This window comes from Streptomyces sp. NPDC006516, assembly GCF_040611875.1.
Classification (GTDB): domain Bacteria; phylum Actinomycetota; class Actinomycetes; order Streptomycetales; family Streptomycetaceae; genus Streptomyces.
Window position 1 is genome coordinate 283841 of the sequence record NZ_JBEXPD010000004.1, and the last position, 53377, is coordinate 337217.

At 71.7% G+C, this 53377-nt stretch carries 55 protein-coding genes and 1 tRNA gene (2 of these 56 cut by a window edge); 23 read left to right on the top strand and 33 right to left on the bottom strand.

The features are described from left to right. Positions 1-1057, top strand: partial view of an LLM class flavin-dependent oxidoreductase gene (locus tag ABZY45_RS15620; protein WP_356740130.1) — the 3' portion only. Its footprint begins 2 nt before the window's first position; the window shows 1057 of its 1059 coding nt (coding positions 3-1059); the start codon is cut by the window's left edge — 1 of its three bases falls inside, at position 1; the stop codon is at positions 1055-1057. 61 nt (positions 1058-1118) lie between these two features. Here ABZY45_RS15620 and ABZY45_RS15625 read toward each other — a convergent pair whose 3' ends face one another. Both ABZY45_RS15625 and ABZY45_RS15630 read right to left on the bottom strand, forming a co-directional pair. Then, positions 1119-2267 (bottom strand): LLM class flavin-dependent oxidoreductase, encoded by a 1149-nt coding sequence (locus tag ABZY45_RS15625; RefSeq protein WP_356740132.1) that lies wholly within the window; start codon positions 2265-2267, stop codon positions 1119-1121. Positions 2268-2610: 343 nt separating this feature from the next. Continuing rightward, positions 2611-2817 (bottom strand): putative leader peptide, encoded by a 207-nt coding sequence (locus ABZY45_RS15630; RefSeq protein ID WP_356740134.1) that lies wholly within the window; start codon positions 2815-2817, stop codon positions 2611-2613. Between the two features lie 45 nt (positions 2818-2862). Between ABZY45_RS15630 and ABZY45_RS15635 the strand changes: the two genes are divergently transcribed. Then, a complete protein-coding gene (locus ABZY45_RS15635; RefSeq protein ID WP_356740136.1) occupies positions 2863-3534 on the top strand; it encodes a FadR/GntR family transcriptional regulator in 672 nt (223 codons plus the stop codon). On the opposite strand, the gene ABZY45_RS15640 is transcribed toward ABZY45_RS15635, so the two are convergent. Next, positions 3523-4311, bottom strand: a complete 789-nt coding sequence (locus ABZY45_RS15640; RefSeq protein WP_356740138.1) for an SDR family oxidoreductase — start codon at positions 4309-4311, stop codon at positions 3523-3525. The two genes, ABZY45_RS15635 and ABZY45_RS15640, sit on opposite strands and share 12 nt — an antisense overlap. After that, the gene (locus ABZY45_RS15645; RefSeq protein WP_356740140.1) at positions 4308-5648 is read right to left on the bottom strand and encodes an enolase C-terminal domain-like protein; all 1341 of its coding nucleotides are present in this window, start codon (positions 5646-5648) and stop codon (positions 4308-4310) included. The genes ABZY45_RS15640 and ABZY45_RS15645 overlap by 4 nt, the downstream gene beginning before the upstream one ends. Positions 5649-5880: 232 nt before the next feature. On the opposite strand from ABZY45_RS15645, the gene ABZY45_RS15650 reads away from it, so the two are divergent. Then, complete coding sequence (locus tag ABZY45_RS15650; RefSeq protein WP_356740142.1) at positions 5881-6912, top strand: PAC2 family protein; 1032 nt, start codon at positions 5881-5883, stop codon at positions 6910-6912. A gap of 202 nt (positions 6913-7114) precedes the next feature. Here the strand turns inward: ABZY45_RS15650 and mshC are convergent, their stop codons facing one another. The 4 genes from mshC to ABZY45_RS15670 form a co-directional block, all read right to left on the bottom strand. After that, a complete protein-coding gene (gene mshC, locus ABZY45_RS15655) occupies positions 7115-8344 on the bottom strand; it encodes a cysteine--1-D-myo-inosityl 2-amino-2-deoxy-alpha-D-glucopyranoside ligase (protein ID WP_356740144.1) in 1230 nt (409 codons plus the stop codon). 151 nt (positions 8345-8495) lie between these two features. Beyond that, positions 8496-9359: an SCO1664 family protein gene (locus ABZY45_RS15660; protein WP_356740146.1), complete on the bottom strand. Its 864-nt coding sequence runs from the start codon at positions 9357-9359 to the stop codon at positions 8496-8498. Next, positions 9323-9913, bottom strand: a complete 591-nt coding sequence (locus ABZY45_RS15665; protein WP_033304581.1) for a DUF3090 domain-containing protein — start codon at positions 9911-9913, stop codon at positions 9323-9325. The genes ABZY45_RS15660 and ABZY45_RS15665 overlap by 37 nt, the downstream gene beginning before the upstream one ends. A 102-nt stretch (positions 9914-10015) precedes the next feature. Beyond that, positions 10016-10726, bottom strand: a complete 711-nt coding sequence (locus tag ABZY45_RS15670; RefSeq protein WP_356740148.1) for a histidine phosphatase family protein — start codon at positions 10724-10726, stop codon at positions 10016-10018. A gap of 44 nt (positions 10727-10770) precedes the next feature. On the opposite strand from ABZY45_RS15670, the gene ABZY45_RS15675 reads away from it, so the two are divergent. Then, positions 10771-11766 (top strand): magnesium and cobalt transport protein CorA, encoded by a 996-nt coding sequence (locus ABZY45_RS15675; RefSeq protein WP_356740150.1) that lies wholly within the window; start codon positions 10771-10773, stop codon positions 11764-11766. Between the two features lie 79 nt (positions 11767-11845). Here the strand turns inward: ABZY45_RS15675 and ABZY45_RS15680 are convergent, their stop codons facing one another. Together ABZY45_RS15680 and ABZY45_RS15685 are read right to left on the bottom strand one after the other, a co-directional pair. Beyond that, positions 11846-12634, bottom strand: coding sequence for a ferritin-like domain-containing protein (locus ABZY45_RS15680; RefSeq protein ID WP_356740152.1), 789 nt, complete (start codon positions 12632-12634; stop codon positions 11846-11848). Positions 12635-12870: 236 nt separating this feature from the next. Next, on the bottom strand, positions 12871-13923 hold the full coding sequence (locus ABZY45_RS15685) for an LLM class F420-dependent oxidoreductase (protein ID WP_356740154.1): 1053 nt from the start codon (positions 13921-13923) through the stop codon (positions 12871-12873). Positions 13924-14067: 144 nt separating this feature from the next. Here ABZY45_RS15685 and ABZY45_RS15690 point away from each other — a divergent pair, with 144 nt between their 5' ends. Then, the gene (locus ABZY45_RS15690) at positions 14068-15051 is read left to right on the top strand and encodes an aldo/keto reductase (protein WP_356740156.1); all 984 of its coding nucleotides are present in this window, start codon (positions 14068-14070) and stop codon (positions 15049-15051) included. Further along, positions 15048-17378, top strand: coding sequence for an ATP-dependent RecD-like DNA helicase (locus ABZY45_RS15695; RefSeq protein WP_356740158.1), 2331 nt, complete (start codon positions 15048-15050; stop codon positions 17376-17378). The genes ABZY45_RS15690 and ABZY45_RS15695 overlap by 4 nt, the downstream gene beginning before the upstream one ends. 139 nt (positions 17379-17517) lie before the next feature. Here ABZY45_RS15695 and ABZY45_RS15700 read toward each other — a convergent pair whose 3' ends face one another. Continuing rightward, positions 17518-18168: a hypothetical protein gene (locus ABZY45_RS15700; RefSeq protein WP_356740160.1), complete on the bottom strand. Its 651-nt coding sequence runs from the start codon at positions 18166-18168 to the stop codon at positions 17518-17520. Positions 18169-18215: 47 nt separating this feature from the next. On the opposite strand from ABZY45_RS15700, the gene ABZY45_RS15705 reads away from it, so the two are divergent. Continuing rightward, a complete protein-coding gene (locus ABZY45_RS15705) occupies positions 18216-18404 on the top strand; it encodes a DUF5703 family protein (protein WP_145806600.1) in 189 nt (62 codons plus the stop codon). Positions 18405-18460: 56 nt separating this feature from the next. Here the strand turns inward: ABZY45_RS15705 and ABZY45_RS15710 are convergent, their stop codons facing one another. From ABZY45_RS15710 to ABZY45_RS15720, 3 genes are all read right to left on the bottom strand, one after another. Further along, on the bottom strand, positions 18461-19198 hold the full coding sequence (locus ABZY45_RS15710; protein ID WP_356740162.1) for a chaplin family protein: 738 nt from the start codon (positions 19196-19198) through the stop codon (positions 18461-18463). 138 nt (positions 19199-19336) lie between these two features. Next, positions 19337-19570, bottom strand: a complete 234-nt coding sequence (gene chpH, locus ABZY45_RS15715) for a chaplin ChpH (protein ID WP_014157166.1) — start codon at positions 19568-19570, stop codon at positions 19337-19339. A 146-nt stretch (positions 19571-19716) separates the two neighbouring features. Beyond that, complete coding sequence (locus ABZY45_RS15720) at positions 19717-21051, bottom strand: M20/M25/M40 family metallo-hydrolase (RefSeq protein ID WP_356740164.1); 1335 nt, start codon at positions 21049-21051, stop codon at positions 19717-19719. Positions 21052-21235: 184 nt separating this feature from the next. Here ABZY45_RS15720 and ABZY45_RS15725 point away from each other — a divergent pair. Continuing rightward, positions 21236-21323 (top strand) — tRNA-Leu (locus tag ABZY45_RS15725). 208 nt (positions 21324-21531) lie between these two features. On the opposite strand, the gene ABZY45_RS15730 is transcribed toward ABZY45_RS15725, so the two are convergent. Both ABZY45_RS15730 and ABZY45_RS15735 read right to left on the bottom strand, forming a co-directional pair. After that, positions 21532-22485: a glycoside hydrolase family 43 protein gene (locus ABZY45_RS15730; RefSeq protein ID WP_356740166.1), complete on the bottom strand. Its 954-nt coding sequence runs from the start codon at positions 22483-22485 to the stop codon at positions 21532-21534. Then, complete coding sequence (locus ABZY45_RS15735) at positions 22482-23543, bottom strand: rhamnogalacturonan acetylesterase (protein ID WP_356740168.1); 1062 nt, start codon at positions 23541-23543, stop codon at positions 22482-22484. The genes ABZY45_RS15730 and ABZY45_RS15735 overlap by 4 nt, the downstream gene beginning before the upstream one ends. Before the next feature lie 459 nt (positions 23544-24002). On the opposite strand from ABZY45_RS15735, the gene ABZY45_RS15740 reads away from it, so the two are divergent. Continuing rightward, complete coding sequence (locus ABZY45_RS15740; RefSeq protein ID WP_356740170.1) at positions 24003-24941, top strand: pseudouridine synthase; 939 nt, start codon at positions 24003-24005, stop codon at positions 24939-24941. 12 nt (positions 24942-24953) lie between these two features. On the opposite strand, the gene ABZY45_RS15745 is transcribed toward ABZY45_RS15740, so the two are convergent. The 3 genes from ABZY45_RS15745 to ABZY45_RS15755 form a co-directional block, all read right to left on the bottom strand. Next, positions 24954-25583 carry an MBL fold metallo-hydrolase gene (locus ABZY45_RS15745; protein ID WP_356740172.1) on the bottom strand — a complete coding sequence of 210 codons (630 nt, stop codon included), beginning with the start codon at positions 25581-25583 and terminating at the stop codon, positions 24954-24956. Further along, entirely contained in the window at positions 25583-26668 is a 1086-nt protein-coding gene (locus tag ABZY45_RS15750) for an S-(hydroxymethyl)mycothiol dehydrogenase (RefSeq protein WP_356740174.1), read from the bottom strand. The genes ABZY45_RS15745 and ABZY45_RS15750 overlap by 1 nt, the downstream gene beginning before the upstream one ends. A gap of 75 nt (positions 26669-26743) precedes the next feature. Then, positions 26744-27445: an FCD domain-containing protein gene (locus tag ABZY45_RS15755; RefSeq protein WP_356740176.1), complete on the bottom strand. Its 702-nt coding sequence runs from the start codon at positions 27443-27445 to the stop codon at positions 26744-26746. A 144-nt stretch (positions 27446-27589) separates the two neighbouring features. Here ABZY45_RS15755 and ABZY45_RS15760 point away from each other — a divergent pair, with 144 nt between their 5' ends. Next, positions 27590-28099 carry a gluconokinase gene (locus ABZY45_RS15760; RefSeq protein ID WP_356740178.1) on the top strand — a complete coding sequence of 170 codons (510 nt, stop codon included), beginning with the start codon at positions 27590-27592 and terminating at the stop codon, positions 28097-28099. 11 nt (positions 28100-28110) lie between these two features. Beyond that, positions 28111-29508: a gluconate:H+ symporter gene (locus ABZY45_RS15765; protein ID WP_356740180.1), complete on the top strand. Its 1398-nt coding sequence runs from the start codon at positions 28111-28113 to the stop codon at positions 29506-29508. 6 nt (positions 29509-29514) lie between these two features. Here ABZY45_RS15765 and ABZY45_RS15770 read toward each other — a convergent pair whose 3' ends face one another. Beyond that, positions 29515-30180: a cytochrome b/b6 domain-containing protein gene (locus ABZY45_RS15770; RefSeq protein ID WP_356740182.1), complete on the bottom strand. Its 666-nt coding sequence runs from the start codon at positions 30178-30180 to the stop codon at positions 29515-29517. After that, the gene (locus ABZY45_RS15775) at positions 30122-30886 is read right to left on the bottom strand and encodes a molybdopterin-dependent oxidoreductase (protein WP_356740184.1); all 765 of its coding nucleotides are present in this window, start codon (positions 30884-30886) and stop codon (positions 30122-30124) included. Before ABZY45_RS15775 ends, ABZY45_RS15770 begins: the two co-directional genes overlap by 59 nt. A gap of 107 nt (positions 30887-30993) precedes the next feature. Between ABZY45_RS15775 and ABZY45_RS15780 the strand changes: the two genes are divergently transcribed. Then, a complete protein-coding gene (locus tag ABZY45_RS15780) occupies positions 30994-31419 on the top strand; it encodes an ASCH domain-containing protein (RefSeq protein WP_356740186.1) in 426 nt (141 codons plus the stop codon). Between the two features lie 157 nt (positions 31420-31576). Here the strand turns inward: ABZY45_RS15780 and ABZY45_RS15785 are convergent, their stop codons facing one another. Beyond that, entirely contained in the window at positions 31577-33232 is a 1656-nt protein-coding gene (locus tag ABZY45_RS15785; protein WP_356740188.1) for an FAD-binding dehydrogenase, read from the bottom strand. A 153-nt stretch (positions 33233-33385) separates the two neighbouring features. Here ABZY45_RS15785 and ABZY45_RS15790 point away from each other — a divergent pair, with 153 nt between their 5' ends. From ABZY45_RS15790 to ABZY45_RS15805, 4 genes are read left to right on the top strand one after another with little or no spacing between them, the layout of a single operon-like run. Next, positions 33386-34303, top strand: a complete 918-nt coding sequence (locus ABZY45_RS15790; protein WP_356740190.1) for a DMT family transporter — start codon at positions 33386-33388, stop codon at positions 34301-34303. Beyond that, positions 34290-34820, top strand: coding sequence for an NUDIX domain-containing protein (locus tag ABZY45_RS15795; RefSeq protein ID WP_356740192.1), 531 nt, complete (start codon positions 34290-34292; stop codon positions 34818-34820). The genes ABZY45_RS15790 and ABZY45_RS15795 overlap by 14 nt, the downstream gene beginning before the upstream one ends. Beyond that, the gene (locus ABZY45_RS15800) at positions 34817-35215 is read left to right on the top strand and encodes a DUF202 domain-containing protein (RefSeq protein WP_356740194.1); all 399 of its coding nucleotides are present in this window, start codon (positions 34817-34819) and stop codon (positions 35213-35215) included. The genes ABZY45_RS15795 and ABZY45_RS15800 overlap by 4 nt, the downstream gene beginning before the upstream one ends. After that, a complete protein-coding gene (locus ABZY45_RS15805; protein WP_356740196.1) occupies positions 35212-35523 on the top strand; it encodes a DUF202 domain-containing protein in 312 nt (103 codons plus the stop codon). The genes ABZY45_RS15800 and ABZY45_RS15805 overlap by 4 nt, the downstream gene beginning before the upstream one ends. A gap of 22 nt (positions 35524-35545) precedes the next feature. On the opposite strand, the gene ABZY45_RS15810 is transcribed toward ABZY45_RS15805, so the two are convergent. Then, positions 35546-36481, bottom strand: coding sequence for an NADP-dependent oxidoreductase (locus ABZY45_RS15810; RefSeq protein ID WP_356740198.1), 936 nt, complete (start codon positions 36479-36481; stop codon positions 35546-35548). Positions 36482-36517: 36 nt separating this feature from the next. Continuing rightward, positions 36518-37156 carry an NAD(P)-binding domain-containing protein gene (locus ABZY45_RS15815; protein WP_356740200.1) on the bottom strand — a complete coding sequence of 213 codons (639 nt, stop codon included), beginning with the start codon at positions 37154-37156 and terminating at the stop codon, positions 36518-36520. Positions 37157-37260: 104 nt separating this feature from the next. On the opposite strand from ABZY45_RS15815, the gene ABZY45_RS15820 reads away from it, so the two are divergent. The 3 genes from ABZY45_RS15820 (at position 37261) to ABZY45_RS15830 (ending at position 39964) form a co-directional block, all read left to right on the top strand. Continuing rightward, entirely contained in the window at positions 37261-37602 is a 342-nt protein-coding gene (locus ABZY45_RS15820) for a helix-turn-helix domain-containing protein (protein ID WP_356740202.1), read from the top strand. 116 nt (positions 37603-37718) lie between these two features. After that, complete coding sequence (locus ABZY45_RS15825; protein WP_356740204.1) at positions 37719-38741, top strand: phosphotransferase family protein; 1023 nt, start codon at positions 37719-37721, stop codon at positions 38739-38741. Positions 38742-38749: 8 nt separating this feature from the next. Then, positions 38750-39964: an acyl-CoA dehydrogenase family protein gene (locus tag ABZY45_RS15830; protein WP_356740206.1), complete on the top strand. Its 1215-nt coding sequence runs from the start codon at positions 38750-38752 to the stop codon at positions 39962-39964. A 42-nt stretch (positions 39965-40006) separates the two neighbouring features. Here ABZY45_RS15830 and ABZY45_RS15835 read toward each other — a convergent pair whose 3' ends face one another. Then, entirely contained in the window at positions 40007-41314 is a 1308-nt protein-coding gene (locus tag ABZY45_RS15835; RefSeq protein WP_356740208.1) for a M28 family metallopeptidase, read from the bottom strand. A gap of 443 nt (positions 41315-41757) precedes the next feature. Between ABZY45_RS15835 and ABZY45_RS15840 the strand changes: the two genes are divergently transcribed. Further along, the gene (locus ABZY45_RS15840; protein WP_356740210.1) at positions 41758-42366 is read left to right on the top strand and encodes a DUF642 domain-containing protein; all 609 of its coding nucleotides are present in this window, start codon (positions 41758-41760) and stop codon (positions 42364-42366) included. A gap of 24 nt (positions 42367-42390) precedes the next feature. Here the strand turns inward: ABZY45_RS15840 and ABZY45_RS15845 are convergent, their stop codons facing one another. From ABZY45_RS15845 to ABZY45_RS15855, 3 genes are read right to left on the bottom strand one after another with little or no spacing between them, the layout of a single operon-like run. Then, positions 42391-42984: a TetR/AcrR family transcriptional regulator gene (locus ABZY45_RS15845; RefSeq protein ID WP_356740212.1), complete on the bottom strand. Its 594-nt coding sequence runs from the start codon at positions 42982-42984 to the stop codon at positions 42391-42393. 36 nt (positions 42985-43020) lie between these two features. After that, positions 43021-44688 (bottom strand): AMP-binding protein, encoded by a 1668-nt coding sequence (locus ABZY45_RS15850; protein ID WP_356740214.1) that lies wholly within the window; start codon positions 44686-44688, stop codon positions 43021-43023. Further along, positions 44685-45449, bottom strand: coding sequence for an SDR family oxidoreductase (locus tag ABZY45_RS15855; RefSeq protein WP_356740216.1), 765 nt, complete (start codon positions 45447-45449; stop codon positions 44685-44687). Before ABZY45_RS15855 ends, ABZY45_RS15850 begins: the two co-directional genes overlap by 4 nt. 172 nt (positions 45450-45621) lie before the next feature. Between ABZY45_RS15855 and ABZY45_RS15860 the strand changes: the two genes are divergently transcribed. After that, positions 45622-46890, top strand: coding sequence for a DUF1343 domain-containing protein (locus ABZY45_RS15860; RefSeq protein ID WP_356740218.1), 1269 nt, complete (start codon positions 45622-45624; stop codon positions 46888-46890). Between the two features lie 87 nt (positions 46891-46977). Here ABZY45_RS15860 and ABZY45_RS15865 read toward each other — a convergent pair whose 3' ends face one another. Further along, entirely contained in the window at positions 46978-49806 is a 2829-nt protein-coding gene (locus ABZY45_RS15865) for a penicillin acylase family protein (protein ID WP_356740220.1), read from the bottom strand. Positions 49807-50038: 232 nt separating this feature from the next. On the opposite strand from ABZY45_RS15865, the gene ABZY45_RS15870 reads away from it, so the two are divergent. Beyond that, positions 50039-50650, top strand: coding sequence for a hypothetical protein (locus tag ABZY45_RS15870; RefSeq protein ID WP_356740222.1), 612 nt, complete (start codon positions 50039-50041; stop codon positions 50648-50650). Positions 50651-50775: 125 nt separating this feature from the next. Here ABZY45_RS15870 and soxR read toward each other — a convergent pair whose 3' ends face one another. Beyond that, on the bottom strand, positions 50776-51249 hold the full coding sequence (soxR, locus tag ABZY45_RS15875; RefSeq protein ID WP_356740224.1) for a redox-sensitive transcriptional activator SoxR: 474 nt from the start codon (positions 51247-51249) through the stop codon (positions 50776-50778). Positions 51250-51408: 159 nt separating this feature from the next. On the opposite strand from soxR, the gene ABZY45_RS15880 reads away from it, so the two are divergent. Beyond that, positions 51409-51870, top strand: coding sequence for a MaoC family dehydratase (locus ABZY45_RS15880; RefSeq protein WP_356740226.1), 462 nt, complete (start codon positions 51409-51411; stop codon positions 51868-51870). A gap of 119 nt (positions 51871-51989) precedes the next feature. Here ABZY45_RS15880 and ABZY45_RS15885 read toward each other — a convergent pair whose 3' ends face one another. The 3 genes from ABZY45_RS15885 to ABZY45_RS15895 form a co-directional block, all read right to left on the bottom strand. After that, complete coding sequence (locus ABZY45_RS15885) at positions 51990-52613, bottom strand: TetR/AcrR family transcriptional regulator (RefSeq protein WP_356740228.1); 624 nt, start codon at positions 52611-52613, stop codon at positions 51990-51992. Positions 52614-52697: 84 nt separating this feature from the next. After that, on the bottom strand, positions 52698-52988 hold the full coding sequence (locus tag ABZY45_RS15890) for a YiaA/YiaB family inner membrane protein (RefSeq protein ID WP_356740230.1): 291 nt from the start codon (positions 52986-52988) through the stop codon (positions 52698-52700). An 82-nt stretch (positions 52989-53070) separates the two neighbouring features. Then, positions 53071-53377 carry the end of an acyl-CoA dehydrogenase family protein gene (locus ABZY45_RS15895; protein WP_356740232.1) on the bottom strand. It continues 845 nt past the right edge of the window, so the window shows 307 of its 1152 coding nt (coding positions 846-1152); its start codon lies beyond the right edge, outside the window; it ends in the stop codon at positions 53071-53073.

Consider the following 53377-nt stretch of genomic DNA (forward strand, 5'->3'; position numbering starts at 1 on the left):
GAAGTTCTCCGTGCTCTCCCTCATCGGGCATGCCCCGCACCCGCTGACGGGCGAACTCCCCTCGGCCGCGCAGCGGTTCCGCGAGGTGATCGAGACCGGTGCGGAGGCGGAGCGGCTCGGCTTCGACGCCTACGCGGTCGGTGAGCGGCACGCCGGTCCGTTCCTCTCGTCGAGCCCCGGCGTGGTCCTCGGCGCGCTGGCTGCGCGGACCTCCCGGATCAGGCTGCTGACGGGCGTCACCGTCGTGGCGATCCTCGATCCGGTGCGGGTGGCGGAGGACTTCGCGACGCTCGACCAGATCTCCCGGGGCCGGATCGAGCTGGTCGTGGGCAAGGGCGCGGAGGCGGGCCACTTCGACCTGTTCGGACTGGACGAGGAGCGGCAGTGGGACCTGCAGAAGGAGAAGTACGAGCTGCTGCGGAGGCTGTGGACCGAGGAGGGGGTGGACTGGGAGGGTGAGTTCCGTCCGCCGCTGAAGGGGGTGACGACCCTGCCGCGTCCGTACGCCGGTGCGCCACGCGTCTGGCACGGCTCGGCGACCAGCCGCAATTCCCCGGAGCTCGCGGCGAAGCACGGCGATCCGCTGTTCACGGCCAACGCCATCCAGCCCCGTGCGGCCTACGCCCGGCTGATCGCGTACTACCGGGAGCGGTTCGAGGCCTACGGACACGATCCGGCCGGGGCGCGGGTGGCGGCGGGGTCCGGAGGGCTGCTGATCGCGGACACCACGCGACAGGCCGTCACGCGCTACAAGGAGCTGTACGAGGCCAAGGTCGCCCAGTCGTTCAGGCCGCACCTGGAGGGCAGGGCGGGCTACAACACCCCCTTCCGCACGATCGAGGAGGCGATTGCCGACGGGCCCCAGCTCATCGGCTCACCTCTGCAGATCATCGACAAGATCCTCGGTTACCACGCGGTGTACCGGCACGATCTGCAGTCGGTCACCGTGGACGGTTTCGGGCTGTCGCACGCCGAACAGCTGGAGACACTCCAGCGGTTCGCCGAGGAGATCGCCCCGGTCCTGCGGCGCGAGGTGCCGTCCCCGCTCTGGGAGTGACGCCCGGCCCGCCCGGCACCCGCGCGGGGCCGGACGGCCGGACGGGTCAGGTGTCCGGCCCTCAGGCCCCGGACGTCGCTCGCGCCAGGGCGGGCTCGGCGATGGCCGGGGAGTCCGGGTGGGCCCAGAGTCCGCGCGCCGCGAGCCGGGGCAGGACACCCTCGCCGAACCAGTACGCCTCCTCCAGGTGGGGGTAGCCGGAGAGGACGAACTCGTCGATACCGAGGCGGTGGTACTCCTCGATGCGGTCGGCGACCTCCTCGTGGCTGCCGACCAGCGCGGTGCCCGCGCCGCCGCGGACCAGCCCGATGCCCGCCCACAGGTTGGGGTGGATCTCCAGGCCGTCACGGCCGCCGCCGTGCAGGGCGAGCATCCGCTTCTGTCCGTCGGACTCGCTGCGGGCCAGGCCTTCCTGGACGGTGCGTACGGTCGCGGGATCGAAGCCGGCCAGGAGGCGGTCGGCCTCCGCCCATGCCTGCTCGGAGGTGTCCCGGGCGATGACGTGGAGGCGGATGCCGAAGCGGAGGGCGCGCCCCTCCCGCTCCGCGAGCCCGCGTATCCAGGCGATCTTCTCGGCGACCTGCGCGGGCGGTTCGCCCCACGTGAGGTAGACGTCCGCGTGCCGCGCCGCGACCACCCCTGCGGCGGGTGAGGAACCGCCGAAGTACACCTGGGGCACCGGTTCGGGGAGACGCGTCAGCCGGGCGTCCTCGACGGTGAGGTGCTCGCCCTTCAGGTTCACCGTCCTGCCGTCCCACAGGTCACGGACGATCTCCAGGAACTCGCCGGTACGGGCGTAGCGCGCGTCCTTGTCGAGGAAGTCCCCGTAGGCCCGCTGCTCCTGGCTCTCGCCGCCCGTCACCACGTTGAGCAGCAGGCGCCCCCCGGACTGGCGCTGGAAGGTGGAGGCCATCTGTGCGGCGAGCGTGGGCGAGACGAAGCCGGGCCGGAAGGCGACCAGGAACTTCAGCCGTTCGGTGTGCTGGCTGACCATGGCCGTGGTCAGCCAGGCGTCCTCGCACCAGGCGCCGGTGGGGGTCAAGGCTCCTTCGAAGCCGAGGTCCTCGGCGGCGCGGGCGATCTGGGCGAGGTAGCGGACGGCGGGCGGGCGGTCGCCGCCGGTCGCGGTGACGGGGGCGCCGTGGCCGCCTCCGACGACGTGGCGGCTGTCGCCGTTGGTGGGCAGGAACCAGTGGAAGGTGAGAGTCACCGGTGATCTCCGATCTCGGGTGTCACAGCGGGCAGTGGCGGGGCGGGCGCCGTCGGGGGCGGGAAGCGTGCGCGGGGGTGCGCGGGGCGCCGCGCCCGGCTGTCGTATACGCCGGAGGGCGCCACCGCAGGGAGCGCACGAAGCGGTGGCGTGGACCGGCACGGAGTGGGGGTGTGGAGCGGCACGGAGGGGTGGCGGGGTACGGAGGTGAAGGACACCGGGGCACAGGCCACCGGCCGGTTCACCGGGCCGGAGTACGGTTCACCGGCGCAGAGTGGTCCCCGACGCGGGCGGATCCGTCAGGATCGCGACGTCGTCGGCCGGCGCGCGAAGGAGGGACCCCTCAGACTCCGCGACAACAGAACGCACTGGCCACACGTGCGAGGTCGATATGACGTCGCTGTGTGAGATTCCGTCCGTCGTTCATGCCGGTCAGACTAGCCATGTCCGGTGCCGGCAGTCGAGTGCGTCCCGCTCGCGCGGCCCGTGGGCCAGGCGTGAAGCACCGCTGAACGGACGGGGTGGGCGCAGCATCGGTCATGGGCCGCATAATGAGGCAGATACATCGGATGTCTTGTGTACGAGGAGGCCCTCCATGGCCGTCACCGACGAAGCGATCGAGAAGATCAAGGGAATGATCGTCTCGGGCGCTCTGCGCCCCGGGGACCGGCTTCCCAAGGAGAGCGAACTCGCGGCCGAGCTGGGCCTGTCCCGCAACTCGCTGCGCGAGGCGGTGCGCGCCCTGTCGCTGATCCGGATCCTGGACGTCCGGCAGGGCGACGGCACGTACGTCACCAGCCTCGATCCGCAACTCCTCCTTGAGGCCCTCAGTTTCGTGGTGGACTTCCACCGCGACGACACCGTGCTGGAGTTCCTCGCCGTCCGGCGCATCCTGGAGCCCGCGGCGACGGCGATGGCCGCGCTCCGCATCGAGGAGGCACAGCTGGACGCGCTGAGCGCCCAGTTGGACGCCTTGGGCGACTCCCCCTCGGTCGAGGAACTGGTCGCCTGTGATCTGGAGTTCCACCGCGGCATCGTCCAGTCCTCCGGCAACTCGGTGCTGTGTTCGCTGCTGGACGGTCTGTCCGGCCCGACCACCCGGGCCAGGGTGTGGCGCGGACTGACCCAGGAGGACGCCGTCAGCCGCACCCTGCACGAGCACCGGGCGATCGTCGCCGCGCTGCGGGACCGGGACGCGGAGGCGGCCCGGTCCTGGGCGACGGTTCACGTGGCCAGCGTGGAGCAGTGGCTGCGCTCAACGCTGTGAGGGCCCGGCCGGCCGCAGTCTCAGACCCTGCATCCCCCCGTCGACGGCCAGTGCGGTGCCGGTGACGGACGCGGCCGATGGACTCGCCAGGTAGACGACGGCGGCGGCCACCTCCTCGGCGGACACGAGACGTCCCAGCGGCTGGCGGGCGTCGAGCGCGGCACGCTCGGCGACGGGGTCGTCCGCCTGCCCGAGCAGCCGGCCGATCCACGGGGTGTCCGCGGTCCCGGGGTTCACACAGTTGACCCTGATCCCCTCGCGCACGTGGTCGGCGGCCATCGCGAGCGTCAGGGAGAGGACGGCTCCCTTGCTCGCGCTGTAGAGGGCGCGCTGCGGCAGACCGGCGGTGGCGGCGATCGAGCAGGTCTGGGTGATCGACACCGCCCCCGGCCGTGCGGGGGCGGCTCGGCGCAGATGGGGCAGGGCGTGACGGGCGGCTCGGACCATGCCGAGCACGTTGATGTCCAGCACACGGGTCCACTCGTCGTCGGCGTTGTCCTCCACGGTGCCGATCGAGCCGATCCCGGCGTTGGAGACCAGGGTGTGCAGCCCTCCCAGTTCCGCGGCGGCCCGGTCGACCGCGTCGCGTACGGCCGCGTCGTCCGTGACGTCCGCCTCCAGGGCGAGCGTTCCCTCCGGCGCGCCCTTCGGATCGCGGTCGAGTACGGCGACGCGCGCTCCGCGGGTGAGCAGCAGGCTCGCCACGGCGGCGCCGATACCCGATGCCCCGCCCGTCACCAGGGCGGACAGTCCGTCGAAATCCCGTGTACCAGTCATCGGTCCCTCTCCTCGGGGGTGCGCCGGGCCTGCCAGACGGGGCCCTGCGGGTAGCGGTGCGCGGCGATCGACGCGGGGAGCATCCGCGCCGAGAATCCGGGTGCGCGCGGGGTGACGTAGCGGCCGTCCTCGATGACGACCGGGTCGGCGAAGTGCTCGTGGAGGTGGTCGACGTACTCGATGACCCGGTCCTCCTGGCTGCCGGACACGGCGACGTAGTCGAACATCGAGAGGTGCTGGACCAGTTCGCACAGGCCGACGCCTCCCGCGTGGGGGCAGACGGGGACCCCGAACTTGGCGGCGAGCAGCAGCACCGCGAGGTTCTCGTTGACGCCGGCCACCCGTGCGGCGTCGATCTGGACGAAGTCGACCGCGCCGGCCTGGAGCAGCTGCTTGAACACGACGCGGTTGGCGACGTGTTCACCGGTGGCGACCTTGACCGGCTGCCCCGCGCGCACGGCGGCGTGGCCGAGGACGTCGTCGGGGCTCGTCGGTTCCTCGATCCAGTACGGGTCGTACGGGGCGAGCGCGGTCATCCAGGACACCGCGTCGGCCACGTCCCAGCGCTGGTTGGCGTCGACGGCGATCCGGATGTCGGGGCCGACGGCCTTCCGGGCGAGCGAGAGCCGGCGGATGTCGTCGTCGAGATCGGCGCCGACCTTCAGCTTGATCTGGGTGAAGCCGTCGGCGACGGCCTCCTCGGCCAGGCGTACGAGCTTGTCGTCGTCGTATCCGAGCCAGCCGGGCGAGGTGGTGTACGCGGGATACCCCTCGGCCAGCAGCCGCTCGGAGCGCCCGGCCCTGCCGGGTTCCGCCTCGCGGAGGATGGCCAGGGCCTCCTGCGGGGTGAGCGCGTCCGTGAGGTAGCGGAAGTCGACGAGGGAGACGAGCTCCTCGGGCGTCATGTCGGCGAGGAACTGCCAGACGGGCTTCCCCGCGAGCTTCGCCGCGAGGTCCCAGGCCGCGTTGACGACGGCTCCGGCCGCCATGTGCATCACGCCCTTCTCGGGGCCGAGCCAGCGCAGCTGGGAGTCGTGCGTGAGCGCGCGGTACAGCGCCGCGAGATCGGCGGCGGTACGCGGCGCGGGCCGTCCCACCACGTAGTGCCGGAGCGCCTCCACCGCCGCTGCCATGACATCGTTGCCACGGCCGATGGTGAAGCAGAACCCATGCCCTTCCTCGCCTGCGCCCTCCGTGCCGCCTGCGCCGTCCGTGCGCAGCACGACATAGGCGGCGGAGTAGTCGGGGTCGGGGTTCATCGCGTCCGAGCCGTCCAGCTGTTCCGAGGTGGGAAACCGGATGTCGTCGACCTCGAAGCCCGTGACGGTCGGACTCATGCGTATGCCCCCAAAGAATTAACATCGGATCTCTCTACGGTCATCCGATGTATAACTCGCCACAGGGGCAGGAGTCCAGGGTTCAGGCGAAATTTGATCACTTCGGGTCGTCACAGCTCGGATGATTCCACCGGTTGCACGGTTCAGCTCTCGGGGCAAATGGGCTGCGGCGCACCAGGGCGGAAGCCGTAAGGTTGGTCCGTACACAAGGGAACTTCGGAAGGAGGCCTGGGTGATCGAGCTCGAGGGGGTACCCGAGCTGATCGACCCGGTCATGGTGGCCGCGTTCGAGGGCTGGAACGACGCCGGCGACGCCGCCTCCACAGCGGTCGGGCATCTGGACCGGGAATGGAAGGGCGAGGTCTTCGCGGCGCTCGACGCCGAGGACTACTACGACTTCCAGGTCAACCGGCCCACTGTGTGGATGGACGGCGGGACGCGCAAGATCACCTGGCCCACCACGCGGCTGTCCGTGGTCCGGGTCGGCGGCGAGAAACCCCGTGACCTGGTCCTGATCAGGGGCATCGAACCCTCCATGCGCTGGCGTTCGTTCTGCAACGAGATCCTGGGCTTCGCCCACGAGCTGGGCGTCGAGATGGTCGTCATCCTGGGCGCGCTGCTCGGTGACACCCCGCACACCAGGCCGGTACCCGTCAGCGGGGTCACCTCCGACCCCGATCTGGCAAGGACCATGGATCTGGAGGAGACGAGGTACGAGGGCCCGACCGGCATCGTGGGCATCCTCCAGGAGGCCTGCACGCACGCGGGCGTGCCCGCGGTGAGCCTGTGGGCCGCCGTGCCCCACTACGTGTCGCAGCCACCGAACCCGAAGGCCACGCTGGCCCTCCTCAATCGCCTCGAGGACCTGCTCGGCTTGCGGATCCCGCTGGGCGAGCTGCCCGAGGACGCCCGTGCCTGGCAGCTCGGGGTGGACCAGCTGGCCGCCGAGGACAGCGAGGTCGCGGAGTACGTGCAGACGCTCGAGGAGGCGCGGGACACCGCCGAGCTCCCCGAGGCGTCCGGCGAGGCCATCGCCCGTGAGTTCGAGCGGTACCTGCGGCGCAGGGACGGCGGCCCCGGCCAGGCGCCCGGCGGTCATGCCACGGAGAGCGGGGACGTGCCCTATCTGCGGGACACCTCCGGCGGCCGTACCAGGCCGCCCAAGCCGCAGCGCCCCGAGAAGGGGCGGCGGAAGGAAGGCGACGGCGGCACGCCGGACGACCCGCCGCCCACCGGGCCGGACGAGGACCCCTCGGACGGCTGACCCGTCACGTCGGCCGTGTCCGCCCGTCCGGTCCCGGCCGACGACGACCCCGTACCGGCCTGGGCGGAGCGGAGCGGATGACGCCCCCTTCCGGACCCGGGCGGAGCGGACGACGGCCGCAGACCGCCGGAGCACACGGGACGGCCCCGGACTTCCTGCGATCGCTCGCGAGGTCCGGGGCCGTCCTGTGCGTGTGCGTGGATTACAGGGCTACACCCAGCAGGGCGTCGACCGTGCGCGAGACGAGACCGGGAGCGCCCTCGTCCGTCCCGCCGCCCGCGCTCTGGCGTGCGGCCCAGCGGTCCACCGCGGCCAGTGCGGCCGGGGCGTCCAGGTCGTCCGCCAGCGCCTCCCGCACCTCCTCGACCAGCGCGTCCGCGGAGACTCCGTCGGGCCGGGAGACCGCGGCGCGCCACCGTGCGAGACGCTCGACGGCGTCGGCGAGCACCTGGTCGGTCCACTCCCAGTCCGCTCGGTAGTGGTGCGCGAGCAGCGCCAGCCTGATCGCCGCGGGGTCCACGTCGGCCCTGCGCAGCGCCGACACGAAGACGAGGTTGCCCTTGGACTTGGACATCTTCTCGCCGTCGAGGGCGACCATGCCCGCGTGCACGTAGGCGCGGGCGAAGGGGTACTCGCCGGTGAGCGCCTGGGCGTGCGAGGCGCCCATCTCGTGGTGCGGGAAGGCGAGGTCGGAGCCGCCGCCCTGGACGTCGAAGCTCATGCCGAGGTGGTCCAGCGCGATGGCGACACACTCGATGTGCCAGCCGGGCCTGCCCCGTCCCAGGCTGCCGCCGTCCCAGCTCGGCTCGCCCTCACGGGCCGCCATCCAGAGCATCGGGTCGAGCGGGTTCTTCTTGCCGGGGCGCTCCGGGTCTCCGCCGCGCTCGGCGGAGAGCAGACGCATCGCGTCGGCGTCCAGACCTGAGACCTCGCCGAAGTGCGGGTCGCACTCGACGGAGAAGTACACATCGCCTTCGAGTTCGTAGGCGGCGCCCGCGTCGCGGAGCCGTTCGACGAGCGGGACGATGCCGGGTATGGCCTCCACCGCACCGATGTAGTGCTTCGGGGGAAGCATGCGCAGCGCGGTCATGTCCTCCCGGAAGAGGGCCGTCTCGCGCTCCGCGAGCTCGGTCCAGTCCTCGCCGTCGCGCACGGCCCGCTCCAGTAGCGGGTCGTCCACGTCCGTCACGTTCTGGACGTAGTGAACCTGCCGCTTGGTGTCGAGCCACACGCGCTGAACGAGGTCGAACGCGTTGTAGGTCGCCGCATGACCCATGTGGGTCGCGTCGTACGGCGTGATGCCGCAGACGTAGATGCGGGCGACGGGACCGGGGTCAAGGGTGATCCGTCCGCCGGTCGCGGTGTCGTGGATCCGAAGGTCGCGGCCCTTGCCAGGCAGGGCGGGGACCTCAGAAGCGGGCCAGGCATGCATGTCATGAGCGTAACCGGATGATGCTTCCGGATACGAACCGGATGGCAGATCGTGGCTGAAGAGGCGGTCTTGTCCGACGGCGACCTCTGCCCCACGGCCTCCAGTGGCCTGCCCCAGGGCCTCCCGTGGACCGGCTGCCCGAGGGGCAGGGTCACACCGGCGGCCAGGGGATGGCCGGCCACTCGCCGCTGGGCTGCGGGTGGCGGCCGGACGTGCGCAGGTCCTCCACGCGGGCCCGCAGGGCGTCGAGTTCCGCCGCCGTGATCAGCTCCCCCAAGCGGGTGGCGAGCGCCGTGCCGGGCGCCAGGTCCGCCGCCAGACGGTCGAGCACCTCGGCGGCCTCAGGGGTCAGCGGCTCGCCCGCCCAGCCCCACAGCAGGGTCCGCAGCTTGTCGTCCGCGTTGAAGGTGACCCCGTGGTCGATGCCGTACAGCCGGCCGCCGGGCGCGGGCAGCAGGTGCCCGCCCTTGCGGTCACCGTTGTTGATCACCGCGTCGAGGACCGCGAGCCTGCGCAGCCGGGGATCGTCGGCGTGCACCAGCAGGGCGGTTCTCCCCTCCCCCACCTCGGCGAAGCCCACCGCCTTCCAGCCGTCTCCCGGCTCCTCGCCCTCGACGAGCGCGAGGAGCGGCGGCAGCCCGTGCGCCTCGCCGGCCCCGGAGGCATTCGCACTCTCGTCCGCCTCGATCCACAGCTGGCACATCCCCTCGCCGTAGGGGCCCTCGCGCAGCACGGTCGGCGGTACGAGGCCCCATCCGGTGGCCTCGGAGATCTCGTACGCCGCGACCTCGCGCTGGGCGAGCGTGCCGTCCGGGAAGTCCCACAGCGGCTGCTCGCCCGCGACGGGTTTGTAGACACAGGTGCGCTCCTCGCCCTCGTGGGCGACCGTGCAGTACAGCACCGCGTTCGACGCGCCACGGACCTGGCCGAGGACGGTGAGCTCCCCTTCGGCGAGCAGGGTGCGCAGCCCGGCCTCCGTCAGGCCCCGCGACGGTATCCGTTCTGGCGCGGGCATACGTGTCCTTCCGGGTCCAGGGGCAGGCTGCACAGCGGGCAGGGCGGCCTGCCGGCGTTCACGACGTCCAGGGCGCGCTTGGCGAACGCCCGCGCCTGCGCGCCGCTGAGGCGGACGCGGAGCATCGGCGGGCCGTTCTCCTCGTCCTGCAGAAGCCTTTCCTCGGCCTCCGCGAGGTCGTCCTCGGAGTCGGCGTCCAGCTCGACGAGGGCCTGGGCCTCGACGATCATGCGCTGCTCCTCGCCGTCCCAGGCGAGCGCCATCGTGCCGACCCTGAACTCCTCCTCGACGGGCGCGTCGAGCGGAGCGGTGTCGGTGACGTCCATGGGGGCCACGGCGGGCACCGGCGAATTGCCGCCGGTCCGCCGGACGACCTCGTCGAGGAGCTCGTCGATCCGTTCCGCCAGCGCGGCGACCTGGGTCTTCTCCAGGGCCACGCTGGTGACCCGTCCCCTCGAGGATGCCTGCAGGAAAAACGTACGGCGTCCAGGCAGCCCGACCGTGCCGGCCACGAAACGGTCCGGCGGGTCGTAGAGGAACACCTGACGGGACACGTCCTGTCTCCCTTGCGAGTGTGATGGCGGGTGGGCGGCCCCGGGCCCCGCGGGATCCCCCACGAGGCCTCTACGGCGCGTCCACCCTACTGCGCGGAGAGATCACGGTGCCCCAGCGCCGCCCCCGACGGCCGCATCGGTTGCGGTGTCACCGTCGGCGTCGGCCCCGATGGACCGTTCGCGGGGCGCCAGGGAGGCGAAGTCACCGGTGTCGCCCAGCCGGAGGAGGAAGGGGCGCAGCCGGGTGTAGCGGATCGCGGTGACGGAACACGGGTCCACGTGGACGCGCTGGAAGAGGTCGAGGTGCATGCCGAGCGCGTCGGCCACGACCGACTTGATGATGTCGCCGTGCGAGCACATCACGTAGGTGGCGTCATCGCCGTGCTCGGCGCCGATACGGGCGTTCCACTCCCGCACGGCCCCGACGGCCCGTTCCTGCATGGCCCGCATCGACTCCCCGCCGGGAAACCGGGCGGCGGAGGGGTGCTGCTGCACGACGGTCATCAGCGGTTCGTCGGAGAGCTCGGCGAGTTTGCGCCCCGACCAGTCGCCGTAGTCGCATTCGTTCATCCCCTCCTCGATGTGCAGTGGGAGGGCCGGGCGGGCGTCGAGCAGCGGCTGGAGGGTCTCGCGGCAGCGCTGGAGCGGGCTGCTGACCGCCGCGACGAGGTCCAGGGCGGCCAGCCGTCCGGGCAGCGCGGCGGCCTGTCCGGCGCCGCGTTCGTCGAGGGAGACGCCGGGGGTCCGCCCGGCGAGCACTCCGGAGGTGTTGGCGGTCGAGCGTCCGTGACGTACGAGGATGAGCGTGGGCATACCTGCCAGCGTAGAGGTGCGTGAAAGGCGCGCGGCAGGGAAGAATGCGCGGGGTGATCGTCGACTGCGGAATTTACCGGGACGGGCGTAGGACCGAGGGTCCCGCCGACTTCTCCGATGCCCTCGACGAGGCACGCGCGAGCGGGGACGCGTTCCTCTGGATCGGGCTGCACGAACCCACGGAGAAGGAGTTCGACCTCGTCACCAGCGAGTTCTCGCTGCATCCGCTGGCCGTCGAGGACGCACTGCGCGCCCATCAGCGGCCCAAGCTGGAGATCTACGACGACTCACTGTTCGTGGTCATCAAGCCGGTGGTCTACGAGCCGGAGAACGACACGGTCAGCGCCGGCGAGCTGATGCTGTTCATCGGTGACTCGTTCGTGGTGACGGTGCGGCACGGTGAGGGCGCGCCTCTCGCGGCGGTACGCCAACGGCTGGAGGCCGAGCCCGAAGTCCTCAGGCACGGGCCCACGTCGGTGCTCTACGCGGTCAGCGACGCGGTGGTGGACCACTACATCGAGGTCGCCGCCGAGCTCCAGATCGACCTGGAGGAGCTGGAGGCCCAGGTGTTCGCTCCGACCGGGGCCGGGGACTCCTCCAACACCGCGGCGGCCATCTACACCTTCAAGCGGCAGGTGCTCGAATTCCGCCGGGCGACCAATCCGCTCGGTGCCCCCATGACCCGGCTGGCCGGAGCGGGCGTCCCGTTCGTCGACGCGGGTTCGCAGCCCTTCTTCCGGGACGTGAACGACCATCTGACCCGTGCCGTCGAGCACGCGGAGGGGCTCGACCGGCTGCTCTCGGACATTCTGTCGGCGCATCTGGCGCAGGTGGGCGTGCGGCAGAACGACGACATGCGGAAGATCTCGGCGTGGGCCGCCATGGCGGCCGTGCCGACCATGGTGGCCGGGATCTACGGCATGAACTTCCGCCACATGCCGGAGCTCGACTACGTGTGGACCTATCCGGCGGTGATAGCCCTGATGGCCTTCGCGGTCTTCGGACTGCACCGCCTGTTCAAGCGACGCGGCTGGTTGTAGCGCGGACGCCGCCCGCGGGCGGATCCCGGGTGCGCGGACGCCGCCCGCGAGGCCGGGGCCCGGGTGCGGCCGGCCCGTCTCAGGCGAACTCGCTCTCGGGTACGGCCTGGCCGCCCAGCGCGTCGCGCAGCGTGGGCTGTTCGAGGCTCACCATGCGCCGCCAGCCCACGAGCCGCTCGTAGGCGTACATCGCGTGGATCCCCGCCGCGAGCACGGCCGCCTTGGCGCGGGGCCAGCGCAGCAGGTGGCCCATGTGGCTCATCACGGCGAGGCTCACGTCCCGGTACACCCGGATCTCCGCGTGGGCGCACTCGCGCAGCACGGACTGGATCGTCCGGCCGTGCCCGGCCCGGGCGAAGCGGAGGAGCTCCTCGTGGCAGTAGGCGAGGTGGTTGTCCTCGTCCCGCGAGATCATCTTCACGGCGCGGCCGAGGGTGGGGTGGCCGGCGAAGTGCTTGAGCAGGAGGCGCATCTGCTCTGAGGCGCGCTGTTCCGTGACCCGGCTGTGGGCGAGGTAGACGATGACGTCCCGCTCGGTGAGCGGCTCCTCGCGGCTGAGCCGGTCGTGGGCGAGGCCGATGCCCTGGCGCTCCAGCAGGAGGGTGTAGTCCGTCTCGTAGGGCACCGCGACGGGCTCCAGCCCGCGCTGCTTCAGCAGGGCGTTGAAGATACGGCCGTGCTTGTCCTCGTCGGCACCGTGCCGGGCGACCTTGGGGGCGAGTTCGCGCAGTCCGGCGGGGACGAGGGCGGAGATGCGCCCGTTCTCCCAGCCGCCCTGCGACTCCCCGCCGGCGGCGATCGAGCAGAACAGCCGGAACGACGCGTCGTCGTCGAGGATCTCCTGGAACAGACTCTTTGCCGAGAGCATCACTGCCACCTTTCGCACCGGTGTCCGCAGAGGAACAGTCAAAGTCGGTACGCGTGGGTAGGCAACACGAGCGGAGCCGGACAGGTCCGAACGGGCGCCGCGCGGCCCCCGGACATGCTCCGGCGCCCCGGGAGGGGGACGGAGCGTAACCGGGAGCCGCGCGGCGCGTTGTTCCGTACGACGGCCGTGGCGGGGAGGACCCCCGAGCCCCCACCACGGCCGTAGTGCTGCCCGGGTTACGCGGCGAGGCCGGAGCGCTCCAGGGCGTCGGTGCCTGCGCGCAGGGCCGCGATCCGCTCGTCGAGCGTGAAGCCGGCCGGGGCGAGGGTCAGCGTCGTGACGCCGGCGGCCGCGTAGGCCTGCATGCGGTCCGCGATGCGCTCCACCGAGCCGAGCAGTGTGGTCCGGTCGATGAGCTCGTGAGGCACGGCCGCCGCCGCCCCCGCCTTGTCCCCGGAGAGGTACTTGTCCTGGATCTCGGCCGCTTCCTTCTCGTAGCCCATGCGCTGGGCGAGCTGGTTGTAGAAGTTCTGCTTGCGGCTGCCCATGCCGCCGACGTAGAGGGCGGTGTACGGGCGGAACATGTCGGCGAGCCCGTTGATGTCGTCGCCGACGGCCAGCGGCAGCGTGGGACAGACGTCGAAGCCCTCCATCGTCTTCCCCGCCTTCTCGCGACCGGCCCGCAGGTGCTTCACCGCGGTCTCCTCGATGTGCTCGGCGGACGGGAAGATCAGCAGGGCGCCGTCGGCGATCTCGCCGGTCTGCTCGAGGTTCTTCGGGCCGATGGCGGCGATGTAGAGCGGGATGTGCTCGCGCTGCGGGTGGACGGTCAGCTTGATGGGCTTGCCGGGGCCGTCGGGCAGCGGCAGGGTCCAGTGCTCGCCCTCGTAGGAGAGCCGCTCGCGGGACATCGCCTTGCGCACGATCTCGACGTACTCACGGGTGCGGGCCAGCGGCTTGTCGAACTTGACGCCGTACCAGCCCTCGGAGACCTGCGGTCCGGAGACGCCGAGGCCGAGGCGGAAACGGCCGCCGGACAGCGAGTCGAGGGTGGCCGCGGTCATGGCCGTCATGGCGGGCTGGCGGGCCGGGATCTGCATGATGGCGGAGCCGACGTCGATGGACTCGGTCTGCGCCGCGACCCAGGCCAGCACCGTCGGTACGTCGGAACCGTAGGCCTCGGCCGCCCAGCAGACGTCGTAGCCGAGCCGGTCGGCCTCCTGGGCGACGGCGAGGTTGTCGCCGTCCATGCCCGCTCCCCAGTAACCGAGATTGATGCCGAGCCGCATACCCACGCTCCCTCTACTGATCAGTAACGTTCCTGTGTCCCGGACTCTAGCGTGGGGTGCCGGATTCCGGCAGGCTCGCCCGGGCGCGGTCCGTTGTCCACAGGCTTCCACCCCGTGGGGCCTTGGCCAGTAATCTCAGCGCCCATGGAGCAGAGGCATCTCGGCCGTACCGGCCTTCGTGTGTCCCGGATCGGGCTGGGCACCCTCACCTGGGGCCGGGACACCGACGAACACGACGCCGCCGACCAGCTGAAAGCCTTCTGGGACGCGGGCGGCACCCTCGTCGACACCGCGGACGCGTACGGCGGCGGCGAGGCCGAGTACGTGCTGGGGCAACTCCTGGGCAACCTGGTGCCGCGGCAGGATCTGGTCATCGCGACGAAGGCGGGCAGCGTGCCCGACCCCTACCGCCGCTGCGACGGCTCGCGCGGGCACCTGCTCGCCGCGCTCGACGCCTCGCTCCGGCGGCTCGGGACCGATCACGTCGATCTGTGGCAGATCCACGCCTTCGACCCCGTGACGCCGCTGGAGGAGACCCTGCACGCCGTGGACCTGGCTGTCTCGTCCGGGCGCGTCCGCTACGCCGGGGTGGCCAACTTCAGCGGCTGGCAGCTGGCCAAGGCGGCCACCTGGCAGCTCGCCGCGCCCGGGCTGCGCACCCGGCTCGCCTGCACCCAGATGGAGTACTCGCTGCTTCAGCGGGGCATCGAGCGGGAGGTGCTCCCGGCGGCGCTGGACCTCGGGGTGGGCCTGCTGCCGTCGTCCCCGCTCGGCCGGGGCGTGCTGACGGGGAAGTACCGCACCGGCACGCCGTCGGGCTCGCGTGGCGCCTCCGAGCACCTGGCTCCGTTCGTCGAGCCGTATCTCGACGCCCAGGCGAGCAGCATCGTGGACGCCGTGGCCACGGCTGCCGACGGCCTCGCCACGACGCCTCTCCAGGTCGCCCTCGCCTGGGTGCGGGACCGGCCGGGGGTGGTGGCCCCGGTGGTCGGCGCGCGCAACGCGCAGCAGCTGACGGAGGCGTTGTCAGTGGAGACGCTTAGTCTTCCTGACGAGATCTGCCAGGCGCTCGACGATGTGTCGGCGCCCGTGCACCGCTATCCCGACCAGGACTGGAGCACGCTGTGACTGCGCATCCCCGGGGAGAGGCCCCGGACCCCGCGGCCGAGAACGAAGAGGACCGCGAGGAGACCGGCACCCCGGCCGCCGGGACGCCCGGCACGGCTGACGCCGCTGCCGACGCGACCACCGCGGGGGACACGGCCGGGACCGGCGCGGTCGCGACGGTGACCGGCACGGAAGACGCGCGGGACGCGGGCCCCGAACACGCGCAGGACGCGGCAAGCGCGGAGGAGACGGACGCAGAGGGGGCAGGTGCGCAGGAGTCGAAGGAGGACTCCGGCACGGCCGAGCTCTCGGAGGCCGAGGCCGAGCTGGCCGCACAGCGGGAGCTCCGCCGGCGGATCGAGCAGCGCAAGGCCGAGAAGGAGGGGCCCATCGAGGCCGGTGCCAAGCTGAGCGGCCCGGCCGCCGATCTGCTGGCTGCCGTGCGGGCCGTGGAGAGCGGCGAGAAGCCGGGCACCGCGTTCTTCGACTCCGCCTCACCGGCCCCCGCCCCCCGCCGGGCCCCCGCGCCCGCGCCCGCGCCTCACCGGCCCTCCCCCGGCCCCCGGCCTACGGCCCCGCGGTCCGCTTCTCCCGAGGCGGCAGCGTCGGTCGCGCAGGTGCTCAAGGAGGGCGGGGCCCCCGAAACCCTGGCGGCCCCGGCGGCCGTGACGCTGGGCGAGCAGGCCGCGGACATCCTCCGGCAGGATCCCTGGCAGCTGCTGTCCGTGCCCGGCGTGCGGCCGGAGCAGGCGGACGGCTTCGCCCGCGCGCTGCTCGGCTCGGAGTGCGGCCCGGACGACGGCAGGCGTACGGCGGCGCTCGTGGCCTGGCTGCTGGAGCGGGCCGCGCTGCGTGGTCACACCGCTCTGGAAGCGGACGAGGTCCGCGCGGGACTGGCGGGCTTCGCGGTGGCCGATCCGGAGGCGGCTGTGGAGAACGCCGTCGCCGAGGGCGTCGTGCTGGTCTTCCAGGAAGGCGTCGACGCCGCAGGCACGGGAGCGCCGGACGGCACGGCCGAGTCGAACGAGGACACCGAGGGCTCCGAGGACGGGGCGGCGGACGAGGAGGAGGCGGTCCAGGTCCTCCTGGGCCTCGATCGTTACGCGCTGGCCGAGGAGAGCCTCGCCGACGGCCTGGGCCGGCTGGTGAACTCCTGCGAGAAGGGCGCCGACTGGACGGCGCCCGCGGCCGCCGCTCCGTCCCCCTCCGCGGTTGAGCTGATCCGGACGGCTGCCACCGCGGGCCTCGTCGTGCACAGCGGCGGTGAGAGCGCCCGTGCCGAGCCCGCCGCGCTGATCGCCGCGGCGCACGCTCTCGGTCTGCGGGCCCTCGGCACCACGCACAGCGCCGACGGGCAGCGCCGGCTGGCCGCTGCCGTCGGTGACCCGCGCTCCGCCGTCACCCTGTCCGCACTGCTCTCCGGAGAGAGCGGGCCGGGACGGGACGCGGACGGCGCGTTCGCGCTGGACCTGCTGGTCGTCCTGGACGCCCCCCAGCTCGACGTGGAGACGGCCGCCATGCTGGTGGAGTCCCTCGCCGACGGGACACGGCTGGTGCTGAGCGGTGACCCGGGGGTGCTGGGGTCCGCCGGCGCGGGCCGGGTGTTCGCGGACGTGATCGCCGCGCGCGCCTGCCCGCACGTGGTCTCGCGTACGCCCGATCCCGGGCCGATCGGCGAGCTGGTGTCCGGCATCGGCATCGGAGAGCTCGCCCAGGTCGACGCGCCGGGCAAGGAGGTCGTGATCGTGCCGGTCCGTGACGCGGGCGAGGCCGTCCACCGCACCGTGCAGCTGGTGGCCGACTCGGTGCCCCGTGCCATCGGCGTGCCCTCGGACGACACGCAGGTCATCACCGTCGGGCATGGCGGCTCCGCGGGCACCCGGGCCCTCAACACGGCACTCAAGCAGCGGCTCAACCCGGGGCCCGGCCGGTTCGGCGGCTTCGACCCGGGTGACCGTGTGGTGCACGTCCCGGCCCCCGGCAGGGTGGTGCCCGGTTCGGTGGTCTCGGCCGACGCGGAGGGCCTGCACCTGGACTGCGCGGGCACCCCCGTCGTCGTACCGGCGGACCGGGTGGAGAGTTCCGTGCGCCACAGCTGGGCGCTCAGCGCGCACCAGGCGGCGGGGATGAGGTGGCCCGCCGCCGTCGTCGTCCTGCCGGGCGACGCCGCGCGGGGGCTCAGCCGGCCGTGGGTGTACACCGCGTTCAGCCGCGGGGAGCGGCACCTCTCCGTGGTGCACGGGGTCGACCAGGCCCTGCCCCGGGCGGTGGCCGAGGTCCCGGCCCAGGAGCGTACGACCCGGCTGCGCCCCCTGCTGGAGGCGCTGCCGACGCCGGACGCCTCGTAACCACCGGAGGGCCTCGTAGCCCTGCCGGACGCCTCGTAGCCGCAAAAGAGCCTCGCAAGCCCTCCGGACGTACTCGTAGCGGCCGGAGGGCCTGGCAGCCGTCAAAGAGCCTCGCAGCCCTCCGGACGACTCGTCGCCGTCAGGACCGGTCGCCCCGGTCCGTGTCCGGCTCGTCCTCCTCGTCGAAGACCGCGCTGACGTCGAAGCGGCAGACCACCAGCGCGGGATCGGCCTCGTCGAAGGGCGCCCCGAGCCACTCCCCCGGCTCGGGGAGCTCGTGGGCGGCGGAGACCCACAGCGTGGAGTCGCCTTCCTCCAGGCCGAACTCCTTGTGCCGGGAGGCGATCTCGTCGGCCTCGTACTCGCCGAACAGCACGCCCAGCGCGGCATGCACCCCGGCACCGGCGACCGCCACCGACGCGCTGTCCTGCGCGTCCGGGTCGAGATCGGCGAGCCGCTGGGCCTGGGCGATCAGCCGTGCGGGCTCCGCCACCGCGTAGTCGCGCCGGATCAGCACGCTGAGCGCGTGCGGCTCCCCGGGGCCCTCGTAGGGCGGGAGGGAGTCCTCCGCGCCGGGGATCTCGAAGGGGGTGACCTCGTCGTAGCGGTCGTAGAGGAGTTCGTCGTAGACCTCGGCAGCGGCGGCCAGTGCGTTGAACGCGTCGTAGACGGCGGGATCGTCGTCCCCGGTACGGCGTTCGACGGCCTCGAGGTGGCGGTCGAGCGCGGTTTTGACTGCATCGGCGGCGGCGCGTACCTCGGCAGCGGTGGGCTGCGCAGCATCAGACATGGGACAGACGCTATCCGTACCGGGGGTCTGCCCGCACAATAGATGCGATGCCGGAATACGAATTCATCGACGTGTACGTGCCGCGCGGGGTGTCCCGCCAGGAGGCGGCCCGACTGCTGACCGACCATGCCGAGTACGGGCACTGGGAGTTGGACCGGCTGACGCTGCGCCTGGACGGCAGCCGCCGGGTCCGGCTCCGCCGCCGGATCATCCGCCAGCTCCGGGCCACCTGGTAGCACTGAGCGGGTTCCGCGTGTGCGGAACCCGCTCGTCGCCCGGAGTAGGACTGCTGTTACGCGGCGGTGCGCGAACGTCGGTACAGAACCGCGCCCGAACCGGCGAGCAGCATGCCCGCGCTCGCCGGGATCAGCAGGCCGAGCCCGCCTCCGCCGGTGTGGGCGAGCTGCTCGCCCGGCACGAGCTGGGTCTCGGGAGCATGAGGGGTGACCGGGGTCTGCGGGGTGTGCGGCGTCCGCGGTACGACCGGAGGCGGGGCCGTCTCACTGTCGTTCTCGCAGTCGTTCCCGAAGACCGGGTTCAGCAGTCCGCCGACGGTGACGCTGTTGCCGCAGACGTTCACGGGGATCTCGACCGGCACCTGCACCTGGTTGCCGGAGAGGATGCCGGGCGAACCGGTCGTCTCCGCCTGCGCGGAGGTGCTGGAGGCCCGGTGCCTGCCGGTCCCCTCACCGCCTTCGCGTGCGTCCTGGTGTCCGGACGCGTGGCTGCCGGAGCCATGGCCGGACACGGAGTCGCCGCCGTGGCTGGAGGTGTGGGCGGAGTCCGAGGATCCGTTTCCGCACTCGTTGCCGCTCGTGGGATTGAGCAGACCGCCGACGTCCACGGAGTTCCCGCACACGTTGACGGGGACGTCGATCGGGACCTGGATCGAGTTCCCCGAGAGCACTCCCGGTGAATTCGACGCACCGCCGGACGCTCCCGCGTCGGCGTGTGCGTAGCCACCACCGAGCGCGAGCACACCGCCCGCCGCTGCCATGGTGATCAGGCCTTTGCGTGTGACCTGTCGCATAGGTTGCTTTCCTGCCTTCTGCCTACCGAAATGCCCCCGGCACAGCCGTGCGGGGGCCGAATGCCCAGCGGCCCCGGAGTGCATGGCGCGCACTCCGGGGCCGACCGGGCTCAAACCCTCACGGGTTGACGCGCATCGTCACGCGTTGACGCAGGTGTTGCCGAAGGCGGGGTTCAGCAGCCCGATCACGGAGATGGTGTTACCGCACACGTTCACCGGAACGTGGACCGGCACCTGAACGACGTTGCCCGAGAGCACGCCGGGGCTGCCGATGGCGGCACCCTGGGCGCCGGCGTCGGCGGAAGCCATACCCGCACCCGCGAGCACGAGACCACCGGTAGCAGCCGCGATTGCGACGACCTTCTTGATCATTATTCCTCCTGGTTGACAAGTGCGGTCCCAGCCGCGGACCGCATCACGTGTAACGAGGAGGCGGTGAGGGGGCTACGAGCGGGCGGCCCCTTTCACCCTTTCCGGTGAGATACGCACAAGCGGGCGAATGCGATCGCCCGACAAGGTCAGGAGTGATCGATGAACCGGTCGAGCACCCGGGCGCCGAAGGTCAGGCCCTCGACGGGAACCCGCTCGTCCACGCCGTGGAACATGCCGGCGAAGTCGAGCTCCGGCGGCAGCTTCAGCGGGGCGAAGCCGAAGCAGCGGATGCCGAGGTCGTCGAAGGACTTCGCGTCGGTGCCGCCGGAGAGCATGTAGGGCACCGCGCGGGCGATGGGGTCCTCGGCCTTCAGCGCGAGCTGCATCGCGTCGACCAGGGAGCCGTCGAAACTGGTCTCCAGGGCCTTGTCGCCGTGCACGTCCTCGCGCTTCACCTTCGGGCCGAGGATCCGGTCGAGGTCCGCGAGGAACTCGTCCTCGAAACCCGGCAGGAACCGGCCGTCGACGTGCGCGGTGGCCTGCCCGGGGATCACGTTGACCTTGTAACCGGCGCCGAGCATGGTGGGAGCCGCCGAGTTGCGCAGGGTCGCGCCGATCATCTTGGCGATCCCGCCGAGCTTGGCGAGCGTCGCCTCCATGTCCTCCGGGTCCAGCGGGGTGCCGAGCGCGTCGGACAGCTCGTCGAGGAAGGACCGCACGGTCTTGGTCACCCTGACCGGCCACTTGTGGCGGCCGAGGCGGCCGACGGCCTCGCACAGCTCGGTGATCGCGTTGTCCGTGTTGGTCATCGACCCGTGCCCCGCGGTGCCGTCCACGGTGAGCCGCATCCAGTGCATGCCCTTCTCCGCGGTCTCCACGAGGTAGAGGCGGAGGTTCTCGTTGACGGTGAAGGAGAAGCCGCCGACCTCGCCGATCGCCTCGGTGACGCCGTCGAAGAGGTCGCGGTGGTTGTCCACGAGATGACGTGCCCCGTACGTGCCGCCCGCCTCCTCGTCCGCGAGGAAGGCCAGCACGATGTCGCGCGGGGGCTTGCGGCCGGTCCGCATCCGGTCGCGTACGACCGCGAGCGTCATCGCGTCCATGTCCTTCATGTCGACCGCGCCGCGGCCCCACACGCAGCCGTCCGCGATCTCCCCGGAGAAGGGGTCGTGCGTCCAGTCCGCCGCGTTGGCGGGGACGACGTCGGTGTGCCCGTGGATGAGCAGCGCGGGCTTGGAGGGGTCCTCGCCCTCGATCCGGGCCACGGTGGAGGCGCGGCCCTTGTGGGACTCGATGATCTGCGGTTCCAGTCCGACCTCCGCCAGCTTCTCCGCGATGTACTCCGCGGCGGCCCTCTCCCCCGGCCCCGAGTGGTCGCCGTAGTTGCTGGTGTCGATACGGATCAGGTCACGACAGAGGTCCACGACCTCGTTCTCGGCGGTTGTGCCGATGCCGGCCGGAGCCGGATTGGTCTCGCTCACGCTGCTTCCTTCCACTGTCGCGGTCGTACTCCCCCTCATCCTCCCGCGCCCGGCCCGCGCACCCAAGGCCGCCCGGCTCCCGTCATGCGCCTTTCACATGACCGGGGGCGTGATCGAGCACCCTCGAATGTTTGCTATGGTTTTCCACGTCGGAACGGGCCAGGGCCCGCGAGACAGACACCTTGTCCGGGTGGCGGAATGGCAGACGCGCTAGCTTGAGGTGCTAGTGCCCTTTATCGGGCGTGGGGGTTCAAGTCCCCCCTCGGACACCAGAGAGAAACCCCAGTCCACCTGGGGTTTTTCTGTTTTCCCGGCCCACGCGAGGACGCCGCGCCCATGGACCGGGCAGGTGCACGGGACCACCGCCCGGTCCTCGGTCCCACCGGAAGAACCTCGCCGCTTGGGAGACCAGCCGGTTCCGTACGGAGAGACCCGCCGGTTCCGGCCGGAGGCACCCCGCCGGAACCGGGCGGAACCCGCTCAGGAGCGCCCGGGGGCCCCGAAGTCCGGAGTGCCGTCAGCGCGCCAGCCGAACGGCTGTATACGGGTGTGGCGGTTGGGGTCACGCAACGGGTCGCCGTCGATCCGCTCGTACGGCCGCGCGTGGTAGACCAGCACGTCCGTGCGGCCGTCCTCGGTGACGGTGAAGGAGTTGTGGCCCGGGCCGTACTGACCGGTCTCGGCACAGCCGGCGAAGACGGGGCGCGGGGACTTGGCCCAGGACGCGGGGTCCATCAGGTCGCTCGCGTCGTCGGCGGTGAGCAGGCCCATGCAGTAGTTCGCGTCGGTGGCGCTCGCGGAGTACGTCATGAAGACGCGGCCGTTGCGCCGGATGACCGCAGGCCCCTCGTTGACCGCGAAGCCGACGCGCTCCCAGGCGTACTCGGGTGCGCTGAGGCGGACCTGGGGCCCCGTCAGCGTCCAGGGATCCGCCATGCGTGAGAGGAAGATCCCGGTGTTGGAGTCCAGGCCCGGCTCGTGCTGGGCCCAGGCGAGGTAACGCTCCCCGCGGTGGGTGAAGGTGTGGGCGTCGAGCGAGAACGTGTCCCAGGCCGTGACGATCCGGCCCTTCTCGGTCCAGGTGCCCCGGTGGGGGTCGGGGTGGGTGTTCTCCAGCACCCACATCCGTATCCTCCACACGTCGTCGGCGGGCGCCGCGGCGAAGTGGATGTACCAGGCACCGTCGGCACGGTGGAGTTCCGGTGCCCAGATGTGCGCCGCCATGTCGCCGGACGCGTGCCGGGTCCAGATGACCGTTTCCTCCGCCGTGGCGAGTCCGGCCAGGGTGCGGGAGGAGCGCAGGACGATCCGGTCGTAGGAGGGGACGCTCGCCGTGAAGTGGTAACGGCCGTCCGCGTGCCGGGTGATGTGCGGGTCGGCGCGCTGTTCGGCCAGCGGGTTCGGGAAGGACGGTGGCGCGGGCAGCGGGCTCACCGGACCGCGCGGGGCGCCAGGAGCCCCAGGCCGCGGAGTTCGGCGAGGACGAGGGCGGCGTACTCCGTGGCGCCGCGCACCGAGGTGTGGGTGTTGTCGCGCTTCTCGTCGTAGAGGTACAAGGCCTTGGAGCCCTCCGGTCCGAGCTCCTCGACGCGGGCCTTGGTCAGGGCCGTGAGGTCGACGAGCGGGGTGTCGTGCTCGGCGGCGAGAGCGCGCATCTCGGCCGGCAGGTCCACGCCAAGGCCGTTGACGAGCAGCGCGGTGCCGTTGTCGAGCGTGCCGTCGGTGTTGAACCAGCGGCGGACGATCGGGGTGACGAGTACGGGCCGGCCCCCTTCGGCACGCACCTCCTCGATCATCGCGGTGAGGTTGGCCCGGTAGGTCTCGCGCTCGGTCTGCTTGTCGTTGTGGGCGAGCTGGACGAGGACGAGGTCTCCGTGGCGGATACGGGCGCGCAGCGCGGGGAAGAGCGCGGGATTGTCCCGGAAGGACTGCGAGCCCTCGCCGGAGTCGGCGTAGTTGGCGACCGACACCCGGTCGGTGAGGTACTGCGGGAGCCGCTGCCCCCAGCCCGTGTACGGTTCGGCCGCCTGGTCGCAGACGGTGGAGTCGCCCGCGAGCAGGATCTGCGGCGTGCGGACGCGTTCGACGTGCACCGAGGCGAGCTGAGGGGCGGCGCCGCCGAAGGTGAGGTCGAGTCCGGGGGTGCCGGTGGCCCCGGTGGGCTCGCCCTCCGGGTCACGGACGTCCACGGTGAAGCTGCGGCGGACCGTCTCACCGGCGGCGTTGGGTGTCTCGGCGAGCATGGCCCGGCGGCTCTCGGCGGTGACGGATGTGGAGCCGGGCACGGAGCCGCCGCCGAGCAGGACCCGGACCCGGTAGGTGCCGGGGGCGACGTCGAAGTGGCAGACGACGGGCACGGTGCCGGTGCAGTGGCCGAGGCCGTCCCCCTCACCGGATCTTCCGCCGTGGGCCCCGGCGGGCGGGGCGGCGAGGGTGGTCAGGGCGGCAAATGCGGCACAGGTGGCCAGCAGTGCGGTACCGGCTCGGCGCATGGGGGCTCCTCATCGGGGAACGAACACGGCGGGTGACGCGTGATGCGTTGAATGGATTCAACGAGGAGGAACCCTAGCGCCTTGAGCAAGCGCTTTCTACGGTGTGGAGAGTTTCGTCCTGCCCCCCTTGACGCGCCGGGCCCCCGCCCTTGACTTCGCCCACGTGCGTTCCCGGCAGCCGGCGCGAACGCGCGCCTCCTGCGCCCGACCTCTTCGAGAGCACCGATCTCGATTCGGGGCGGTGGACCGTGTGCACCGGCCACGCCCTCCCGGCGGGCGCCCGGCAAGGGTCGGTACTGCCGGTCACGCGGCAGGAGTACGAGCGGCTGCTGACGGCGTACGCGCCGGTGGGATGATGGAGGACCGGTGCCCGCCCGCGCCGGGCTCGGGCCCGTCCGGGTGCCGGCGTCCCCCGGCCCCTCACGTGCCGGGCTCCTGCTGCGACAAGGACCGATGGCCATGCGAGGACGGGTGAGGCCCCCCAGCGCCCCGCTCCCCCAGCGCTCGGGCGTGGACCCGGTGCGGGTGCGGCTCCCGGCGGATCCGGCGGGAGCCTGGCCCACGGTCCGGGACCATCTCCTGGACCGGTTCGCGGGCGCGATCGGCGCCGGGCGGGTGGACGCCATGCTCGCCGAGGGCAGGTTCGTCGGAGCGGACGGCGGCGCGGTGCGGGCGGACGAGCCGTACACCGCGGGGCGTCATCTCTGGTTCCACCGTGACTTCGCGCCGGAGGAGCCGGTGCCCTTCCCCGTCGGCGTCGTCCACCGCGACGACCGCCTGGTGATCGCCGACAAGCCGCACTTCCTGGCCACCACCCCGCGCGGACGGCATGTCACCGAGACCCTCGTCGCCCGGCTGCGTGACGGACTGGGGCTGCCGGAGCTCCAGCCCGCGCACCGGCTGGACCGGCTGACGGCGGGACTCGTGCTCTGCGTCGTAAGGGCCCAGGACCGCGGGGCGTACCAGACGCTGTTCCGGGACCGGCTGGTGCGCAAGGAGTACGAGGCGGTGGCTCCCTACGACGCGGAGGTGGCGCTCCCCCGCACCGTACGGAGCCGGATCGTCAAGGAGCGCGGGGTCATCGCCGCGCGCGAGGAGCCGGGTGCGGTGAACAGCGAGAGCCGGATCGAACTGCTGGAGCACCGGGGCGCCTTCGGACGCTACCGTCTGCTGCCCGCGACCGGCCGCACCCATCAGCTGCGGGTCCATATGAACGCGCTGGGGCTGCCGTTGGTGAACGATCCGGTCTACCCGGTGGTGGAACCCGAGCCGCAGCACGAGGACTACGGGCGTCCGTTGCAACTGCTCGCGAAGGTGCTGGAGTTCACCGATCCGGTCACGGGCGAGCCGCAGCGCTTCGAGAGCGGGCTGCGGCTCTCCTCGTGGGCGGACCGGTGATCCCCGCCGCGGTCAGTGGCCGCGGTTGATCCAGTCGTCCAGCTGCGGGGCCTCGGCGCCGATCGTCGTGGAGTCCCCGTGCCCGGTGCGGACGGTCGTCTCCGGCGGGAGGGTGAGCAGCCGGTCCCTGATCGAGTCGATGATCGTCGGGAAGTGCGAGAAGGACCGTCCGGTCGCGCCCGGGCCGCCCTGGAAGAGGGTGTCCCCGGAGAAGACGGTGCTCAGCTCGGGCGCGTGCAGGCACACGGCGCCGGGAGCGTGCCCCGGGGTGTGCAGGACGGTCAGCCGGATGCCCGCGACCTCCAGTTCCTGACCGTCGGCGAGTTCGCCGTCGGGGGCACGGTGCGGGTGGGTCTGTTCCCAGAGCGGCAGGTCGCCGGGGTGCAGCAGGATCGGCGCGCCGGTCGCGTCCGCGAGGGCGGGCGCCGCGTCGATGTGGTCGTTGTGCGCGTGGGTGCAGATGATCGCGCGCAGCCTGCGCCCGCCGAGTGCGGCCTCGATCGCGGCAGCGTCGTGGGCGGCGTCGATGACGACGGCCTCGGTGTCGTCGCCGACGATCCAGACGTTGTTGTCGACGTCCCACTCCCCGCCGTCCAGGGCGAAGGTGCCGGACGTGACCAGGTGTTCGATCCGCGCGCCCATCAGAGGACCACCACCGAGCGCAGGACGTCACCGTCGTGCATCCGGGCGAACGCCTGCTCGATCTCGCCGAGCTGGATGGTCTCGGTGACGAACGCACCGAGGTCGAGGCGGCCCTGCTGGTGCAGGTCGATCAGCATCGGGAAGTCGCGCGAGGGCAGGCAGTCGCCGTACCAGGAGGACTTGAGCGAGCCGCCTCGGCCGAACACGTCGAGCAGCGGGAGTTCGAGCTGCATATCGGGGGTGGGCACCCCGACGAGGACGACGGTGCCGGCCAGGTCGCGGGCGTAGAAGGCCTGCTTGTACGTCTCCGGGCGGCCCACGGCCTCGATGACGACGTCGGCGCCGTGGCCGCCGGTCAGGGCGCGGATCGCCTCGACGGCATCCTCGGAGCGGGAGTTGACGGCGTGGGTGGCGCCCATCTTCTTCGCCGTCTCCAGCTTGCGGTCGTCGATGTCGACCGCGATGATCTTCGCCGCGCCCGCGAGACGGGCACCGGCGATCGCCGCGTCGCCGACCCCACCGCAGCCGATGACGGCGACGGAGTCGCCGCGGCCGACCTGGCCGGTGTTGATGGCGGCGCCGATGCCCGCCATGACGCCGCAGCCGAGCAGTCCGGCGACGGCCGGGGAGACCTCGGGGTCGACCTTGGTGCACTGGCCGGCGGCGACCAGGGTCTTCTCGGCGAACGCGCCGATGCCGAGCGCCGGGGAGAGCTCCGTGCCGTCCAGCAGGGTCATCTTCTGCTTGGCGTTGTGGGTGTCGAAGCAGTACCAGGGGCGGCCCCGCAGACAGGCGCGGCACTGACCGCACACCGCACGCCAGTTGAGGACCACGAAGTCGCCGGGGGCGACGTCGGTGACACCCTCGCCGACGGACTCCACGACACCCGCTGCCTCGTGGCCGAGCAGGAAGGGGAAGTCGTCGTTGATGCCGCCCTGCTTGTAATGCAGGTCGGTGTGGCAGACACCGCACGCCTGGATCTTGACCACGGCCTCACCCGGGCCCGGGTCGGGCACGAGGATCGTCTCCACGCGGACGGGCTCGTTCTTCCCTGGTGCGATGACCCCTTGTACCTGCTGCGCCATGCCGTGGTCTCCCGTCCCGACTGCCCCGTTGTGCCAAAGATCGAACCCGCCCACCGTACCCGGGCGGGCGCACGCTCACGGAGCGAGTACGTCCAGTTCGTGCAGCGCGCCGACCGCGATCTCCTTGGTCAGCCGTTCCGCCCCCTCGGCGTCCCCCTCGCGCACCGCTTCGGCGAGCCGGACGTGGAGGGTGACGGCGGCGGGGTCGGGATCCTCGAACATCACCTGATGGTGCGTCCGCCCTGCGAGGACTTCGGCGACGACGTCACCCAGCCGCGCGAACATCTCGTTGCCGGAGGCGTTGAGCACGATGCGGTGGAAGGCGATGTCGTGGCGGAGGTAGCCCTCCAGCTGCTGGCCGCGCGAGGTGGCGACCATGCCCAGCGCGCACTCCGTGAGCGCGGCGCACTGCTCGGCGGTGGCGTTACGGGCGGCGAGGCCCGCGGCGACGGGCTCGACGGCGGACCGCAGCACGGTGAGCGAGCGCAGTTGCCGGGGCCGGTCCGCTCCGGCGAGGCGCCAGCGGATGACCTGGGGGTCGTAGACGTTCCACTCCTCGGTGGGCCGCACGGTCACCCCGACCCGCCGCCGGGACTCGACCAGGTGCATGGACTCCAGGACGCGGATGACCTCGCGCACGACGGTACGGGACACGTCGAAGCGCTGCGCGAGCTCGTCGGTGCGCAGAACCCGGCCGGGCGGGCAGTCACCCGCCGCGATCTCCAGACCCAGGGTGTCCAGCACATGCGTATGGAGCCCCTGGGCAGGTGTGGTCATGACCACAAGCCTACGGGGAGGGGTGGGGGAGCAAAAAGTACGACGTTTATGTCACAGCCTCTTGAATAAGTCGTATGTAATGGGTTTCAGTAGCGCGACGGACCGATGTCGCGGACCGATGTCGATGAAGACAGCGAGGCACCAATGAGCACCCCCCACGTCGTCGTGGTGATGGGCGTAGCAGGGACCGGCAAGACCACGATCGGCCCCCTGCTCGCCGACGCACTCGGCGTCCCCTATGCCGAGGGCGACGATTTCCACCCGCCGGCCAACATCGCCAAGATGACGGCGGGCACGCCGCTCGACGACGACGACCGCTGGCCGTGGCTGGAGTCGATCGGTCAGTGGGCACACAGCCGGGCGGGACTCGGCGGCGTCGTCAGCAGCTCCGCGCTCAAGCGTGCCTACCGCGACCGGCTGCGGGCCGAGGCGCCTGGTGCCGTCTTCCTGCACCTGACCGGCGACCGGTCACTCATCGAGCGCCGCATGGCGGACCGTAAGGGCCACTTCATGCCGACCGCGCTGCTGGACTCGCAGTTCGCCACCCTGCAGCCGCTGCAGGAGGACGAGGCGGGCGTCGCCGTCGACGTGTCCGGCACCCCCGAGGAAATCACCGAACGGGCCGTCGCCGCGCTGCGCCGGCTCGCGAACTAAGGATCACCACCGTGACCAGTCTCAGCGTCGAGATGCTGGCAGCGGATGCCGTCGAGCCCATCACCTCGGCCGGCAACGCACAGCTGGGCATCGCCGTCCTGGCGGGCATCGCAGTCATCGTGCTGCTCATCACCAAGCTCAAGATGCACGCGTTCCTCGCGTTGACCATCGGCTCGCTCGCACTCGGATCCTTCGCCGGGGCCAACCCGGCGAAGACGATCACCAGCTTCACCACGGGCCTGGGCTCGACCGTCGCGAGTGTCGGTGTCCTCATCGCCCTCGGTGCCATCCTGGGCAAGCTGCTCGCCGACTCCGGCGGCGCGGACCAGATCGTCGACACGATCCTCGCGAAGGCGAGTGGCCGTGCGATGCCGTGGGCGATGGTCCTGATCGCCTCGATCATCGGGCTGCCGCTCTTCTTCGAGGTCGGAATCGTGCTGATGATTCCGGTGGTGCTGCTGGTCGCCAAGCGGGGCAACTACTCGCTGATGCGCATCGGTATCCCCGCGCTGGCCGGTCTCTCCGTGATGCACGGGCTGATCCCGCCGCACCCCGGCCCGCTCGTCGCGATCGACGCCCTCGGCGCCAACCTCGGGGTCACGCTGGCCCTCGGTGTGCTGGTCGCCATCCCGACCGTGATCATCGCCGGTCCGGTCTTCTCGCGTTACGCCGCCCGCTGGGTGGACATCGAGGCGCCGGAGAAGATGATCCCGCAGCGCCCGTCGGAGGATCTGGACCGCCGCCCGAACTTCGGGGCGACCCTGGCGACGATCCTGCTGCCCGTCGTGCTCATGCTGGTCAAGGCACTGGTCGACATCGTGGTGGACGACCCGGAGAACCACGTCCAGCGCGTCACCGACGTCATCGGCTCGCCGCTGATCGCGCTGCTCGCCGCCGTGCTCGTGGGCATGTTCACCCTGGGCCGCGCGGCCGGATTCACCAAGGGCCGCATCACCAGCACCGTCGAGAAGTCGCTGGCACCGATCGCGGGCATCCTTCTGATCGTGGGCGCCGGCGGCGGGTTCAAGCAGACCCTCATCGACGCCGGCGTGGGCCAGATGATCCTGGACTTCTCCGAGAACTGGTCGATCCCCGCCCTGCTGCTCGGCTGGCTGATCGCCGTGGCGATACGCCTGGCGACGGGCTCGGCGACGGTGGCCACCATCTCGGCGGCCGGCCTGGTCGCCCCGCTGGCGGCCGACATGTCGACGTCGCACGCGGCGCTGCTCGTCCTCGCGGTCGGAGCGGGTTCGCTCTTCTTCAGCCACGTCAACGACGCGGGGTTCTGGCTGGTGAAGGAGTACTTCGGCATGGACGTCCCGCAGACGATCAAGACCTGGTCGGTGATGGAGACGATCATCTCCGTCGTCTCGCTGGCCTTCATCCTGCTGCTGTCGCTGGTGTTGTAGCCGGCGTCACTCCTCGGGCACCCGCCACAGCGGGTGCTCGGAACGGGCCCATGGGCGCTCGACCGATCCGGTGCGCATGCCACGGCGTGCCTCCGGGTCGGCGAGCGCCTTCGCCATGTGGCCGGCGAGGACGATGCCGATCGCGAGGGCCAGCCAGTCGTGGACGAAGGTCGCCCCCGTCCGCCACACCAGTGGGGTGAGCCCGGTGAACCACATCAGCAGCCCGGTGCCGAGCATCACGAGGACGGCGCCGGCGATCCACGCGGCGTAGATCTTCTGGCCGGCGTTGAACTTCCCGGCCGGGCGGGAACCGGGCGTACGGTCGCGGCGCAGGGCGGACACCAGCCACCGGCGGTCGTGCGGTCCGAACCTGTTGAGGCGGGAGAGATCCGCCCGCAGCGCCCGGGAGACCAGACCGACGAGCAGCGGTACGGGGATCAGCAGCCCGGACCATTCGTGCACGGTCACCACGAGGTGGCGGCGCCCGACGAGTTCGGCGAGCTGGGGGACGTACAGACAGGCGGCCGTGGCCACGCAGAGCAGCGCGAGCCAGGCCGTGGTGCGGTGCACCCAGCGCTCGGCGGTGGTGAATCGCCTGATCCTCGGGGCAGGTTCAGACGGTGGGGGCGTCGTCCCGGCCGTTGGACCGGCCCACCCAGGCGTCGACGTCATAGCCGAGCTCCTCCCAGTAGCCGGGGCGCACGGAGTCGGTGACGGTGATCCCGGAGAGCCATTTGGCGGACTTGTAGAAGTACATGGGGGCCACGTACAGGCGGACCGGGCCGCCGTGGGCGTGGGCCAGCGGTTCGTCGCGCATGCGCAGGGCGACCAGGACGTCGTCGCGGCGCGCCTGTTCGAGGGTGAGACTCTCGCTGTAGGCCCCGTCGAAACAGGTGAAGCGGATCGCCTTCGCCCCGGGTCCCACCCCTGCCGCGTCGAGCAGTACGGAGAGCCTGACCCCCTCGAACGGCGTCTCGGGCACCCTCCAGCCCGTCACGCACTGGACGTCGCGCACGATGCGGGTCTGCGGGAGGGCCTTCAGCGCGTCCAGGGTGTACGTCGCCGGGCGCTCCACCAGGCCGTCCACGGTCAGGCCGTAGTCGGCGGAGCTCTTCCTCGGCACGGAGGAGACGACCGAGTAGTACCGGAAGCCGCCTCCGTTGGGCAGGAGTCCGGTCAGGCCGGTCGGGTCCTTGTCGGCGACCGCGCCGAGTCCTTTCTCCAGGCCCTTCTGGAGAACGGGAGCGGCAGCGACGCCCACCGCGCCGAGACCGAGCATGCCCAGGACGAGTCGACGGCCCACCGGGGCGCCGGGCTCGGACGGTCCTTGTTCGGGCGGTCCTTGCTCGGGCTCGGTGGGAGGGGGACGACTGTTCACGCCCCCATTCGAACACCCCGCGGCCGCCCTTCACCAGGGCCCCGGGGGTACGTCACGGCTGCGACCGCGACGGATGCGGGCCCCATGACGCGTGCCACACTGCCGCCATGGAGAACCGTGAACCGCTCAAGCCCTACCTCCTCGCCTTCCCCGGGCCGCTGCGTGACCGGCTGGTGGCGGCGGTGCTCTCCGGGGAGAAGGTCTCCACGACCGGGCTGCTCGCGGAGTACGAGGCGGAGCGCGAGGAACTCCCGCCGGTGGGTGAGCGGTCGGCTCTCATCGACTCCGACGGGCGGGAGATCGCCGTGGTGGAGCTGACGGAGGTGCGGGTGCTGCCCCTGGGGTCGGTGGGACTACAGCACGTGCTCGACGAGGGCGAGGGGCACACGTCCGTCGCCGAATGGCGGGCGGGACACGAGGCGTTCTGGCACAGCGAGGAGATGCGGGAGGCGCTGGACGACCCGGGGTTCACGGTGGACGACGACACGATGGTGGTGGCGGAGCGCTTCCGGGTGGTGGAGCGGCTCCTCTGACGTCGGCCGGTCCGCGGGGCGGGGGCCATCGGCGGTGATCCCCCCGGGCCGACCGCCCGTGGCCCCCGGCCCCGGGCCGGGGCGCGCCCTCCGGGAACGCCGGCGTTCAGCCGGTCGCCCGGCTCAGCCGGTCGCTCCGCTCAGCCGGTCGCTCCGCTCAGCCGGTCGCCTTCGCCGCCGCCCTGCCCGCCGTACGGCCCGAGAAGATGCAGCCGCCCAGGAAGGTGCCCTCCAGGGAGCGGTAGCCGTGGACTCCGCCACCGCCGAAGCCTGCCGCCTCCCCCGCCGCGTACATCCCGGGCAGCGGGGTGCCGTCGCCGGTCAGCACGCGGGAGGACAGGTCCGTCTCCAGGCCCCCGAGGGACTTGCGCGTCAGGATGTTCAGCCTCACGGCGATCAGGGGCCCCGCGGCCGGGTCGAGGATGCGGTGCGGTTTCGCGGTGCGGATCAGCTTGTCGCCGAGGTAGGCGCGGGCGCCGTTGATCGCCGTGACCTGGAGGTCCTTGGTGAAGGGGTTCGCGATCTCTCGGTCGCGGGCGGTGATCTCGCGGCGCAGGGCGTCCTCGTCGATCAGCGCTTCACCCGTGAGCGCGTTCATGCCCCTGACGAGCGCGCCGAGGTCCTTCTCGACGACGAAGTCCACGCCCTTGTCCATGAAGGCCTTCACCGGGCCGGGGACGTCGGCGCGCGCCCTGCCGATCACGTCACGCACGGACTTGCCGGTCAGGTCCGGGTTCTGCTCGGAACCGGAGAGCGCGAACTCCTTGCCGATGATCTTCTGGTCGAGGACGAACCAGGTGTAGCCGTGGCCCGACTTCATGATGTGGTCGAGCGTGCCCAGCGTGTCGAAGCCGGGGAACAGCGGGACGGGCAGCCGCTTGCCGCGGGCGTCCAGCCAGAGCGAGGACGGGCCGGGCAGGATCCGGATGCCGTGCTTGTCCCATATGGGGTTCCAGTTCTCGATGCCCTCGGTGTAGTGCCACATCCGGTCGCGGTTGATGTGGTGGCCGCCCGCCTTCTCGGCGATGCCGAGCATCAGCCCGTCCACATGGGCGGGGACGCCGGAGAGCATCTTCTCGGGCGGGGTGCCGAGCCGCTCGGGCCACTGGGCGCGGACGAGGTCGTGGTTGCCGCCGATGCCGCCCGAGGTGACGATCACGGCCTGTGCCCTGAGCTCGAAGGAACCGGTGACCTCACGGCTGCTCGCCGTGCCCCGCTCGGCACCGCTCTCCTCCAAAATCTCGCCGGTGACCGTGTCCAGCGCCCCGGCCGACCGGCCGAGCCCCGTGACCCGGTGGCGGAAGCGCAACTGGACGAGGCCCTTGGCCACGCCCTCGCGCACCCGGCGCTCGAAGGGCGCGACGACGCCGGGGCCGGTGCCCCAGGTGATGTGGAAGCGTGGGACGGAGTTGCCGTGGCCGTTCGCGTCGTAACCGCCGCGTTCGGCCCAGCCGACGACGGGGAAGAACCGCAGGCCCTGTGCGTGCAGCCAGGACCTCTTCTCCCCGGCCGCGAAGTCGACGTACGCCTCGGCCCACTGCCGTGGCCAGTGGTCCTCCTCGCGGTCGAAGCCGGCCGTGCCGTACCAGTCCTGGAGGGCGAGCGCGTGGCTGTCCTTGATCCGCATGCGGCGCTGCTCGGGCGAGTCGACGAGGAAGAGCCCGCCGAAGGACCAGTGCGCCTGGCCGCCGATGGACTGCTCGGGCTCCTGGTCCAGCAGGATGACCCTGCGGCCGGCGTCGACAAGCTCGGCGGTGGCCACGAGCCCCGCGAGTCCTGCCCCGATCACGATCACGTCGGCGTCGTACGCCATGGGTTCCATCCTTCGGGGCGGTTGCGCGCAGCGGCGGGCGGGGACGGCAAGTTACTTGTGGGTCAGATCTTCGGTACACGCCGCGCCCACGTCAACCGTCCGCCCGGTGGCGCCCTCACCGATCCCTGACGGTCGCGGGGCTATCGTCGGACCGTGTCGGTGCTGGTGATCGTGCTCTCGGTGGGCGCCGCCTGCTGTCTGGGCTTCGGTTTCGTCCTCCAGCAGGACGCCGCCCGGCGCGCGCCGTTGCGCGATTTCCTCTCCCCCAGGCTGCTGCTCGACCTGATGCGGGTGCCGAGCTGGCTCTTCGGGATCGGCCTGATGGTCTGCGGCATGGTCCTCGGCGCGCTGGCGCTCGGTCAGGGCGAGGTGTCCGTCGTGGAACCGCTGCTGGCGACCAACCTCCTCTTCGCGATGGCGCTCTCGCGCCACCGGACCGGCCAGCCCCTCGGCCGCCAGGGCTGGGGAGGCCTCTGTCTCCTCGCGGGCGGCGTCGCCGCGTTCCTGCTGGCCGGTGAGCCGCGCGGCGGGGACGCGGTGACGTCGCCCCTGCGGCACTGGCTGGTGATCGGCGGGGTGGCGGGGCTCGCCCTGATCCTGACCGCGTGCGCCAGACACCCCCGGACCCGGGGGACCCCTGTGATGCTCGGCCTGGCCGCGGGGCTGCTGTACGGCTTGCAGGACGCGCTGACCAGGGTCAGCGGGGAGCTGCTGACCGAGGACGGGTGGGGGGCGCTGCTGACGAGCTGGCAGCCGTACGCCGTCCTCGTCATGGGGCTGACGGGACTGCTCCTGGTCCAGAGCGCGTTCGAGGCGGGGCCCCTTCGGGAGTCCCTGCCCGCCCTCACCGCCGCGCAGCCGCTGTCGGGCATCGTCTGCGGGATCGGCTTCCTCGGCGACCAGGTACGCACCGACCCGGCCGCCCTGGCCTGGCAGGCCGTGGGGCTGGCGGCGGTCGTCGCGGGGATCGTGCTGCTGGGGCTGCACCCGGCGATGCCGGAGGGGAGGGACCGGCACGGATCAACGGCCGCCGACCGGTTGATGTTGGATGGGCCCCATGACTCCGGCTGACGAGATCCTGGACATTGTCGACGAGAACGACGAGGTCGTCGGGCAGGCGCCACGCGGCGAGGCGACCTCGCGCGGCCTGCGCCACCGCTGCGTCTTCATCGAGGCGAGGGACGCGGCGGGGCGGCTCTTCGTCCACCGCAGGACGCCGTCGAAGCTGGTCTTCCCCTCGCACCACGACATGTTCGTCGGCGGGGTCGTGGGCGCGGGCGAGTCGTACGACGAGGCGGCGCTGCGGGAGGCGGAGGAGGAGCTGGGGGTCTCCGGCCTCCCCCGGCCGGTGCCGCTCTTCAAGTTCCTCTACGAGGGCCCTGGGCACAGCTGGTGGTCGTACGTCTACGAGGTGCGCTGCGAACTCCCGGTGGCCCCGCAGGCGGAGGAGGTCGCCTGGCACACGTTCCTGACCGACGCGGAGCTGCGCGAGCGCATCGACGAGTGGGAGTGGGTGCCGGACGGGCTCGACGCCTACCACCGGCTGCGGGAGTTCCGGGCGGGCGGCGGAGCGGGGGTCACCGGATGAGCGGCGACTTCGTGCGAGGGCTGCGGCTGTGGTTCGCGCCCGGGCGGATACGCGAGGAGGGCGACACCCCGGACTACCGCTTCTCCCTCGCCAACGAGCGCACCTTCCTGGCCTGGATCCGGACGGCTCTCGCCCTCATCGGCGGTGGTTTCGCCGTGGACCAGTTCCTGCCGGGGCTGGCCTGGGGCATCCGGGCGGGGCTGGCCCTCGGGCTGCTGGCGGCCGGGGTGCTCTGTGCGCTGCGGGCCGTCAACCACTGGGTGCGGTGCGAGCGGGCGATGCGGCGCGGTGAGGATCTGCCGGTCTCCCGCTTCCCCGCGCTGATCAGCCTCGTCGTCGCCGTGGTGGCCGTCGCGATGGTGGTGGTCGTGCTGTTCGGCTGGGAGGGCCGGTGACCGGCCCGGTGCGCGACCCGGGTCTGCAGCCCGAACGGACACGGCTGGCCTGGCGGCGCACGACCCTGGCGTGCACGGTGGTGGGCCTGCTCGCGGTCCGTCAGGCCCTGCACGAGGGGACGAGCGCGGCCGGGGTGCTCGCTGTCGCCCTGAGTCTGCTGGCGTGGCTGGGGTTCCTCTCGGCGGCGCACCGCCGGGTGTCCGCCATGGGGGCGTCCGAGCCCGCCACCCTGTCGCCGCGCCTCGCGGTCACGGCCGCCGGCTGCACGGTCGCGCTCGCGGTGTTCGCGGCGGCGACCGTGTTCTGAGCCGGCGCCCGGCCGTACGGTCTCAGCCGTCCCAGTCCACGGTGACGACGATCTTGCCCCTGGTGCGCCCCTGCTCGTTGAGCCGGTAGGCGTCCATGGCCTGTTCGAGCGGGAAGACCCGGTCCACGTGTACGGAGACGACCCCCTGCTCGGCCAGTTCCGCGAGGTGGGTGAGGTCGGCGGCGTCGGGCCGTACGAAGGCGTAGCGCCCGCCGTAGGAGAAGACCTCGGCGTCCGCGATGGACGCGAGCCGGCCGTCGGGGGCGAGGGTCTCGGCGGAGACCCGGAGGGCCTCCCCGCCCACGGTGTCGAACGCCGCGTCGAAGCCCTCGGGGTTCAGGGCCCGCAGCCGGGCGGCGAGCCCGTCGCCGTACTCCACCGGCTCGCCGCCCAGCTCGCGTACGTAGTCGTGGTTGTGGGGCCCTGCGGTGCCGACGACCCGGCAGCCCGCGTGCCGGGCGAGCTGGACGGCGAGCGAGCCGACGCCCCCGGCCGCCGCGTGGACCAGGACGGTCTCGCCCTCCTGGATCCTCAGGGTGCGGTGCAGCACCTGGTGTGCGGTGAGGCCGCACAGCGGCAGGCCGGCGGCTTCCTCGAAGCTCAGGCTCAGCGGCTTGCGGGCGAGGGTGCGCACTGGGGCGGCGACGTATTCGGCGAAGGTGCCGCGCGAGAGGAAGTCCTCGCGGACGTAGCCGATGACCTCGTCCCCCACCTCGAACTCGTCGACGGCCGCGCCGGGCTGGACGACGACCCCGGAGACGTCCCAGCCGGGGATGACGGGGAAGACGGCTTCGAGCCCGGCCTGGAGGTAGCCCTCGCGCGCCTTCCAGTCGACGGGGTTCACGGCCGCGGCCCGCACCTTCACCAGGACCGAGTCGGGGCCCACCTTCGGGTCGGGCCGCTCGCCGTACTCCAGGACGTCGGCCGTGCCGTACCTGCTGTAGCTGATCGCCTTCATCCTCCGACGATCGGCGTGGGCCGGAGTCCCCGCAACTCAGGCCGTGACGGCCTCGAAGGGCGGCAGCAGCGTGCGCGGGTCGTGGCCGGAGTGCCATAGCCCGATGAGGAACGCCGTGGTCGCCTCCAGGTACGCGGCCCGGTCGAGCCCGCCCACGGGCAGCGGGACGCAGCCGAGGTCCCGGACCAGGGTGCCGACCGCCTCCAGCGCGCCGGCGTCGTCCCCGCACAGCGGGACGGCGACCGGTCCTTCGGCGAAGGCGGGCGGGTCGAGACGCCACACGGAGTCGGGCAGGTGGTTGAAGGCCTTGACGACCCGTGCTCCGGTGAGGTCGGCGATGGTGCGGGCGGCGCCCGGGCCCGTGCCGGTGGTGAGCCGGAAGCCGGGCCCGACGGCGTTGGTGCAGTCGACGAGCAGCCGGCCGCGCAGCGCCCCGTCCGCAGCGCCGAGTGCCGTGAGGACGCCCGCCACGGCGTCGTAGGGCAGGGCGAGCAGGGTGGCGTCGCCGAAGACGGCCGCTTCCCGCAGGGTGCCGGCGCTCTGGCCGGTGCGTTCCGCGAGTGCCCCGGCCCGTTCCGCGGACCGCCCGCCGAACAGCACCTGATGGCCGGCCGCCGCCCAGCGTCCGCCCAGCGCTTCCGCCATGTTGCCGGTCCCGATGATGCCGATGCGCATGTCTCTCTCCCCTGAACACCCGTCACGTAGCGTCGTACCGAAGGGGACGTTAGGGGACCCGTTACGCACCGTTCGGTGCCTGACGGGCGAGGGAAGGGAAGCTCATGGACCGACTGCTCGCGGACTGCCGGGCGCGGCTCGGCTTCGACCTGCTGGGCAACACCTGGAATCCCGTCGTGCTGTACGCGCTCGGCGCGGGGCCCCGGAGGCCGGGTGAACTGCGTACGGAGATCGGCGGCATCAGCTCCAAGGTGCTGACCGAGACACTGCGCAGGCTGGAGGAGTACGCCCTGGTGGAGCGCCGGGCCTACGCCGAGGCGCCGCCGCGCGTGGAGTACGCCCTGACCGAACTCGGCCGGACGCTCCTGGAGCCGATCGAGGCGCTGGGCCGCTGGTCGGCGGCGCACGGGGACGCGTTCGTGGCCGCGCAGGGCTGGGACGACTGACCCACGGCCGGGCGGGGAGCCGGAGATCACCTCCCGGATTCCGGAAGGACACTGGACGACATACCGACTGGTCGGCATCATGGTCCCGACGTCCAACCGCCCCGGAGGTGCGCACCATGAGCCCAGTCCATCCGCCAGGTCTCGATCTCGACCTGCTGCGCGGCCATCTCGACCGCGAGCGGCCGGGGCTGGTGAACGGACCGCTGGACGCCCGGGTGATCGAGGGCGGGCGGTCGAACCTCACCTACGTCGTCACCGACGGTACGGGCCGATGGGTCGTGCGCAGGCCCCCACTGGGGCACGTGCTGGCCACCGCGCACGACATGAAGCGTGAGCACAGGGTGATCAGCGCCCTGCACCCCACCGCGGTCCCGGTACCGGAGACCCTGCTGCTCTGCGAGGACGACTCGGTCATCGGCTCGCCCTTCTACGTCATGGAGTACGTCGAGGGCACCCCGTACCGCACCGCCCAGCAGCTCGCCCCGCTCGGCGCCGAGCGCACCCGGGGTGTCGTCCTGGGGCTCGTCGACACCCTGGTGGACCTGCACGCCGTCGATCCGGCATCCGTCGGGCTCGGCGACTTCGGGCGTCCGGACGGCTTCCTGGACCGGCAGCTCCGGCGCTGGGGCAAGCAGCTGGACGCCTCGCGCAACCGCGATCTCGCCGGGATCGACGAACTGCACGCCGCGCTCGGCAGGGAACTCCCCGTATCCCCCGCGCCCACCGTCGTCCACGGCGACTACCGCCTGGACAACGTCCTCATCGGCCAGGACGACCGGATCAAGGCGGTCCTGGACTGGGAGATGTCCACGCTCGGCGACCCGCTCACCGACCTCGGCCTGCTGGTGATGTACAGCTCCGACCTGGGCCTTCCCGAGTCACCCGTGTCCACCACGAGCGGTGCCCCGGGGCACCCGGACCCCGCCGAGCTGATCGAGCGCTACGCCGCCCGCTCCGGCCGTGACACCTCCGCCATCTCCTGGTACACCGCCTTCGCCTGGTTCAAGCTCGCCGTGATCCTCGAGGGCATCCACTACCGCTACACCCTGGGCCAGACCGTCGGCGCCGGCTTCGACCGCATCGGCGACCTGGTCCCGGTCTTCATCGCGCACGGCCTCACCACCCTCCAGGAAGGCTGAACACCCCTATGGACTTCGCATTCGACGCCCGGACCGAAGAGCTGCGCACCAGGCTCCTCACGTTCATGGACGAGCACGTGTATCCGGCCGAGCAGGTCGCGGAGGAGCAGCGCGCGGCGCTGGCGTCGCCGTGGGACACCCCGCAGATCGTGGAGGACCTCAAGGCGGAGGCCCGCAGGCAGGGGCTGTGGAACGTCTTCCTCCCCGACGCGGAGTACGGCGCCGGCCTGACGAACCTCCAGTACGCCCCGCTGGCCGAGATCACCGGCCGCAGCCCGCATCTGGCCCCGACGGCGCTGAACTGCGCGGCCCCGGACACCGGGAACATGGAGGTGCTCTTCCAGTTCGGCTCCGAGGAGCAGAAGAAGCAGTGGCTGGAGCCGCTGCTCGCCGGTGAGATCCGCTCGGCCTTCGCGATGACGGAGCCGGAGGTGGCCTCGTCGGACGCGACGAACATCGAGACCCGGATCAGGCGGGACGGCGACGACTACGTCATCGACGGACGCAAGTGGTACATCTCCGGGGCGATGAACCCGGACTGTGCCGTCTTCATCGTGATGGGCAAGACCGACCCTGACAACGACGACATCCGCCGTCAGCAGTCCATGATCCTCGTCCCGCGCGACACCCCGGGCCTCGAAGTCCGGCGTGCGATGCAGGTGTACGGCTACGAGGACCACTCCCACGGCGGTCACGCCGAGGTCGTGTTCACCGACGTACGCGTGCCCGCCGCCAATCTGATCGGCGAGGAGGGCGGCGGCTTCGCCATCGCCCAGGCCCGGCTGGGGCCGGGCCGGATCCACCACTGCATGCGGCTGATCGGCATGGCCGAGCGCGCGATCGAGCTGATGTGCAGGCGTGCCGTGGCCCGTACGGCCTTCGGCAAGCCGCTGGCGCAGCAGGGTGTCGTGCAGAACTGGATCGCGGACGCCAGGGTGACGGTGGAGCAGCTGCGGCTGCTGGTGCTGAAGACGGCGTGGCTCATGGACACGGTGGGCAACCGCGGCGCGCACACGGAGATCCAGTCGATCAAGATCGCCACCCCGCGCGCGGTGGTGGACATCCTCGACCAGGCGGTGCAGCTGTACGGCGCCGGAGGCGTCAGCCAGGACTTCCCGCTGGCCGAACTCTGGTCCTCGGCGCGGACGCTGCGGCTGGCGGACGGTCCGGACGAGGTGCACCAGAGGTCGCTGGCACGGCGCGAGATCAAGAAGTACCTCTGACAGCCGTACGGGGAGGCGCCCGGCCGGCGCCTCCCCGGCGGTTCAGAAGGTGAGCTGCCAGCTGTCGATGTAACCGGTGTCCTGTGCGGCGACGTCCCTGACCTGGAGCTTCCAGGTCCCGTTCGCGGTCTCCGCCGACGCGTTGACGGTGTACGTCGTGATCACGTTGTCGGCCGAGTCGCTGCCGCTGGAGTTCTTCAGCCGGTACGCGGTCCCGTCGGGTGCGAGCAGGTCGACGACGAGGTCACCCCGGTAGGTGTGCTTGATGTCCACCCCGACCTTGAGGGCGGACGGGGCGTTGCCCGTGCGTCCGGTCACCGCGACCGAGGAGGTCACGGCGGCGCCGTTGTCGGGCACGTCGACGTTGGCGGCGTTGCTGAAGACGGTCCCGGTCGGCGGGGTGACCGTGCCCGCGGAGAGGGTCCACACCGCGTGGGCCACCGCGTCGCTGTTGCGGTCCAGGGCGGTGTCGTTGATGTTCGCCGTCGTGTCGCACGAGGAGTGGTAGCAGCGGTCGAAGGCCTGGCCGGCGGTTCCGCCCCACTTCTGGGCCTGGGCGCTGGTCTTGGTGTAGTCCGCCCCGGAGAACAGTCCGCCCACCGGCACGCCCGCGTTCTTGAACGGGGCGTGGTCGGAACGGCCGTCGCCCTCGGTCTCGATCTCCGTGGGTATCGACAGACCGGCGTAGTAGTCCTTGAAGGTCTGCTCGATGACCGGGTCGTCGTCGTAGACGAAGTAGCCGGGGTTGGGCGAGCCGATCATGTCGAAGTTGAGGTAGCCGGCGAGCTTGGAACGCTCGGTGGTGGCCAGGTTGTTGACGTAGTACTTGGAGCCGACGAGCCCCAGCTCCTCGGCTCCCCACCAGGCGAAGCGCAGGTGCTTGTCCGGTGCGAGGCCGGCGCGGGAGACGGCGAGGGCGGTCTCCAGCACGGCTGCCGATCCGGAGCCGTTGTCGTTGATGCCGGGGCCGGAGGTCACCGAGTCGAGGTGGGATCCGGCCATGAGGACCTGGTTCGGGTCGCCGCCCGGCCAGTCGGCGATCAGGTTGTAGCCGGTGGCGCCTCCGGAGGTGAACTGCTGGAGCGTCGTGGTGTATCCGGCGGCGTCGAGCTTGGCCTTCACGTAGTCGACGGACGCCTTGTAACCGGCCCTGCCGTGGGCCCGGTTGCCGCCGTTGGCGGTGGCGATCGACTGGAGTTGGGTGAGGTGCGCCTTGACGTTGGCGAGCGGGATGTCGGGGGCCGCGGCGACGGCCGCCGGAGCGGCCTGGACGGCGGGTGCCGCGGTCGCCAGCAGCGCCGCGACGGCGAGTGCGGCGACGGGGAGGGATCTGAGGCGGACAGGTCTCATCGTTGGCTCCGGATTCCGTTCGGGGACTGACGGAACGTGCGGGGGGTCACAGGGCCGTGCACGGCCCTGGGCCTGGAGCGGTGGGGCTGGATGTGCGCCCCCGATGCTCATGTAGGTGACCGCGTACCGTCAAGGTGGAATCCGGACAGGCGTGTTCGCTCACCGGACGGATGTGCGGCCTGTCCGGGAGTCAGGGGCCCGAGCGGTCCTGCGTTTCTCGCGCCCGGGCGGGCTCTCTCGACGGGGCCCGCTCTCCGCGTGTGCCGGAGCACTCGATGCCCGGCCGCGCGCCGGGGGCGTGCTTTCGCGGTGTTCTGCCTGCTCAGCGCGCCTCACGCGCCGTGGCCCGGCCTCTTGGCGGGGCATGCCGGGGGCCGCACACTCCGATTGGGCTCCCGGCCGGGAGTCCCGCCCCTGGCGTCGCGTGAACCGAAAGGCCCTCCATGCGCCCGCTCCAGCTGTCCGCCGCCCTGTTCGCCGCCCTCCTGCTGACCGCCGTCTCCGCCACGACCGCCTCGGCCCAGACTCGGACCGTCCCGGCGGACTTCGCCGACGGAGGCTTCGAGGTGCCCGTCGTCCCCGCTCCGGCCCCCTTCACCACGGTCCTCGGCGGGCAGACCGCGGGTCCCTGGGCGGTGGGCGGTGACAGCGTCGACGTGACGTCCGACCGGCTCTGGGACGCGGCCGAGGGCAGCCAGTCCCTGGACCTCAACGGCACGACGTCCGGCAGCGTCTCGCAGGTGATACCGACGCTCCCGCTGACCTCGTACGTCGTCAGCTTCGAGCTGGCCGGCAACCCGGCGTGGGCCCCGGCCCTGAAGACGGGTGAACTCAGAGTCGACGGGGCGCTCGTGAAGAGCTTCAGCTTCGACGTCACCGGCCGCCAGTTCCGCGACATGGGCTACACCCGGCAGACCGCCATCTTCACCAACCTGCTGAAGGGCTCCGTCACCCTGACGTTCACGAGCACCAGTCCCGGGCCCGGCGGCCCGGTCGTCGACGACGTGAAGGTCCGCAGTTGCCTGCTGGTCCTCTGCCCGCCCGCCCACTGAGCCGGCTGGCGGTCCGGGCGGCGGTCAGGGGCGCAGGGCCCTCAGCAGCAGGTCGGCCAGGTGGTCGGCGACCTCCTGCTGGCTGAGCGGGCCGTCCGGGCTGTACCACGTGGACAGGTGGTGGACCGAGCCGAAGTGGTAGTCGACGACCAGGTCCGCCGGGGTCGCGGAGGAGAACACACCGAGGCGCTGACCCTCCTCGATCAGGGCACGGAAGCGCTCGTGGTAGCGGCGGCGCTCGATCCGCACCTGCTTGTTCTTCTCCGGGCTCAGGTGGTGCATGGAGCGGAAGAAGATCGAGGCGTCGTCGAGGTTCTCGATGGTCGTGACGACCACGTCAGCCGCCGCGTCGCGCAGCCGCTGCTCGATCGGCGCCTCGGCGTCCGCGAAGGCGTCGAGCCGCTCCTGCTGGAGCCGCAGCACCCGGGCGTAGACCTCTTGGAGGAGATCCTCCTTGGAGCCGAAGTAGTGGTAGAGCGCGCCCTTGGTGACTCCCGCCGCCTCGACGATCTCCTGGACCGAGGTGCGGTCGTAGCCGCGCTCGGCGAACAGGCGGGTGGCGGCGGCCAGCAGCCTCTGGGGGACGGGGGTACCGTCCCCGTCCGTCGCCTTGGCCATTGCCGCCACCTGCCCTCTCGTACCGCGTGAACTGTTCTAACGGGGGGAACGCAGTTCCCGCCTGAGGATCTTCCCACTCGCCGTCTTGGGGAGCTCGGTCAGGATCTCCACCTCGCGCGGGTACTTGTACGCGGCCAGCCGTTCCTTGCAGTAGGCGCTGAGCTCGCCGGGCTCCGCGTCGGCGCCCGGACGCAGGCTGACGTAGGCCCGGACCGTCTCTCCGCGGTAGGCGTCCGGCACACCGACGACGGCGGCCTCCCGGACCGCCGGGTGGGTGTAGAGGACGTCCTCGACCTCCCGGGGCCACACCTTGAAACCGGAGGCGTTGATCATGTCCTTCTTGCGGTCGACGACGTAGAGCCAGCCCGCCGTGTCCATGAAGCCGATGTCACCGGTGCGCAGCTCCCCGTCCGGGAAGGCCGCCTCGGTCGCCTCGGGCAGATTCCAGTAGCCGGAGACGACCTGGGGACCGCGTACGGCGATCTCGCCCTGCTCGCCGAAGGGGACGTCGTCGCCCTTCTCGTCGATGATCCGGACCAGGGTGTCGGGACCGGGGACACCGACGGACAGCGTCCCCGAGACGGGATCGACGGGCGCTTCGTGCTCCGGGGGTACGGAGGCACAGGGCGCGGTGCACTCGGTGAGTCCGTAGCCGTTGCGGATGTACGGGCCGAAGCCGTCGCGGAACTTCTCGACCAGCGCGGGCGGCAGCGGTGCGCCGCCGGAGGAGATCACCTGGAAGGAGGCGAAGTGCTCCCGGGTGGCGGCCGGGTGCGCGGCGAGCGCCATGAAGGCGGTCGAGGGGCCCACCGTGTACGCGGGCCGGTGCTCCGCGAAGGCCTCCAGGACGACGCTCGCCTCGAAGCGGTAGGCGAGGACCAGGGTGCCCGCGTTGGCGACACAGGCGGCGAGCTGGCAGACCATGCCGGTGATGTGGAAGAGCGGCGCGAGCGCGAAGTAGGCGGAGCCCTCGGCGATGGGGTGGCCGGCGCGCTGGCGCTCGGCGTTGACCATGATGTTGCCCTGGGAGTTCATGGCGCCCTTGGGGGTGCCGCTCGTTCCCGAGGTGTAGCTGATCAGGGCGGTGTCCGACGCGGTGAGCTCCCGGTCCGCCGGGGCGGGCAGGCCACGGCGCGCGACGGTCACCAGGTCATGGGCCCACGCTTCGGGGCCGGGTGCGGGGAGCCGTTCGAAGCCGAGCACGCGCGGGTCGTCGGCCGACTGGAGGTCGAGCTCGCAGGCGGTGACGGCGATCGTCACGCTCGGGGCGGCCTCGGCGGTGGCCCGCAGATAGGACTCCCACGCCCGGTCCGAACAGATCAGCGCGGTCACCCCGGCGTCCTTCAGCACGTGCCCGACCTCGCCGGACTTGTACATCGGGTTGAGCGGGACGACGGTCGCGCCCGCCTTCCAGGCGCCGAGCAGGGCGAGCACGAAGTGCGGCGTGTTCTGCAGCATGATGGCGACCCGGTCGCCGCGCCGCAGCCCTTCGGCGGCAAGGTGCCCCGCCACGGAGTCGGACAGTCCGTCGGTCTCGCGGTAGCTGAGGCGTCCGTCGAAGTAGGCGAGGGCGGTGTGCTCCGGGGCCCGCGCCACGGCCGCGCGGAAGGCGTGGACCATGGTCTCGGCGGGGTGGACGGGGGCGAGCTGGGCCTCGCTGAGCAGGGCGGTCCAGGGCTTCGCCGCGTAGATCGAGTCGCTCATGCGCGGGCTCCCTCCCACTTCTGCTGGAGGTGGTTCATGTTGCCGATCCACTGGTCGGGATCCTTGGCACGGGCGCGGTAGTAGCCCGCCACCTCGGGGTGGGGCAGGACCAGGAAGCGGTCCTGCTCCATGGCCTCGAACAGGGCGTCGGCGACGGCCTCCGGCTCGATGGCGGTGGGGGCGAGCACGAGGTCGCCCGCGGATCCGGCCGCGGTGAGCATGTCCGTACGCACGCCCTGGGGGCAGATCGTGTGGACCTTGACGCCGCGGTGCCGGTAGGTGAGCGAGAGCCACTCCGCGAAGGCGACGGCGCCGTGCTTGGTGACGCTGTACGGGGCCGCGCCGATCATCGTCAGCAGGCCCGCCGCCGACGCGGTCGAGACGAACCGGCCACTGCCGCGCTCCAGCCACTCGGGCAGCAACGCCCGGGCCGCGCGGACGTGTGCCATGACGTTGACGTCCCAGGCGGCGGCCCAGACGTCCTCCTCGGCGAAGGCGTCTCCTCCCGACGCGAGACCGGCGTTGGCGCAGTAGACGTCGATGGTGCCGTCGAGCGCGTCGCGTGCGGCGTCCACGATCGTCGAGGCGTCCCCCGCGACCGCGGTGGCGCCGATCTCCTCGGCGAGCGCCTCGATCCGGCCGCCGTCGAGGTCGTTGACGACGACCCGCGCGCCCTCGGTGGCGAACTTGCGGGCGAGAGCGGCTCCGATGCCGCCCCCGGCTCCCGTTACCACTACGCCAGCGCCCTGCACCGTACTCATCGGTCCCGCCTCTCTCAGCCGTCTTCCCCGGCAGACTAACCAGTCGGTATGTGATCGGGGAAGGGGTTCGGGGCAGGACTGGGAATCTGCCCAGTCGTGGCCGTTCCGTGCGGCCCGCACCCGCGCTAGCGTGCGTGACCATGACAGTCGGCGCGATCATGGAGGTAGTGGAATGACCCTGTCCAGACGTGGTGTGCTGTCCGTCGGCGGAGCGCTGGGCGCCCTCGCGGCGACCGCGGCCGGCCCCGGGACGGCCCTGGCCGCCGGGCGGGGCCCCGGGGGCTCGCAGACCCGGGTCCGCACCGGCTTCGAACGGCTGGCGGCCGACGGCTACCGGCTGCTCGCCGGGCAGAAGGTCGGCGTCGTCACCAACCCCACGGGAATCACCCGGGACGTGGGGCACATCGTCGACGTGATGCATCCCGACGACCGGGTGGACCTGACCGCCGTGTTCGGTCCGGAGCACGGCTTCCGCGGGACCGCGCAGGCGGGCGGCTCGGAGGGCCGCTACGACGATCCGGCGACCGGGCTGCCGGTCTACGACACGTATCTGAAGAGCGGCAAGCCGCTCGCCGACGTCTTCACCGCCTCGGGCGTGGACACGGTGGTCTTCGACATCCAGGACGCGGGCGCGCGCTTCTACACGTACATCTGGACGCTGTACGACTGCATGGAGGCGGCGGCGCTCGCCGGCAAGCGGTTCGTCGTCCTGGACCGGCCGAACCCGGTGACGGGGCGGGCGGCGCTGGGGCCCGTGCTCGACCCGGCCTTCGGTACGTTCGTGGGGCGCAGGGAGATCGCCCAGGCGCACGGCATGACGGTGGCGGAGCTCGCCCTGCTCTTCGCGGCGGAGTTCCTGGCGGACCAGCCGGTCGAGCTGGACGTCGTCAGGATGTCCGGCTGGCGGCGGTCGGACTTCTTCGACGAGACGGGCCTGCCGTGGGTGCCGCCGAGCCCGAACATGCCGACCCCGGAGACGGCGCTCGTCTACTCGGGCACCTGCCTGTTCGAGGGCACCAACCTCTCGGAGGGGCGCGGGACGACGCGCCCCTTCGAGCTGCTCGGCGCGGAAGGCGTCGACCACCGGTGGGCGGCTGCCGCGAACGCGCTGGAGCTGCCCGGAGTCGCCTTCCGCGAGGCGTACTTCGCGCCGACGTTCTCCAAGTTCCAGGGGAAGACGGTGGGCGGGGTGCAGCTGCACGTCCAGGACCGGGAGGTCTTCGACCCGGTACGCACGGGCATCGCGCTGCTGGTCACCGCGAAGCGGACGTGGAGCGGCTTCGCGTGGCGGCCGGACAACTGGATCGACAAGCTCACGGGCAACACACGGGTCCGCACGATGATCGACGCGGGCGCCGGCACCGACGAGGTGGTGGGGGCCTGGTCGGCGGATCTGGCCGCGTTCCGCGCGACGCGCAAGGAGTACCTCCTCTACCGGTGAGTACCGGCCGGTTCCGGGGGCGGCTGTCGCCCTCGGAACCGGCCGGGCCTGCGGTTGCCGGGCTCCCGTCTCCCACGGCCCGCGGAGTCAGCGGTGTGAGGGGAACTCCACGACCTGCTGGTACGTCGGCCGGTTCTGCCAGTGGATCGTCTTCTGCGAGATCCCGCCCAGCGGGCGGTGCACGATGGCGTCGGTGCACCACTGGTCGCCCGCGTCGCAGCTGTCGTCACCCGGATAGACGGTGGCAGCGGGGACGGCCGCCGCGGCCTTGAGGGTGCTCAACAGCGCGGAACGGCAGGCGCCCAGGTCCCCGTTGCCGCAGTAGGTCTTCGCCAGCGGCCCCTTGACCGTCTGCCCGAGCACCTGGCGCAGGTCCTTGTCGGCGAAGCCCCACCAGCCGTACTGGAAGGCGGACCCGCTGTGCGCCCCGCTCGGCCCGTGGCTGGCGGCCGGGGACTCGTCCGTGGCCAGGTTCGCGGTCAGCGCGGAGTAGAGCCCGTCGCCGAGCCCGGGCCGGAACTCCGCCTCGATCAGTTTCGGCCACCACGCGTCCATGACGCGTACCGCGTCGGCGTGGGTGTACGTGTGCGACCCCGGTGCCGTCTCCTTGCGCTGGGCGCCGGCGGCTCGCCAGGAGTCGAGCTTCTGGATCACCGCGTCGAGTTCCGGATCGGTGACCGGCTGGGAGCGCATCACCTTGAGCAGTTCGGGCAGCAGTTGCTCGCCGCGCAGATCGGTGAGCGCCGCGTCGGCCATGGCGCGGGTCAGGGAGGCACGGGTGACGCCGCCGTCCGCGACGAGCGCGGAGACCCGGTCGTCGAGCAGGTCGCCCCGGTGCACCGAGCCGAAGCCGAACGCGGCGGTGGAGTAGTCCTCGGCCTGCCGGTTGTTCCAGGAGATGTAGTAGTCCTGGCCACTGGAGTGCGGGTGTTCGGCGAACGGGGTGTAGTCGGTGGTGTTGGCCGCCGGGTCGTAGCCCCGCCATTCGTACGCCTTCTCGGCCTTGACCGGCAGCGCGGCGTCCACTCCCTCGGCGCGCACCGGGTTCATGCCGCTGTTGTAGTAGGCCGTGGTGCGCGAGTCGGCGTAGAACCAGTTGAAGGCGTAGTCGATGTGGCTCGCCGCCTGCTGGAAGGAGGCCGCGTCCGTCACGTACGCCGGGTCGTTGAGCAGCTGGAAGCCGATGATGGAGTCGGCCTCGTGGCGGTAGGTGGTGCGCAGCGCGGTGTAGGCGACGGGCTTGCCGTCGACGGTCGCGCGGTGCGTGACGATGCCGTACCCGGTCCTCCAGACCTGCATCCGGTAGGAGCCCGCGGCGGTGGAGTCGGCGACGGTGGGCTTCCAGGAGTTGGTGCGTTCCAGCTTCTCCATCGCGGTGCAGGCGCCCCGGAAGCGGTAGTGCGTGGAGTTCTTGGAGGGCGCGGAGCCGTCGGGTTCGCAGAGTTCGACGGCGTACGTGTCGGTGATGTCCTGTGCGGCCGAGGTGGCGCTCCAGGCGTAGTCCTGCCCCCGGCCCATCTGGATGTACATGCCGACTCCCGCGAAGGAGACGCCGCGGGCGCTGATGCCGGGGCCCTGGAGCTCCTGGAGCATCATCAGCTGCGGGGCGAAGTAGCCGGTCTGGGGGCCCATGACGGCGACGGGGTTTCCGCTCGCGGTGTGCTTGCCCGACACCAGGAGCGCGTTGGACATGCCCCGCTTGTTCGCGCCCTCGCCGGACCCGGGCAGCGAGCCCTCCGGTATGACGCCGTCGTCGTACATGCCCTGGAGGGGGGCGAGGGCGGCGGGCGCCTTCACCGGGGCCTTCGCGTTCGTGCCGGCGGAGCCGGTGCGGTCGTGTATCAGGGGTTCGGGGGTGACGGAGCCCGCGTCGGGGAGAGCGGTGCCACGCGCCACTTCGGGCTTCTCGGCGTACGGGAACGAGGTGCCGTCGTGGACGGTGAGGACCGCCTCCGGGTCGTTGCGCTGACGGAAGGACTCCCAGACGCGGGTGCCCTCCTGGACACCGTACTTCTGCTGGGCGGCGAGCAGGGAGAGCGCGGCCTGGACCTCGCCGCCGCCTCCCCCGCCGAACTGCCCGCCGACGACGGAGGCGATCGAGATCAGGTCGGTCAGTTTGAACGGCTGGATCTCGCCTACGTTGGTGATCGAGTCGATCTTTCCGGTGAGGACGTACTCGCCCGGGAAGTAGCGGCCGTTCTTCGACTTCACCCGGTAGGCGTTGATGCCGTCGACGTAGGCCTGGGCGTCGGCCATCGCCTGTTCGCCACGCGCGCCTTCGGTGGTCCTGATCCGCTCGACCTGGGCTTCGAGATCCGCCTCCGTGTACGGGGCCTGTGGCCAGAACTGCTGCTCCAGGCCCTGGTTGGCCAGTGCTCCCCCGGCGAACGAGGTCAGCTCGCCGCGCCCGATGTGCCGGAAGAGGTCCATCAGCCACAGCCGGTCCTGCCCGGCCGCGAACCCCGCGCCGAACTCGGTGCCGTAGCGGGTGGTGCCCTTGATGTGGGGGACGCCGCTCTTCTTGTCCCGGGTGATCGTGACGTCCTCGCGCGGTTTCGTCACGGACTCCACCTGGTCCGCGGCGACACCGAACGAGGCGTCGTTGAAGAAGTCGGTCAGCTTCTGGTCGGTGAGGCTCGTGTGCCCCGCGACCAGGCCGTTGTAGCGGTCGAGTTGGTCGTCGCTGTGCGGGGGGTGGGTGCCGAACGCCTTGTTGCCGAGGATCTGGACGAGAGTGGCGTTGCCGTTCTCGCCGGGCGGCAGGATGTCCGCGCACCGGCCTTCGCAGTGGTCGGTGACGGCGAGAACTTCGGGCTCCGCCGCTCCGGCACTGGGGACCGTGGCGAGAAGGGACGTACCGAGAGCGAGAACCGCCGCGGCTGCGGCGGTTCTGAGCGTGCGGGTGCGTGGGGGCATGCGTGCTCCTCCGGGTGGCCGATGCGCCGGAGGTTACTGGCGGTACACCCCGCCGGTAAGATGAACATCAGTCACTTTTTCTGAATCGCCACATGCCGGTACACGGCCTCACGCAGGGCCTCACAAGGTCTGTCTCATTCCGTGGACCATTTCACCTTTCGATGGCACCGAATCGGGCAGTCGTACGTCCATCCCTTGACGCCGAAGTACGAGCGACGGAGGTGGCAGTGCCATGGCCGGTTTCCGGAGTCTTGCGAGACAGGTCCGCGACCCACGGGGCGATCTGGCCTTGCGGCGGTACTCGCTGCGCAAGTGCCTGGAACGATTCGCCCCCTACGGGCACCGGGCGACCTGGGACCATCTGTGCGCCCGGCACGGGATGGAACCCGAGGACCGGGCCCCTGACCCGGCGCGCCTGGTGCGCGCGCTGGAGGAACTGGAAGCGGCGCGGGCCGTCTGGCTCGCGTACGAGACGGGCTTCGCCGAGCGGCGGCGCCGTGAGAAGCACGACGGGCTGCGCCGGCCCGGCTCCTTCGACGACTGGCACCGGCGGACCTGGGGCGGAAACGGCATCGCGCACTGCGAGGATCCGGACGTCCATCCCAGCGCTCCCCTGCCCGAGGTCCTGGGGCGGCTGATCGCGGCCCTGGGGGCCAAGCCCGGGGCCGTCTGCCCGGTCTGCACGGGAGCCGGGATCGTCTGGCGCCAGGACCTGGACCGCGAACCCGGGTCGGGCCCGGTCTGCACGGGGTGCGGCATCGTGGTCCCGCGCCCGGTCCTCACGGCGGGGGCGCTGGCGAAGGCGAGGGGAGCGCGGACACGGGATCTGGCATCGGCCGCCTGAACGGACGCCACCGGGGCGTCCGGCTCAGCCGGGCACGCACCACGGCGTGGCGGGACGAGCGGACGGCTCGGCCGGGCACCCGTCCACGGGGTGGCGGGACAGCCCGCCGGAGTGCGTGCGCGCGCTCAGGGGCGGTCCGCCGCGCCCCGCTCGGGCATCAGACGCGAGCCGGTCAGCCGGTCGCCGAACACGTCGTCGGGGTTGGACAGCACGCAGGTCTCCAGCGAGAGACACCCGCAGCCGATGCAGTCGGTGAGGTGGTCCCGCAGGCGTCCCAGCTGCTTGATGCGCTCGTCCAGTTCCGAGCGCCACGCCTGCGAGAGCCGGGCCCAGTCCTCGTGGTTCGGCGTGCGCTCCTCCGGCAGCTCGGCCAGCGCCTTCCGGATCGTGGCGAGCGGGATGCCCACGCGCTGCGCGGCCCGCACGAACGCCACCCGGCGCAGCGCGTCCCTGGTGTAGCGGCGCTGGTTGCCGCTCGTACGCGTGCTGCTGATCAGGCCCTTGGACTCGTAGAAGTGCAGGGCCGACACCGCGGCGCCACTGCGGGCGGAGAGCTGACCGACGGTGAGTTCTTGGTATGTCTGCGGAATCTGTGGCACTCATCCCACCCTAGTGGCCGCACTCCGCCCCCCGCCGCCCTCCCGGAAAACCCGGCCGGTCCGTCGTTGACAGGGACGCGAGTCCCAACCATGCTGAGCAAGCGCTTAGACATCGCCCGGGACAGGGCGGACGACAGCCGGAAGGCAGGGACCAGAACCATGGCAGAGCCGAAGATCTTCACGTCCGCGCAGGAGCTGCGGGACGGAGTGGGCGAGGAGCTCGGTCACAGCGACTGGCTGGAGATCGAGCAGAAGAGGATCGACCAGTTCGCCGAGGCCACGGGCGACCACCAGTGGATCCACGTGGACCCGGAGCGCGCCGCCGCCGGCCCCTTCGGCACGACGATCGCGCACGGGTATCTGACGCTGTCGCTGCTGCCGGTGCTCGTGCCGCAGGTCCTGCAGGTCGAGGGCGCCAAGATGGGCATCAACTACGGGACCAACAAGGTGCGCTTCCCCTCGACGGTCCCGGTGGGCTCGCGGCTCCGCGCCACGGCCGTGCTGAAGAGCGTCGAGGAGGCGGGCGGCGGTGTGCAGGTGACCGCCCTCGTCACCGTCGAGCGCGAGGGCGGCGACAAGCCGGCCTGCGTCGCGGAGTCGGTGTCGCGCTACTACTTCTGAGCGACGGCGAACCGCTCCCGGCGCGCGGAGTGTGCCGGGGCGTGCCGTGGTGTGCCGGGGCGTGCCGTGGTGTGCCGGGCGCGCAGGGCGACATGGCGTGCCGGGCGCCCGGGACCACGTCACTTCTGGGCGCCCACCATGCGCAGGACGAGGTCGGCGTACAGGGTGCCGACCTCCTCGGGCGTCCGGCTGCCCTGCGCGTTGAACCAGCGCGCCACGTCGATGCAGAGGGACAGGACGGCGAGCGTGGTGCCGGGGACGTCCGGGACGTCGAACTCGCCCGCCCGGACACCGTCCCCGATGATCCGGCGCACCGCGGCGTCGCTCCGCCTGCGCAGGGCGACGATCTCGACGCGGTGCTCGTCGCCGAGGGCCTCCAGCTCGTACTGGACCACCCGGGCCGTGGTGTGCCGCTCCGCGTGCCAGCTGACGAAGGAACGGACCGCGTCGGCGAGCCTCTCGGCCGCCGTGCCGTCGCTGTCCGCCGCCGTCTCCAGGAGGCGCAGGGCCCGGTCGTGGCCGATCCTGCTGATCCTGTGCAGCAGCTCTTCCTTGGTCTTGTAGTGGATGTAGAGCGCGGCCGGGCTCATCCCGGCCCGGCCGGCGATGTCCCGGGTGGTGGTCGCGTGGTAGCCACGCTCGGCGAAGGCCTCGACGGCCGCGACGAGCAGCCGCCTCGCCGCCTCGGGCGTGACCTCGCTCCACGGCGTGTTGTCGCCGTCGGTCTCCTCCGCCGTGTCCATCGCCACGTGCCCCTTTCCGCTGGCAGGACGAACACCATACCCCGAACCTGAGCAAGCGCTTAGAGCGCTCGTGGGGTGAGATCGTCAGAGCTTCTGGAAGGGGTCGTGCTCGGCGAGGATCTTCTCCAGTCTGGCCTGGTCGACACGGCTGACGATCTGGCCCGCCTCCTGGCGGTCCCGGATGACCTTGGCGAGAGTGAAGCACGAGGTGACGAGGTAGAGGACGCCGATGGCCAGGAAAGCCCGCACCCAGGCGTCGGCGTCGAGGAAGAAGATACCGAGGGCCACCGCGCCCATCGCCACCCCGAAGGAGAGGACGGCCTGTCCGTAGAAGGCGGCGGTGCTCTGCTGCTTGACCGATGTCGAATCACTCATGCCGCACAGCATCCGGCGCGGTGGCGTACGCCGGTATCCGCCGGCGTACTCACCCGGTACTCAGTCCGGGTGAATCAAGGGCTCAGAAGGCGGAGACTCCCGTGAGCGCCCGACCGATGATCAGCTTCTGGATCTGGCTGGTGCCCTCGTACAGGGTCATCACCCGCGCGTCCCTGACCAGCTTGCCGACGGGGTACTCGTCGATGTAGCCGTAGCCGCCGAACACCTGAAGGGCGTTGTTCGCCGCCCGGACCGCGGCCTCGGAGGCGAACAGCTTCGCCGTGGAGGCGGCGGTGGCGAAGTCCTGGCCGCGGTCGATCAGGTCGGCGACGCGCCAGGTCAGCATCCGGGCGGCGTCCACGTCCACGGAGATGTCGCTGATGAGCTCC

Bases quoted from the DNA above. Each gene is read 5' to 3' on its own strand.
- ABZY45_RS15630 (WP_356740134.1), bottom strand. From the start codon at position 2,817: ATGCGGCCCATGACCGATGCTGCGCCCACCCCGTCCGTTCAGCGGTGC.
- ABZY45_RS15635 (WP_356740136.1), top strand. From the start codon at position 2,863: ATGGCCGTCACCGACGAAGCGATCGAGAAGATCAAGGGAATGATCGTC.
- ABZY45_RS15640 (WP_356740138.1), bottom strand. From the start codon at position 4,311: ATGACTGGTACACGGGATTTCGACGGACTGTCCGCCCTGGTGACGGGC.
- ABZY45_RS15645 (WP_356740140.1), bottom strand. From the start codon at position 5,648: ATGAGTCCGACCGTCACGGGCTTCGAGGTCGACGACATCCGGTTTCCC.
- mshC (WP_356740144.1), bottom strand. From the start codon at position 8,344: ATGCATGCCTGGCCCGCTTCTGAGGTCCCCGCCCTGCCTGGCAAGGGC.
- ABZY45_RS15660 (WP_356740146.1), bottom strand. From the start codon at position 9,359: ATGCCCGCGCCAGAACGGATACCGTCGCGGGGCCTGACGGAGGCCGGG.
- ABZY45_RS15670 (WP_356740148.1), bottom strand. From the start codon at position 10,726: ATGCCCACGCTCATCCTCGTACGTCACGGACGCTCGACCGCCAACACC.
- ABZY45_RS15675 (WP_356740150.1), top strand. From the start codon at position 10,771: ATGCGCGGGGTGATCGTCGACTGCGGAATTTACCGGGACGGGCGTAGG.
- ABZY45_RS15680 (WP_356740152.1), bottom strand. From the start codon at position 12,634: ATGCTCTCGGCAAAGAGTCTGTTCCAGGAGATCCTCGACGACGACGCG.
- ABZY45_RS15685 (WP_356740154.1), bottom strand. From the start codon at position 13,923: ATGCGGCTCGGCATCAATCTCGGTTACTGGGGAGCGGGCATGGACGGC.
- ABZY45_RS15690 (WP_356740156.1), top strand. From the start codon at position 14,068: ATGGAGCAGAGGCATCTCGGCCGTACCGGCCTTCGTGTGTCCCGGATC.
- ABZY45_RS15700 (WP_356740160.1), bottom strand. From the start codon at position 18,168: ATGTCTGATGCTGCGCAGCCCACCGCTGCCGAGGTACGCGCCGCCGCC.
- ABZY45_RS15705 (WP_145806600.1), top strand. From the start codon at position 18,216: ATGCCGGAATACGAATTCATCGACGTGTACGTGCCGCGCGGGGTGTCC.
- ABZY45_RS15710 (WP_356740162.1), bottom strand. From the start codon at position 19,198: ATGCGACAGGTCACACGCAAAGGCCTGATCACCATGGCAGCGGCGGGC.
- chpH (WP_014157166.1), bottom strand. From the start codon at position 19,570: ATGATCAAGAAGGTCGTCGCAATCGCGGCTGCTACCGGTGGTCTCGTG.
- ABZY45_RS15735 (WP_356740168.1), bottom strand. From the start codon at position 23,543: ATGCGCCGAGCCGGTACCGCACTGCTGGCCACCTGTGCCGCATTTGCC.
- ABZY45_RS15740 (WP_356740170.1), top strand. From the start codon at position 24,003: ATGCGAGGACGGGTGAGGCCCCCCAGCGCCCCGCTCCCCCAGCGCTCG.
- ABZY45_RS15745 (WP_356740172.1), bottom strand. From the start codon at position 25,583: ATGGGCGCGCGGATCGAACACCTGGTCACGTCCGGCACCTTCGCCCTG.
- ABZY45_RS15750 (WP_356740174.1), bottom strand. From the start codon at position 26,668: ATGGCGCAGCAGGTACAAGGGGTCATCGCACCAGGGAAGAACGAGCCC.
- ABZY45_RS15755 (WP_356740176.1), bottom strand. From the start codon at position 27,445: ATGACCACACCTGCCCAGGGGCTCCATACGCATGTGCTGGACACCCTG.
- ABZY45_RS15760 (WP_356740178.1), top strand. From the start codon at position 27,590: ATGAGCACCCCCCACGTCGTCGTGGTGATGGGCGTAGCAGGGACCGGC.
- ABZY45_RS15770 (WP_356740182.1), bottom strand. From the start codon at position 30,180: ATGACGTCGACGCCTGGGTGGGCCGGTCCAACGGCCGGGACGACGCCC.
- ABZY45_RS15780 (WP_356740186.1), top strand. From the start codon at position 30,994: ATGGAGAACCGTGAACCGCTCAAGCCCTACCTCCTCGCCTTCCCCGGG.
- ABZY45_RS15785 (WP_356740188.1), bottom strand. From the start codon at position 33,232: ATGGCGTACGACGCCGACGTGATCGTGATCGGGGCAGGACTCGCGGGG.
- ABZY45_RS15795 (WP_356740192.1), top strand. From the start codon at position 34,290: ATGACTCCGGCTGACGAGATCCTGGACATTGTCGACGAGAACGACGAG.
- ABZY45_RS15800 (WP_356740194.1), top strand. From the start codon at position 34,817: ATGAGCGGCGACTTCGTGCGAGGGCTGCGGCTGTGGTTCGCGCCCGGG.
- ABZY45_RS15810 (WP_356740198.1), bottom strand. From the start codon at position 36,481: ATGAAGGCGATCAGCTACAGCAGGTACGGCACGGCCGACGTCCTGGAG.
- ABZY45_RS15815 (WP_356740200.1), bottom strand. From the start codon at position 37,156: ATGCGCATCGGCATCATCGGGACCGGCAACATGGCGGAAGCGCTGGGC.
- ABZY45_RS15820 (WP_356740202.1), top strand. From the start codon at position 37,261: ATGGACCGACTGCTCGCGGACTGCCGGGCGCGGCTCGGCTTCGACCTG.
- ABZY45_RS15825 (WP_356740204.1), top strand. From the start codon at position 37,719: ATGAGCCCAGTCCATCCGCCAGGTCTCGATCTCGACCTGCTGCGCGGC.
- ABZY45_RS15830 (WP_356740206.1), top strand. From the start codon at position 38,750: ATGGACTTCGCATTCGACGCCCGGACCGAAGAGCTGCGCACCAGGCTC.
- ABZY45_RS15835 (WP_356740208.1), bottom strand. From the start codon at position 41,314: ATGAGACCTGTCCGCCTCAGATCCCTCCCCGTCGCCGCACTCGCCGTC.
- ABZY45_RS15840 (WP_356740210.1), top strand. From the start codon at position 41,758: ATGCGCCCGCTCCAGCTGTCCGCCGCCCTGTTCGCCGCCCTCCTGCTG.
- ABZY45_RS15845 (WP_356740212.1), bottom strand. From the start codon at position 42,984: ATGGCCAAGGCGACGGACGGGGACGGTACCCCCGTCCCCCAGAGGCTG.
- ABZY45_RS15850 (WP_356740214.1), bottom strand. From the start codon at position 44,688: ATGAGCGACTCGATCTACGCGGCGAAGCCCTGGACCGCCCTGCTCAGC.
- ABZY45_RS15855 (WP_356740216.1), bottom strand. From the start codon at position 45,449: ATGAGTACGGTGCAGGGCGCTGGCGTAGTGGTAACGGGAGCCGGGGGC.
- ABZY45_RS15860 (WP_356740218.1), top strand. From the start codon at position 45,622: ATGACCCTGTCCAGACGTGGTGTGCTGTCCGTCGGCGGAGCGCTGGGC.
- ABZY45_RS15865 (WP_356740220.1), bottom strand. From the start codon at position 49,806: ATGCCCCCACGCACCCGCACGCTCAGAACCGCCGCAGCCGCGGCGGTT.
- ABZY45_RS15870 (WP_356740222.1), top strand. From the start codon at position 50,039: ATGGCCGGTTTCCGGAGTCTTGCGAGACAGGTCCGCGACCCACGGGGC.
- ABZY45_RS15880 (WP_356740226.1), top strand. From the start codon at position 51,409: ATGGCAGAGCCGAAGATCTTCACGTCCGCGCAGGAGCTGCGGGACGGA.
- ABZY45_RS15885 (WP_356740228.1), bottom strand. From the start codon at position 52,613: ATGGACACGGCGGAGGAGACCGACGGCGACAACACGCCGTGGAGCGAG.
- ABZY45_RS15890 (WP_356740230.1), bottom strand. From the start codon at position 52,988: ATGAGTGATTCGACATCGGTCAAGCAGCAGAGCACCGCCGCCTTCTAC.